Annotated in this window: 50 protein-coding genes and 2 tRNA genes (1 of these 52 only partly in view); 29 read left to right on the forward strand and 23 right to left on the reverse strand. The window is 70.4% G+C overall.

The features are described 5' to 3' along the window. Window positions 1-312: 312 nt before the first annotated feature. Window positions 313-882 carry a hypoxanthine/guanine phosphoribosyltransferase gene (gene hpt / locus EXE52_RS09060; protein WP_008446308.1) on the forward strand — a complete coding sequence of 190 codons (570 nt, stop codon included), beginning with the start codon at window positions 313-315 and terminating at the stop codon, window positions 880-882. Between the two features lie 341 nt (window positions 883-1,223). Beyond that, window positions 1,224-1,901 carry a type 1 glutamine amidotransferase domain-containing protein gene (locus EXE52_RS09065; protein WP_089307708.1) on the forward strand — a complete coding sequence of 226 codons (678 nt, stop codon included), beginning with the start codon at window positions 1,224-1,226 and terminating at the stop codon, window positions 1,899-1,901. A 15-nt stretch (window positions 1,902-1,916) separates the two neighbouring features. Here the strand turns inward: EXE52_RS09065 and EXE52_RS09070 are convergent, their stop codons facing one another. Next, on the reverse strand, window positions 1,917-3,323 hold the full coding sequence (locus EXE52_RS09070; protein WP_089307707.1) for a sodium:solute symporter: 1,407 nt from the start codon (window positions 3,321-3,323) through the stop codon (window positions 1,917-1,919). Window positions 3,324-3,431: 108 nt separating this feature from the next. On the opposite strand from EXE52_RS09070, the gene EXE52_RS09075 reads away from it, so the two are divergent. Then, the gene (locus EXE52_RS09075; protein ID WP_089307706.1) at window positions 3,432-4,742 is read left to right on the forward strand and encodes a response regulator; all 1,311 of its coding nucleotides are present in this window, start codon (window positions 3,432-3,434) and stop codon (window positions 4,740-4,742) included. 16 nt (window positions 4,743-4,758) lie between these two features. Here the strand turns inward: EXE52_RS09075 and EXE52_RS09080 are convergent, their stop codons facing one another. Further along, a complete protein-coding gene (locus EXE52_RS09080) occupies window positions 4,759-5,067 on the reverse strand; it encodes a transcriptional regulator (protein ID WP_049929682.1) in 309 nt (102 codons plus the stop codon). A gap of 96 nt (window positions 5,068-5,163) precedes the next feature. Here EXE52_RS09080 and EXE52_RS09085 point away from each other — a divergent pair, with 96 nt between their 5' ends. Then, window positions 5,164-6,138 carry a sugar phosphate nucleotidyltransferase gene (locus EXE52_RS09085; RefSeq protein WP_089307705.1) on the forward strand — a complete coding sequence of 325 codons (975 nt, stop codon included), beginning with the start codon at window positions 5,164-5,166 and terminating at the stop codon, window positions 6,136-6,138. Between the two features lie 22 nt (window positions 6,139-6,160). Here the strand turns inward: EXE52_RS09085 and EXE52_RS09090 are convergent, their stop codons facing one another. Together EXE52_RS09090 and EXE52_RS09095 are read right to left on the reverse strand one after the other, a co-directional pair. After that, window positions 6,161-6,367: a hypothetical protein gene (locus tag EXE52_RS09090; RefSeq protein ID WP_049929680.1), complete on the reverse strand. Its 207-nt coding sequence runs from the start codon at window positions 6,365-6,367 to the stop codon at window positions 6,161-6,163. A 71-nt stretch (window positions 6,368-6,438) separates the two neighbouring features. Further along, a complete protein-coding gene (locus EXE52_RS09095) occupies window positions 6,439-7,905 on the reverse strand; it encodes a DHH family phosphoesterase (protein WP_086220460.1) in 1,467 nt (488 codons plus the stop codon). Between the two features lie 213 nt (window positions 7,906-8,118). Between EXE52_RS09095 and EXE52_RS09100 the strand changes: the two genes are divergently transcribed. Beyond that, window positions 8,119-8,192: transfer RNA gene (locus EXE52_RS09100), tRNA-Lys, on the forward strand. Window positions 8,193-8,623: 431 nt separating this feature from the next. Here the strand turns inward: EXE52_RS09100 and EXE52_RS09105 are convergent. Continuing rightward, window positions 8,624-9,679 (reverse strand): sensor histidine kinase KdpD, encoded by a 1,056-nt coding sequence (locus tag EXE52_RS09105; protein ID WP_241988236.1) that lies wholly within the window; start codon window positions 9,677-9,679, stop codon window positions 8,624-8,626. 580 nt (window positions 9,680-10,259) lie between these two features. On the opposite strand from EXE52_RS09105, the gene EXE52_RS18735 reads away from it, so the two are divergent. The 4 genes from EXE52_RS18735 (at window position 10,260) to EXE52_RS09120 (ending at window position 13,085) form a co-directional block, all read left to right on the forward strand. Further along, window positions 10,260-10,595, forward strand: a complete 336-nt coding sequence (locus EXE52_RS18735; protein ID WP_241988237.1) for a hypothetical protein — start codon at window positions 10,260-10,262, stop codon at window positions 10,593-10,595. Window positions 10,596-10,616: 21 nt separating this feature from the next. Continuing rightward, window positions 10,617-10,874: a hypothetical protein gene (locus tag EXE52_RS18740; RefSeq protein WP_241988238.1), complete on the forward strand. Its 258-nt coding sequence runs from the start codon at window positions 10,617-10,619 to the stop codon at window positions 10,872-10,874. Between the two features lie 91 nt (window positions 10,875-10,965). Beyond that, complete coding sequence (locus tag EXE52_RS09115; RefSeq protein WP_089307704.1) at window positions 10,966-11,703, forward strand: SDR family oxidoreductase; 738 nt, start codon at window positions 10,966-10,968, stop codon at window positions 11,701-11,703. 89 nt (window positions 11,704-11,792) lie between these two features. Beyond that, on the forward strand, window positions 11,793-13,085 hold the full coding sequence (locus EXE52_RS09120; protein ID WP_086216275.1) for an MFS transporter: 1,293 nt from the start codon (window positions 11,793-11,795) through the stop codon (window positions 13,083-13,085). A 38-nt stretch (window positions 13,086-13,123) separates the two neighbouring features. On the opposite strand, the gene EXE52_RS09125 is transcribed toward EXE52_RS09120, so the two are convergent. The 3 genes from EXE52_RS09125 to EXE52_RS09135 form a co-directional block, all read right to left on the reverse strand. After that, entirely contained in the window at window positions 13,124-13,843 is a 720-nt protein-coding gene (locus EXE52_RS09125; protein WP_089307703.1) for a class I SAM-dependent methyltransferase, read from the reverse strand. Between the two features lie 110 nt (window positions 13,844-13,953). Beyond that, window positions 13,954-15,063: a guanosine monophosphate reductase gene (locus EXE52_RS09130; RefSeq protein ID WP_049929675.1), complete on the reverse strand. Its 1,110-nt coding sequence runs from the start codon at window positions 15,061-15,063 to the stop codon at window positions 13,954-13,956. Window positions 15,064-15,141: 78 nt separating this feature from the next. Further along, entirely contained in the window at window positions 15,142-16,308 is a 1,167-nt protein-coding gene (locus EXE52_RS09135; RefSeq protein ID WP_089307702.1) for an alanine--glyoxylate aminotransferase family protein, read from the reverse strand. A gap of 242 nt (window positions 16,309-16,550) precedes the next feature. Here EXE52_RS09135 and EXE52_RS09140 point away from each other — a divergent pair, with 242 nt between their 5' ends. Further along, window positions 16,551-18,071, forward strand: coding sequence for an ATP-binding protein (locus tag EXE52_RS09140; RefSeq protein ID WP_049929673.1), 1,521 nt, complete (start codon window positions 16,551-16,553; stop codon window positions 18,069-18,071). A gap of 9 nt (window positions 18,072-18,080) precedes the next feature. Here EXE52_RS09140 and thrS read toward each other — a convergent pair whose 3' ends face one another. Next, window positions 18,081-20,057, reverse strand: coding sequence for a threonine--tRNA ligase (gene thrS / locus EXE52_RS09145; protein WP_176454974.1), 1,977 nt, complete (start codon window positions 20,055-20,057; stop codon window positions 18,081-18,083). A 155-nt stretch (window positions 20,058-20,212) separates the two neighbouring features. On the opposite strand from thrS, the gene EXE52_RS09150 reads away from it, so the two are divergent. Continuing rightward, window positions 20,213-21,193, forward strand: coding sequence for a PLP-dependent cysteine synthase family protein (locus EXE52_RS09150; RefSeq protein WP_086219756.1), 981 nt, complete (start codon window positions 20,213-20,215; stop codon window positions 21,191-21,193). A 61-nt stretch (window positions 21,194-21,254) separates the two neighbouring features. On the opposite strand, the gene EXE52_RS09155 is transcribed toward EXE52_RS09150, so the two are convergent. After that, the gene (locus EXE52_RS09155; protein WP_049930089.1) at window positions 21,255-21,677 is read right to left on the reverse strand and encodes a CoA-binding protein; all 423 of its coding nucleotides are present in this window, start codon (window positions 21,675-21,677) and stop codon (window positions 21,255-21,257) included. A gap of 76 nt (window positions 21,678-21,753) precedes the next feature. Further along, window positions 21,754-22,353, reverse strand: a complete 600-nt coding sequence (locus EXE52_RS09160) for a recombinase RecA (RefSeq protein WP_086219755.1) — start codon at window positions 22,351-22,353, stop codon at window positions 21,754-21,756. A gap of 331 nt (window positions 22,354-22,684) precedes the next feature. Between EXE52_RS09160 and EXE52_RS09165 the strand changes: the two genes are divergently transcribed. The 5 genes from EXE52_RS09165 (at window position 22,685) to EXE52_RS09190 (ending at window position 32,527) form a co-directional block, all read left to right on the forward strand. Continuing rightward, window positions 22,685-22,759: transfer RNA gene (locus tag EXE52_RS09165), tRNA-Arg, on the forward strand. A 505-nt stretch (window positions 22,760-23,264) separates the two neighbouring features. Next, window positions 23,265-25,847 carry a PD-(D/E)XK nuclease family protein gene (locus EXE52_RS09175; RefSeq protein WP_089307701.1) on the forward strand — a complete coding sequence of 861 codons (2,583 nt, stop codon included), beginning with the start codon at window positions 23,265-23,267 and terminating at the stop codon, window positions 25,845-25,847. Then, entirely contained in the window at window positions 25,844-28,729 is a 2,886-nt protein-coding gene (locus EXE52_RS09180; RefSeq protein WP_089307700.1) for an exodeoxyribonuclease V subunit beta, read from the forward strand. Before EXE52_RS09175 ends, EXE52_RS09180 begins: the two co-directional genes overlap by 4 nt. 203 nt (window positions 28,730-28,932) lie before the next feature. Beyond that, window positions 28,933-30,300, forward strand: a complete 1,368-nt coding sequence (locus EXE52_RS09185; protein ID WP_089307699.1) for an MFS transporter — start codon at window positions 28,933-28,935, stop codon at window positions 30,298-30,300. Window positions 30,301-30,445: 145 nt separating this feature from the next. Further along, window positions 30,446-32,527 (forward strand): prolyl oligopeptidase family serine peptidase, encoded by a 2,082-nt coding sequence (locus tag EXE52_RS09190; protein WP_089307698.1) that lies wholly within the window; start codon window positions 30,446-30,448, stop codon window positions 32,525-32,527. Between the two features lie 19 nt (window positions 32,528-32,546). Here EXE52_RS09190 and EXE52_RS09195 read toward each other — a convergent pair whose 3' ends face one another. Next, complete coding sequence (locus EXE52_RS09195) at window positions 32,547-33,650, reverse strand: TIGR04053 family radical SAM/SPASM domain-containing protein (protein ID WP_089307697.1); 1,104 nt, start codon at window positions 33,648-33,650, stop codon at window positions 32,547-32,549. 606 nt (window positions 33,651-34,256) lie between these two features. Continuing rightward, entirely contained in the window at window positions 34,257-34,517 is a 261-nt protein-coding gene (locus EXE52_RS09200; RefSeq protein ID WP_241988239.1) for a hypothetical protein, read from the reverse strand. A gap of 173 nt (window positions 34,518-34,690) precedes the next feature. On the opposite strand from EXE52_RS09200, the gene EXE52_RS09205 reads away from it, so the two are divergent. After that, entirely contained in the window at window positions 34,691-35,374 is a 684-nt protein-coding gene (locus tag EXE52_RS09205) for a helix-turn-helix domain-containing protein (RefSeq protein WP_394338093.1), read from the forward strand. A 198-nt stretch (window positions 35,375-35,572) separates the two neighbouring features. Here the strand turns inward: EXE52_RS09205 and EXE52_RS19025 are convergent, their stop codons facing one another. Together EXE52_RS19025 and EXE52_RS09215 are read right to left on the reverse strand one after the other, a co-directional pair. Beyond that, window positions 35,573-35,704 (reverse strand): hypothetical protein, encoded by a 132-nt coding sequence (locus EXE52_RS19025; protein ID WP_255510317.1) that lies wholly within the window; start codon window positions 35,702-35,704, stop codon window positions 35,573-35,575. A gap of 54 nt (window positions 35,705-35,758) precedes the next feature. Beyond that, entirely contained in the window at window positions 35,759-36,124 is a 366-nt protein-coding gene (locus EXE52_RS09215; protein WP_049929663.1) for a hypothetical protein, read from the reverse strand. A 121-nt stretch (window positions 36,125-36,245) separates the two neighbouring features. Between EXE52_RS09215 and EXE52_RS09220 the strand changes: the two genes are divergently transcribed. Beyond that, window positions 36,246-36,644, forward strand: coding sequence for a DUF5830 family protein (locus EXE52_RS09220; RefSeq protein ID WP_049929662.1), 399 nt, complete (start codon window positions 36,246-36,248; stop codon window positions 36,642-36,644). A 112-nt stretch (window positions 36,645-36,756) separates the two neighbouring features. After that, window positions 36,757-38,685 carry a 2-succinyl-5-enolpyruvyl-6-hydroxy-3-cyclohexene-1-carboxylic-acid synthase gene (gene menD / locus EXE52_RS09225; RefSeq protein ID WP_089307695.1) on the forward strand — a complete coding sequence of 643 codons (1,929 nt, stop codon included), beginning with the start codon at window positions 36,757-36,759 and terminating at the stop codon, window positions 38,683-38,685. A gap of 2 nt (window positions 38,686-38,687) precedes the next feature. Here menD and EXE52_RS09230 read toward each other — a convergent pair whose 3' ends face one another. Continuing rightward, window positions 38,688-39,137 (reverse strand): hypothetical protein, encoded by a 450-nt coding sequence (locus EXE52_RS09230; protein WP_049929660.1) that lies wholly within the window; start codon window positions 39,135-39,137, stop codon window positions 38,688-38,690. Between the two features lie 97 nt (window positions 39,138-39,234). Between EXE52_RS09230 and EXE52_RS09235 the strand changes: the two genes are divergently transcribed. Next, window positions 39,235-40,056, forward strand: a complete 822-nt coding sequence (locus EXE52_RS09235) for a DUF2797 domain-containing protein (protein WP_199237866.1) — start codon at window positions 39,235-39,237, stop codon at window positions 40,054-40,056. Then, window positions 40,053-40,712 carry a trimeric intracellular cation channel family protein gene (locus tag EXE52_RS09240; protein WP_049929659.1) on the forward strand — a complete coding sequence of 220 codons (660 nt, stop codon included), beginning with the start codon at window positions 40,053-40,055 and terminating at the stop codon, window positions 40,710-40,712. The genes EXE52_RS09235 and EXE52_RS09240 overlap by 4 nt, the downstream gene beginning before the upstream one ends. 53 nt (window positions 40,713-40,765) lie before the next feature. Here EXE52_RS09240 and EXE52_RS09245 read toward each other — a convergent pair whose 3' ends face one another. The 3 genes from EXE52_RS09245 to EXE52_RS09255 are packed head-to-tail and all read right to left on the reverse strand — an operon-like array spanning window position 40,766 to window position 44,965. After that, the gene (locus EXE52_RS09245; protein WP_089307694.1) at window positions 40,766-41,809 is read right to left on the reverse strand and encodes an ABC transporter permease; all 1,044 of its coding nucleotides are present in this window, start codon (window positions 41,807-41,809) and stop codon (window positions 40,766-40,768) included. Then, complete coding sequence (locus tag EXE52_RS09250) at window positions 41,802-43,937, reverse strand: PrsW family intramembrane metalloprotease (RefSeq protein WP_089307693.1); 2,136 nt, start codon at window positions 43,935-43,937, stop codon at window positions 41,802-41,804. The genes EXE52_RS09245 and EXE52_RS09250 overlap by 8 nt, the downstream gene beginning before the upstream one ends. Beyond that, a complete protein-coding gene (locus EXE52_RS09255) occupies window positions 43,934-44,965 on the reverse strand; it encodes an ABC transporter ATP-binding protein (RefSeq protein ID WP_089307692.1) in 1,032 nt (343 codons plus the stop codon). The genes EXE52_RS09250 and EXE52_RS09255 overlap by 4 nt, the downstream gene beginning before the upstream one ends. Window positions 44,966-45,604: 639 nt before the next feature. Here EXE52_RS09255 and EXE52_RS09260 point away from each other — a divergent pair. Continuing rightward, on the forward strand, window positions 45,605-46,063 hold the full coding sequence (locus tag EXE52_RS09260) for an SRPBCC family protein (protein WP_049929655.1): 459 nt from the start codon (window positions 45,605-45,607) through the stop codon (window positions 46,061-46,063). Window positions 46,064-46,082: 19 nt separating this feature from the next. Here EXE52_RS09260 and EXE52_RS09265 read toward each other — a convergent pair whose 3' ends face one another. Next, window positions 46,083-46,565 carry a VOC family protein gene (locus EXE52_RS09265; protein ID WP_086216626.1) on the reverse strand — a complete coding sequence of 161 codons (483 nt, stop codon included), beginning with the start codon at window positions 46,563-46,565 and terminating at the stop codon, window positions 46,083-46,085. 119 nt (window positions 46,566-46,684) lie between these two features. Beyond that, entirely contained in the window at window positions 46,685-47,134 is a 450-nt protein-coding gene (locus tag EXE52_RS09270) for a DoxX family protein (RefSeq protein WP_086220006.1), read from the reverse strand. 69 nt (window positions 47,135-47,203) lie between these two features. Between EXE52_RS09270 and EXE52_RS09275 the strand changes: the two genes are divergently transcribed. Continuing rightward, complete coding sequence (locus EXE52_RS09275) at window positions 47,204-47,596, forward strand: helix-turn-helix domain-containing protein (protein ID WP_089307691.1); 393 nt, start codon at window positions 47,204-47,206, stop codon at window positions 47,594-47,596. 424 nt (window positions 47,597-48,020) lie between these two features. On the opposite strand, the gene EXE52_RS09280 is transcribed toward EXE52_RS09275, so the two are convergent. Beyond that, on the reverse strand, window positions 48,021-48,923 hold the full coding sequence (locus tag EXE52_RS09280) for a hypothetical protein (RefSeq protein WP_049929651.1): 903 nt from the start codon (window positions 48,921-48,923) through the stop codon (window positions 48,021-48,023). A gap of 128 nt (window positions 48,924-49,051) precedes the next feature. Between EXE52_RS09280 and EXE52_RS09285 the strand changes: the two genes are divergently transcribed. Next, window positions 49,052-49,525, forward strand: a complete 474-nt coding sequence (locus EXE52_RS09285) for a hypothetical protein (RefSeq protein WP_086215896.1) — start codon at window positions 49,052-49,054, stop codon at window positions 49,523-49,525. Window positions 49,526-49,551: 26 nt separating this feature from the next. Here EXE52_RS09285 and EXE52_RS09290 read toward each other — a convergent pair whose 3' ends face one another. Beyond that, window positions 49,552-49,830, reverse strand: a complete 279-nt coding sequence (locus tag EXE52_RS09290) for an acylphosphatase (RefSeq protein ID WP_086220003.1) — start codon at window positions 49,828-49,830, stop codon at window positions 49,552-49,554. A 115-nt stretch (window positions 49,831-49,945) separates the two neighbouring features. Here EXE52_RS09290 and EXE52_RS09295 point away from each other — a divergent pair, with 115 nt between their 5' ends. The 5 genes from EXE52_RS09295 to EXE52_RS09315 all read left to right on the forward strand — a co-directional run. Next, the gene (locus EXE52_RS09295; protein WP_089307690.1) at window positions 49,946-51,484 is read left to right on the forward strand and encodes a phosphomannomutase; all 1,539 of its coding nucleotides are present in this window, start codon (window positions 49,946-49,948) and stop codon (window positions 51,482-51,484) included. A gap of 258 nt (window positions 51,485-51,742) precedes the next feature. After that, entirely contained in the window at window positions 51,743-52,828 is a 1,086-nt protein-coding gene (locus tag EXE52_RS09300; RefSeq protein ID WP_086215894.1) for a BMP family protein, read from the forward strand. 159 nt (window positions 52,829-52,987) lie between these two features. Further along, the gene (locus EXE52_RS09305; protein WP_086220001.1) at window positions 52,988-54,598 is read left to right on the forward strand and encodes an ABC transporter ATP-binding protein; all 1,611 of its coding nucleotides are present in this window, start codon (window positions 52,988-52,990) and stop codon (window positions 54,596-54,598) included. Then, window positions 54,595-55,911 (forward strand): ABC transporter permease, encoded by a 1,317-nt coding sequence (locus tag EXE52_RS09310; RefSeq protein WP_049929645.1) that lies wholly within the window; start codon window positions 54,595-54,597, stop codon window positions 55,909-55,911. The genes EXE52_RS09305 and EXE52_RS09310 overlap by 4 nt, the downstream gene beginning before the upstream one ends. Next, window positions 55,904-56,907: the 5' portion of an ABC transporter permease gene (locus EXE52_RS09315; RefSeq protein WP_089307689.1), read on the forward strand. It continues 43 nt past the right edge of the window; 1,004 of the gene's 1,047 nt are visible here — the first part of the coding sequence; it begins with the start codon at window positions 55,904-55,906; its stop codon lies off the right edge, out of view. Before EXE52_RS09310 ends, EXE52_RS09315 begins: the two co-directional genes overlap by 8 nt.

Here is a 56,907-nt window from a genome sequence, read left to right on the forward strand (position 1 = left end):
GATCACCACCGAACCCCCGGCCGCGAGGCGGGCGCAGGCGACAGAAGGACCGCAGGGCGGGAGCGAGTGAAACGAGCGACTGACCGAGGACCGCAGCGAGCGTGCGCCCGCCTCGCGGCCGGGGGTTCGGTGGTGATCGTGTCGATCAGCTGCTAATAAATGATGTTGTCGTACGGCCTCGGAGCCGGGGTTTCGAGCCGATCCGGCGTTGGGTCTCGACCGCGTCTCGCTCGCGGAGAGTCGTCGTGCGATCGACTCACACCGCGATCCCGCAACCGCCACGCTTTATTAATCCGGCCGAGTACCCGCGACATGGACCAGTTGCGGCAGTCGCTCCTCGACGCGCCGATCATCGAGAAAGGCGAGTACCAGTACTTCGTCCACCCGATCAGTGACGGCGTCCCCATGCTCGAACCGGAGCTGCTCCGGGAGATCGTCATCCGGATCATCCGGAAGGCGGAGCTGGAGAACGTCGACAAGATCGTCACCCCCGCGGCGATGGGGATCCACATCTCCACCGCGCTCTCGCTGATGACCGACATCCCGCTCGTCGTCATCCGGAAGCGCCAGTACGGCCTCGACGGCGAGGTCCCGCTGTTCCAGGAGACCGGCTACTCCGAGTCGGAGATGTACATCAACGACGTGGAGGAGGGCGACCGCGTCCTCGTCCTCGACGACGTGCTCTCGACCGGCGGCACGATGAAGGCCATCCTCGACGCGCTCACCGACGAGGTCGGCGCGGACGTCGTCGACGTCGTCGCCGTGATCAAGAAGGCGGGCGAGAACGAGCTCGACGAGACCGACTACAACGTGAAGACGCTGATCAACGTCACCGTCGAGGACGGCGAGGTCGTCGTCGTCGACGCGCAGGGCGACGAATAGGTCGGTAACTGTCGACCCGGGGGGACCACCTCGAAGTTTCTACTCGCAGGTTTATTAGTAGTCGACGGCGGACCGGCGGTTAACACCTCCAAAGCCCCGCCCGCCACCGCACCGCGCCTCACGCCTCCCCAGCCCCGTCGGGCGCGTCTGTCGGACTCCCTTCGGTCGTCCTCGTCGCGCCAGCGACTCCCTCGCACGCGCTTCTCGCGGCCGCCGAGGGCGGCCGCTCGACGGCGCGCGCCGGCCGCGACCGTGACGTTTGCTTATAAACCCGACGCCGCCCTTTGGCGCTGCCGGGCGCGGGCGTCTTTTATATCGAGGTCCTCAATGGCGGACTACACATGACTGACGCGTTGTTCGTCGTGAGCGAGGAGGGGTACTGGGCCGAGGAGTGTATCGAGCCGCTGACGACGCTCGAATCGGAGGGCGTCGACGTGACCGTCGCGACGCCGTCGGGGTCGCCCCCGGTCGTCGACGAGCGCTCGCTCGACCCCGAGGCCGCGGGCGGCGAGGAGCGAGTCGCGGAGCTCCGCGAGGTCGACGAGGAGCACCCCGAACTGAACGATCCGGAACCGGTCGCGACCGTCGACGCCGACGGCTACGAGGCGGTCGTCTTCCCCGGCGGCCACGGCACCGTCTGGGACGTGAACCAAGACCGGCACGCCCGGCAGTTGCTGCTCGACGCGGTCGCTGGCGACGACGGCGTCGCCCTCGTCGTCTGTCACGCCGTCGGCATCCTCGCGTTCACGCGCGAGGCCGACGGGACGCCGCTCGTCGAGGGGCGCGCCGTCACTGGCTTCCCGAACGACTGGGAGGACGGGATCGTCGACGACCACGACGTGATGCCGGACGGCCGGAAGCTCCCGTACTGGGTCGAAGACGAGGTCCGGCTGGCGGGCGCGGAGTGGGACGCCGAACTCGACGCCGACACCAGCGTCACCGTCGACGGCGACCTGATCACGGCCCGCGGCCCGGGCTCGTCGGCCGAGGCGGCGGAGACGCTGCTCGGCGAGCTCTGAGCGTGCCCGATGCGATCACGCCGAGCCGAGCCGGTCGGTGTCGGCCAGCGACACCGCGACGAACGCGGCGGCGCTCGCGATGACGCCGGGGACGACCGGGTCGACCGCGGTCAGCGATCCGAGCCTGTCGACCGTCCACACTTCGGTGAGGACCTGCCACGCCGTTGCGGTGACGAACCCGACCACGACGCCGGCGAAGGCCCCGTCGCCCGTGGCCGCGTCCCAGTGAAGCCCGCCGAGGACGGGAACGAACAGGGTCGACCCGAGCACGGACGTGTAGAGCGCGACGATGAGCTGGACCACCCCGCCTAACGGACCGGGGTTGACGGCGAGAGCGGCGGGGACGACCGCCGCGCCGACGGTCGCGATCCGGCTGACTCGCCGCACGCGCGCCGGCGTCGGCTCCGGGACGAGGCCCAGGGCCGGCAGCGTCCGCTCGTAGATGTCGTGGGCCACGGCCGCCGACGTGACCAGCAGCACCGAGTCGACGGTACTGAGCACCGCCGCGACGACCGCACCGAGCAGCAGCAGCCCCACCGCGGGACCGAACAGGTCGAGCGCGAGCCGGACGACGGACGCGTCCGGGTCGGCCAGCCCGGGGAACCGGACGCGCGCGAGCAGCCCCAGCGTCAGGATACACACGGCGATGACGGCCTGGATCGCGATGGAGATCGGGATCGCCCGCTTGACCGTCTCCGGGTCTCGCATGGCGTAGACCCGCGAGAGTTCGTACGGGGCCACCGCGATACCGAACCCGAACGACAGCGCCAGCCCGGTCGTGAGCGCTGGCGCCGAGGTGCCCGACAGCAACGCCGGGTCGATAGCCGCAGCCGCGTCGATGAGCGCCCTCGCGCCCCCAGTCTCGGCGACTCCGACGACGGCCGCCGCCGCGACGCCGAGGAGGAGGGCCGTGACCTGAACCGCGTCCGAATAGATGCTCAGCCGCATCCCACCGACGAGCGTGTACGAGAGCGCGACTGCGGCGAACACCGCGATGCCGAGGACCCGCGGCACTCCGAAGACGGCGTCGAGGATGACCGCCCCGGCGACGTACTGGGCGGTCGTGTACACGAGGTAGATGACGCTGACGAGGGCCGCGGTCGTCCCGCCGACCACCTCGTTGTCGCCGTCGAAGCGCGCCGAGAGGAACTCCGAGACGGTGATCCCGCCGCGGGCGCGCAGGTGCGGCCCCACGAACAGCAGCGACGCGACCCAGCCGGCCCAGATGCCGAGCCACACCAGGCCGAAGCTCACGCCCACGGCGTAGTGGATCCCGATCGTGCCGATGAGCGTCCCCGCGCTGACCTGCGTCGCGGTCAACGACATTGCACCGAACACGCCCCCGATCCGGCGGTCGGCCGCGTAGAACGACTCGGCGTTCGACGCGTCGGCCTCGCTGTGCGCCTCCGAGGAACCGATCACGCTACCAACCTGCCCGAGCGAACGAATAAGCGATGTCCTCAGTTTCGCGGCAAAAGCATCCGATATTATATACAACAGTTATTATGCGATCGCGTCTCGTGTGAACGCATGTCTATGGCCGACCGGCCGCCGATACGCGTCCTCTGCGTGGACGACGAGCCGGGGTTCGCGACGCTCACCGCGGACATCTTGGACCAACAGCACGATGACATTAGGGCCGTCGGCGTCACCTCCGCCGAGGCGGCGCTGGACCGGCTCGACGAGTCGACGTTCGACTGCGTGGTCAGCGACTACGACATGCCCGACGTCGACGGCCTCGAACTGCTCGATGCCGTGCGCGAGCGCTACCCGTCGAAGCCGTTCATCCTGTTCACCGGGCGCGGCAGCGAGGCCATCGCGAGCGAGGCGATCTCGTCCGGCGTCTCCGACTACCTCCAGAAGAGCGGCGGCCAAGAGCAGTACGAGCTCTTGGCGAACCGGATCCGAACGTGCGTCACGCGGCTCAGGGAACGACGGGACCGCGAGCGCGTCGAGGACTGGTACTCGCAGCTGTTCGAACAGCGGCTGATCGGCGCGGGGCTGTCACAGGACCGGAGCTTCGAGCTGGCGAACCGCCGCCTCGCCGAGATGCTCGGGATGCGGCGCGACGAACTCGTGGGCGAGCCGGTGTCGTCGATCGTCGCCCCGCACGATCGGGACCGAGTGGTCCGGGCGATCCGACGGCGAGAGTCCGGCGACGACGACCGCGTCAGATACACGATCGACCTCCTAGCGGCGGACGGCTCCACGTTTCAGGCGACGGTGGTCGGGAGCCGCGTCACCTACCGGGGCGAGCCCGCGATCCTCGGGCTCATCCAACCGACCGGCGCGGACGAGGCGGCGGCCTCGCAGGCGGTCCGCGGCCGCATCGAGGCCGCGAGCCGGATCCTCTCGCGCCCGCCGTCGGAACTGGACGCGCCGCTCCTGTCGACCGCGAACACGCACCTCGCCGAGGTCCTCGGAGCGCTCGACACCGGCGACTCGTCGCCGACTACCCCCGATCCGACCCGCCCCGTACAGCTCTCCGACGCCGTCGGCGAAGCGGTGTCACAGGCCGGCCTCTCGGCGACGGCGACCGTGACGGTGGACCCGGACGGGTCCATCGACCGCGACCGCGGGACCGTCGTCCTCGCCGTCCGGAACATCCTCCAAGCCGCGCTCGACGAGGCGGTCGACGCGGTCGCAGTCGACGCGCGAACGACGGCCGACGGCTTCCGAGTGCTCGTCCGCGACCCGCGGTCCGAGTCCGCCGAGGAGTGCTGCGTCGCCGAACTACCGTTCGACGTCGGCCTCGCCGGCGACGCGATGTACGGGATCGACCTCTTCATGCGGCGGATCCCGGGTGGCGTTCGCTGCGACGCAGTCGTCGCGGAGCGGTGAGTCGTCGGGCGACCGCTCAGCGGATCACGAACGCAGGCTCTTCGATCCGTTCGCTCTTACACTCGGGGCACCGTGACGGCTCGTTGACCGGATCGTCGAAGCCGTCGAACCCGCACTCGCGACAGGTCGGCGGCGCGACGAGAAACTCCTCGTCGGCCCCGCCGTCCCTTTCTTCGGATCCGCTCTCGTCGGTAACGGACCGCGAGACGTGTTCGAGGTGTTCGTATACCGTCGGCGTCGGCAGCGACAGCGTCGCCGCGAGGTCGCTCGCGGTCCGCGGTTCCTCGCGGAGGGCGTCGGCGATCCGCTGGCGAGTCGTCTCCATACCCAACGTTCGACACGGGCGAGTAAAACCGCCCGGTCGGCGTCCGACGCCGACACGGGCACAAGAGGTATGTCACCGGAGTGAGAGCGGGAGAGTATGAAAGCCGTCGTACTCGCGGGTGGCTACGCGACCAGGCTCTGGCCGATCACCGAACACCGGCCGAAAATGTTCCTCCCGGTTGGGGAAAACACCGTCATCGACGAGATATTCGAGGACTTGGAGGCCGACGACCGGGTCGACGAGGTGTTCGTCTCGACGAACGAGCGCTTCGCCGACACCTTCGCGGAGTACCTCGACGACAGCCCCTTCGAGAAGCCGACGCTCTCGGTCGAGGAGACGGTCGAGGAAGACGAGAAGTTCGGCGTCGTGGGAGCGCTCGAACAGCTCGTCGAGCGGGAGTCGGTCGACGACGATCTGATCGTCGTCGCCGGCGACAACATGATCAGCTTCGATCTGGGCGACTTCGCCGACTTCTTCGAGGACAAGGGAACGCCGACGCTGGCGGCCTACGACGTGGGCAACCGCGAGCGCGCGAAGTCGTACGGCCTCGTCCAGCTGGACGGCGACGAGGTGGTCGACTTCCAGGAAAAGCCCGACGACCCGGAGTCGACGCTCGTCTCCATCGCCTGCTACGCATTCCCCGCCGAGACGCTCCCGAAGCTCACCACCTACCTCGAAGACGGCGAGAACCCCGACGAGCCCGGCTGGTTCCTCCAGTGGCTCCAAGAGCGCGGGGCGGTCAACGCGTACACCTTCGACGGCGCATGGTTCGACATCGGTACCGCCGACAGCTACCTCGACGCGGTCGAGTACGCGCTCGACGGCGGGACGCTCGTCGACGACGACGCGACCGTCGAGGGGAGCGACCTGGGCGACGTGGTCCACGTGATGGGCGGCGCGACGGTGACCGACTCGACGCTCGACCGCGCCGTCGTCTTCGGGGACGCGACGATCACCGACTCCGAGGTCCGCAACTCCGTGATCGACACGGGCGCCACCCTGGAGGGAGTCGACCTCTCTGGCGCGCTGATCGGCTCGCACACCTCCATCACCGAGGGCGACGAGTTCTGACCGCCTCGGAGCGACCGCCGTCTCAGTCGTCGACGCCGGCCTGCGCGTGCGTGTGGTGATAGCAGTCGAACGCGGGGTCGCTGCCGTCGGTCGCGGGGTAGAAACAGACCCGTTGGTAGCGCTCGTTGTCGAGCAGGTTCGCCACGAACCCGCCGGTGTGTCGGGAGACCGAGTCGTACGGGTCGCCGCAGGCGGGACAGTTCGCCGGCGGATCCTCGGGAACGTACATGCGGCGCGGTGGTCGGAAGTACGTCCCCGAGCCGGAAAACGACCGCGCCGAGCGGCGGCGGTCGGAGCGGCTCAGGACCCGTTCGAGGAGTCGCCGCTCCCGCCCTCGACGCCGAGCGCGTCGAACAGCTTCCGCCGGACCGCCTCCTCGGTGAGGTGGAGGAGCGTGTCGCGCTTGTCGCCGCTCGCCTCGATGCCGGTGAAGATCCCGAGCGGGATCTCGAGCGACCCCTGCGTGGAGTGGCCGGCGGCGTCGCCCATCTCCGAGAACGCCTCGTCGAGCACGTTGCCGATGTTCAGCCGGATGTCCTTCGAACGCGCCGCGAGGTAGATCTTCTCGTCCGCGATGCCCAACACGGCCGTCGTCGTGATCCCTTCTAGGTTGAGGAGGTGTTGCGCGGCCTGCGCGAGCGCCTCGCGGTCACGGATGAACCCGGCCGTCGAGAAGAGGTGGCTCCCCTGGACCTCGCGGTTCTGGATCGCCTCCGCGAGCACGTCCAGCGTCTCCGGACTCATCGACGGCGACTCCACCTGTTCGAGCGTGTCGTGGTTCGCGAACGGGTGGAGGTACGCCGCCGCGGTCAGGTCGGCGGGCGTCGTGTCCCGCTTGAAATCCAGCGTCTCGGCGCGGATCCCGTAGAGGAGCGCGGTCGCGACCGCCTCCGAGGGCGACTGGTCGAACTCTTGGAGGTACTTCGTGAGGATCGTCGACGTTGAAGAGACGTTGGTCCGCACGTCGACGAAACGGGCGTCGAACGGCACCTCGGCCTCCAAGTGGTCGAGGTAGATGTCGACCGACACGTCGAGATCGAGGTCCTCGGCGGCGGCCTTCGCGAGGTCGACGGCCGCGATCGTCTCGTACTCGGAGAGCGGCGAGGCCTCGCCGCGGGCGAGCAGGTCGATCCCGAGGAGGTTGACGAACGCCCGGTTCTCTTGGTGGCCCACGTCGCCGGAGTAGATGATGTCGGCGTCGACGCCGAACGCCTCCGCGATCGCCTGGAGCGCGGTCGCGGACGCGATCGAGTCCGGCTCGGGGTTGTCGTGCGTGAGGATGGCCATCCGGTCGCCGCCGTCTTCGATGATCTCCGCCAGCTGGCGGGCCATGTACTCCAGCTCGCCGGTCTCCAGCGACTGGAGGGCACTGTCGGCGATCACCGTCGAGGGGTTAATCACCACGTCCGCGCCGCGCTCGCGCAGCTCGTCCTCGCTGACGGGGTCGGAGGCCCGGGCCACGAGGTAGTGGTCGCCGCCGGTCTCTCTGACCGCCGAGACGGCGGCCTTGTTCGCTTCCACGTCGCTGGCGAGGATCAACACGATGTCGCGGTCGGCGAGCTCGTCGACGACGTCCGGCTCGGCGATGTCTTGGACGCGCGCGTTGAGGTCCTGGTCGCGGAGCGCCTCGACGCGGCTCTCGTCGCGGTCGAGGATGAGGACGTCCTTCCCGCGCTCGGTCAGTTCCTCCGCGACGGCGTGACCGACGCTTCCACAGCCGAGGATGGCGTACCGGGTCCGCGCGGATCCGGATGCCCCACTACTCATTGGAGGGATTTCCGCGGCACGACACTTAACGAGTGCGCTCTCGGCGTCGTCCCCCGGCCACGAGGTCGCCGAGTCCGGCGGCTTCGCTCCCGAGAGACGCGTTCGGGTCCGAACGCGATACCGTCGCTTTCGTGCGATTGTACCGGCGTCCGCCGAGCGCCGACGGGGTCGAATGAAAAGGCCTTTTACCGTGACCCGGGTACGAACTTGTGAGGGCCGGTAGCTCAGTTAGGGAGAGCGACGGACTCTTAATCCGTCGGTCGCGTGTTCAAATCGCGCCCGGCCCGTACACTGAACCGCAGAGCGACAGCGATGCGGTGAGGGAACCGGACGGAAGCGATTTGAAGTAGAGAAGTCGCAGCGCGAGCGAAGCGAGCGACCGTCTTCTCGTGGTTCACAATCGCGCCCGGCCCGCTTCTCATAACGGTTCACCGTCTACTGACGAGTTCCCGCGTTGTGCCGCCGTCTCGAAAGGCGGAATCACGAACGGGGTAGAACGCCAGATCGGCGCCATCGAGGTGGCCGACGGCTCGGAGAACTAGCCGAGGGGGAAGAGTCGTGCCGAGACGGTTGATACGAACGTTGAACGGACGGCTCTGCCCGTCGACGGGACTCCTGGCGGACCGCACGGACAAACGGACGAGGGATCGAGCGCCACAGGACCGACACTCGATTCCGGCCCGCGGGGTGGCCGGAGTCAGACTGCGTGTGACACTCCTCACCCGTCTGGGAACTCAACGCCCGTGAACGCGAAGCGAGCGCCGCCCTCGGCGCTCTGCTCGACGCCTATCTCCCACCCGTGAGCGGTGGCGATCTGCTTGACGATGGTCAGTCCGAGGCCCGCGCCCCCTTCGCCCGTGGTGACTCCGTCTTCGAACAGTCGGTCGCGAAGGTCGTCTCGAATCCCCGCGCCGGTGTCTTCGACGTAGAACCCGTTCGGAATGGCTCCGACCCGCACGGTCACGTCCTCGCCGCCGTGTTCGACCGAGTTGCGGAACAGGTTTTCCAAGATCTGTCGCAATCGGCTCTCGTCGGCGGAAATGGCTATCTCTGTCTCGACGCGCAGCGACGCGTCGCCCGTGTCGACGCTCCCCCACGCCGACCGGCTGACCGCTTCGAGATTCGCGGGGGCGACTTCGTCGATCCGGTCGCCCGCCTTCGTCAACGAAACGAGGTCGGTGATCAGGGCCTCCATGCGAGTGAGGGCGGCGTCCGCCGTTTCGAGGTGTTCGCTGTCGGACTCCCTGCGGGCGAGTTCGATCCGCCCTTTCGCGACGTTCACCGGGTTTCGGAGGTCGTGACTGGCGACGTCGACGAACTGATCCAGCTGCTCGTTCCGCATCGTCAGGCGCTCGTTCGCCCGTTCGAGTTCGGAGACCGTCTCCGCGAGCTCCTCGTTCGTACGACGAAGCCGCGCCGCGTACACGCCGATGACCGTGCCGAGCGCCGCGCCGACGCTCAGCGATCCGGTCATCGAGAGCAGGATCGACGAGTCCGCTCGGGAGGCCATCTCCCCGAACCAGGCTCCGAGAATCACGAACGCGAGAAATCCGGTGACAGTCCATTTCAACACCGTCCGCTGGCTCGTCGCGGCGACCCCGTCCGATCGGAGCCGCCCGTACGACACCAATCCGACTCCGATGAGCATCGGAACCGCGGCCTGGAGTGCGAGTATCCCAAAGTCGACGTCCACGAGCACACTCATCACCCCTGTTACGACGATGATCGCCGCCCCCACGATAACGACGGGATTCATCTGAGTGTCGGGAGCCATTTTCGGATGTATTCCAGTATCCGATATTTAAATAATTTCGATATGTACGAGAGCCCTCGGCGCTCCGAGCGCCGGTCGAGGCCGTGATCGAGGGTCGAAACGAGCCCATGTGGCGCACTTATCCGGGCATTCAGCACGGCAGCGACCGAACAGATTATCCCGGCTACCCGCGCTGTGTTCGACGAAACACCCAGAAATAATCAATATAACGTCATTTCATCGAGGCTGACCTCCGGCGCGCGGAGCGATCGGTCGAGACGGCCGTCTCGCTCGTCGAGGACCTCATGACCGTCCACCCGTTCTCCGTCGAGCCGAGGCGGCTCTCCGAGTCGATGCGCGAGTCGAGCGCCGCGCCGACGGAGCGCGATGAGTGACGCCACGCCGCGGCCGGTCGGGCGGTCGCGCCGAGCGGCCCGCGGTGGGTGATTCCCGTGGCGCTTCTCGCCTCGTCGGTCGTCGTCTGCGAGGCGAACAAGACCCGGGCCGACCTCTCCGGGCTCTGGCTCGACGAGTACGCCCCCGCCGAGGGCTGACGACCGCCCAGTTCGCCGAGGCGTTCGACGGCGGGGTCGCGGTCCTCGTGCCGGACGAGTCGCTCGGCGACGGGGCGGCCGAGGAGATACTGGAACGGTCGCGGTCGGAGGCGTCGCTCTGTCGCGTGCTCTGCGTCAGGGAGCGGTCGGCCCCGGACGCGGAGGCGCCGTACGGCCGCGACATCGAACGCCCGGTGTTCGAGGCGGACCTCGTCGACACCGTCGAGACGCTGTTCCACCGGGCCGACTACCACCTGCTCTTGGACCAGCACTACCGGACCACCGTGCTTATCTCGGCGTACGAGTGGCGGGACGGCGGCGATCCGACGGACGACGGCCGGTACGACCGACTCGTCGGCCGGACCGAGCGCTTCCGGAAGTAGCTGACTCGGCTGCGACGACGGATGAGCGGCGAGGACGTTCGCGCCGTCGCCGAGGGGATCGCGGTCGGCGACGGCGACGGCGTCGCCGAGCAGGAGTCCGTCGAGAGCAAGTACCGCCCCGACGAGTGCGCCCGGCGCGGGAGCGACCGGACCGAACGGGTCGACGGCGAACGGGCGGCGGTGAAGATCGACGCGTACGTGTGGCGGTGCGAGCGCTGCGGCCACGTGGACATGCGGGCGGGCGCGAACCACCGACGCGTCACCTCCTCCAACCGCTGAGGCGGTCGGCGAGCAGTTCGCTCAACCGCCCCTGCGCCGCTCGCCGCGGCGTGGGTGATTTATGTGCTTCGCCGACGACGACGCTGCGTACATGTCGAGTCTCGACGACGCGGCGGCGGTGATAACGGGAGCGAGTTCGGGAATCGGTGAGGCGACGGCGCACGCGCTCGCCGAGCGCGGGGCGAACGTCGTCCTCGTGGCGCGGCGGCGCGAGGCGCTCGAATCGGTCGCGGACGACGTGCGGTCCGAGCACGGCGTCGAGGCCGTGGTCGCGGACGGCGACGTGCGCGACCCGGCGACCTCGCAAGCGGCGGTCGAGGCCGCGGTCGACGAGTTCGGCGACCTCGACGTGGCCGTCGTCAACGCGGGCGTCGCCCGCGGGAGCGACGTGGCGACGATGACCGACGAGGAGTACTCGGTGATGCAGGAGACGAACGTCGACGGCGCGTTCTTCCTCACGCGCGCGGCGCTCCCGCACCTCACGGAGAGCGAGGGGAGCCTGATCGCGGTCGGCAGCTTCGCCGGGGAGTACCCGCGGTCGTTCAACCCCGTGTACGCCGCGACGAAGTGGTGGGTCCGCGGGTTCGCGCACAGCGTCGCGGCGCAGGTCGGCGACGAGGGCGTGGCCGTCTCCGTGGTCAACCCCTCGGAGGTCCGGACGGAGTTCGGGAGCGAGGACGGCGAACCGTTCGAGGAGCGGTTCGAGCCCGGGAGCGTCACCGAGCCCGAGGAGGTGGCTGAGGCGATCGCCTTCGCCGCGTCGCGGCCCGGCTCGACGGCCCAGGAGATCGACCTCTTCCGGCGCGACAAGTTCGCCGACACGCTGTAGCCGCCCCGGTCCGGGCGGACGAGCCGTCGAGCGTCGGGCCCCGGCCTTCGAACCGTAACCCCTTTTGAATCACCGGACGGCGGACGCGTGTGAGCAACGCGACGGACGGACCGAAGCGATCGCAGTTCTGGGCGCTGTACCTCACTCGGTTCGCGGAGGGGTTCGGCTTCATCACGTTGCTGACGCTTCTGCCGACGTACATCAACGCCTTGGACCCGCAGGCGGTCACCGTGCTGGGCGTCACGGTCTCGGCCGGCTTCGTCATCGGGATGTACACCACCGGGTTCACGCTCGCGCAGACGGCCGCGGTAGTCCCGCTCGCGTGGGCCGGCGACCGGTTCGACAAGCGGCGCGTCCTCCTTGCCGTTCTCGTGGCCGGTGCGGGCGTGTACGCGCTGTTCCCGCTGGTCGACTCCTCGGCCACGTTCGTCGCCGTGCGCGCGCTTCAGGGGTTCGTCGTCACCGGCGCGGGGCTGATGACGCTCTCGCTCGTCGGCCAGATCGCCGAAGCGGGCACCCGGGCAGACAAGATCGGGAAGGCGAACGCCGCCTCGTTCGCCGCCTCGATACTCGGCTCGCTCGGCGCGGGCGCCATCTACGACGCCGTCGGCTTCGGGCCCGTCTTCGGGGTCATCACGGCGCTGATGGTGGCCGCGTGGCTCGTCACGTGGGGCGTGCTCGACGACGACCCGACGCGGATCGAGGGGTTCCCCTTCACCGACCTCGCGGTCAACCGCAAGCTCCTGACGATATCGACGTTCCGGGCGCAGTACGCCTTCGCGGTGACGATGGTCCGGACGTGGGTTCCCATCTACGCGGGGACGGCGGTCGGCGGCGGGGGGCTCGCGGTCGGGGCGACCGCGGTGGCGGTGACGGTCACCGCCGAGAAGGCGACCAACATGGTCGGGCAACTGTTCACGGGTCGGCTCTCAGACGCCTACGGGCGGTCGCTGTTCGTGTTCGGCGGCGGCGGAGCCTACGGGGTGATCGCGATGGCGATCCCGTTCTCGGCGCCGATCGGTGCCGCCCTCGGTAGCGGCGTCACGGTCCCCGTACTGGGCGCGCTCCCGCCGGCGTACCTTCCGCTCGTCTGCCTCTCGGGACTCCTCGGCGTCGCCGACTCGTTCCGGGAGCCGGCCAGCATGGCGCTGTTCGCCGACGAGGGGACCGACGACGGCGGCGTCGCCTCCAGTTTCGGCATCCGAGAGCTGGTGTGGCGGCCGGGGTCGGTGGCCGGCCCTCTCATCGCCGGCTGGCTCATGGTCGAGGTGAGCATGGCGTCCGTCTTCTACGTCGGCGGCGCGTTCGCGGTCACCGGCGTCCTCGCGTTCCTCGCGATCCTCGCGCGGGACCACGGTCGCGCGGCGCTGACGACGTGGTAGGACCGCGTGCGGCCCGCACACCGAGCGGCCACGTCCGCTTACCGCTTCCGCAGCGCGGCGCGGTAGTGCGGGCCGTCGCCGGAGCCCTCGCGGTCGACCGCGTCCACGACCCAGTCGGTCCCAACGGCGGCCTCGCGGAGTCGGTCCGGCGAGAACAGCCGGAAGTGGAGCGTCGGGTCCGTCTCCCCGTCGTACCGGAACCACATGAGGCGGTGCGCGAGCCCCGGCGTCGGGTCCGCGCGGTAGCCGAACAGGTCTGCCGCCTCGGAGTGCTCGGGATCGTAGCAGTCGACCACCGCGGTCGCGTCGGGCGTCGTCACGAACGCGAGGTCGCTGAGGAACGCCGAGAGCCCGCGCATCGACCCCGCCAGCCCGATCTGCGTCCCGATCGCGAGCGCCGACGCGAATCGGTCGCGCTCGAACGACTCGCGGAGAGCGAACATGTCGCCCTCCCTCGCGTCGGCGACGCCGCGGTCCCGCATTGTCTCGACGAGCGCCGGGCTGGCTTCGACGGCCACCGTCTCGAACCGCTCCTGAAACCGCAGCGCGTGGCGGCCAGCGCCGGCGCCGAGGTCGACCAGCGGGCACTCCAGCCGGGACGCTAGCCACGACCCCGCCTCGTCGTCGGGGTCGAACTCGGTGAAATAGAACGCCACGATCGGATGTTCGCGGACCGCCTCGCCGTCTCCCTGGTAGAGCGGCTCCGTCCGGTCGCCACGGTTGTGGTCGCGGAGCGCGCGTCCGAAGGCGTCGGCCATACGCCGGACTGTCCGCTCACGGTGAAAAGCGGTCCGTGATATCGTCACGCAGTGACGCATCGGGTCGCACCTCGTGTCCGCCGGCGACGGGACCGGACGCAGTTGACCGTTCAGTCGTCGCCCTCGGCGGCCGACCCGCCGGTCGAGTCGGCGACCCGCTTCGTCTCGCTGTCCACGCTGATCCCCTCCCAGTCGTCGTCGGTGTGGAACCCCTCGCGCTCCTTCGCGCCGGGGGCGACGCGCATGAACTCGGCGCGCTCCCGGGCGCCTTCGAGCGTGTGCCCGCCGCAGTACGAGAGGCCCGAACGAATCCCCTGGCAGAACTCCTCGGCGACCGTCCCCACCGGGCCCTTGAAGGGCGTCAGCGCCTCGACGCCCTCGTCGGCGCCCACGTTCGCGCCTTTGTCGTCCCGGTCCTCGGCGGCGGCGGTCGTCGCCATCCCGCGCGACCGCTTGTACCGTGTCCCGTCGACCTCGACGACCGCCCCCGGGGCCTCCGCCGTCCCGGCGAAGAGGCTCCCGAGCATCACCGTGTCGGCCCCCGCCATCAGCGCCTTCGCCGCGTCGCCGGAGGTCCGAATGCCGCCGTCGGCGCAGATCGTCACGTCGAGGTCCGCGGCCGCGGTCGCGCAGTCGTCGACCGCGGTGAGCTGTGGGACGCCGGCCCCGGCGACCTTCCGCGTCGTACAGTGCGAACCCGGCCCGATGCCGACCTTCACGCAGTCGGCCCCGGCCGCCGCGAGGTCCTCGACGCCCGCCGGCGTGGCGACGTTGCCGGCGACGAGGTCCGTCTCCGGGAACTCCGCCGCGATCTCCTCGACGGCCGCGATCGTCCGGTCGAGGTGGCCGTGCGCGACGTCGACGACGATCGCGTCCACGCCGGCGTCGACCAGCGCGGCGCTGCGAGCGAGGTGGTCCTCGTTGATGCCGACCGCGGCCGCGACCCGCTCGCCGGCCGCGGCCACCCGCTCGACCTGCGCCGACTGCTCGTCGACGGTGAGGAAGCGGTGGAGGACGCCGAGCCCGCCGGCCCGCGAGAGCTCGATCGCCAGTTCGGCCTCCGTGACGGTGTCCATCGCCGCCGAGACCAGCGGGGTCTCCAGTTCGACGTTCGGCGTGAACCGCGTCGACAGGTCCACGTCGCTCCGGCTGTCGACGGGCGACCGCTGCGGGACGAGCAGCACGTCCCCGTAGCTCAGCCCGGTTCGTAGATCGTTCATACCCTTAGCGGGACGGGAGACGGACGGTGAAAAACCTCTCGATAGCCGGAGCGGGCGCGGTCGCGCTGCCGCGACGCGTCAGTACCCCTGCTCGGCCAGGGCGCCCTCGAGCGCCGCGAGGACGTACTCGACGTTCTTCGGGCGGGCAGAGTGCCCCATACAGCCGATGCGCCAGATGTCGCCCTCCAGGTCCCCGAGCCCGGAGGCGATCTCCAGGTCGTACTCGTCGAGCAGGCGGTCGATGACGGCGGCGTCGTCGACCCCGTCGGGCACCCGGACCGCGTTCAGACTTGGGAGCCAGTACTCGTCGGGAGCGTTCATTTCGAGGCCCAGATCGCGGAGCCCTACCTTCAGGTCGCCGGCGACCTCGCGGTGACGCGTCCACCGCTCTTCGATCCCCTCCTCGGCGACGAGGCGGAGCGCCTCGCGGAGCGCGTACACGTTCGTGATCGGCGCGGTGTGGTGGTACGCGCGCTCGTCGCCCCAGTACCCCTCCAACAGCGAGAGGTCGAGGTACCACGAGCGGGCCGGCTCCTCGCGGTCGAGCACCTTGTTCATCGCGCGGTCGTTGAGCGTGAGTGGGCTCGCCCCCGGCGGACACGAGAGGCACTTCTGCGGGCCGGAGTAGGCGGCGTCGACGCCCCACTCGTCGACGCGCATCTCGACGCCGCCGAGCGAGGTGACGCAGTCCGCGATCACGAACGCGTCGTGAGCGTGCGCGATGTCGGTCAATTCGGAGACGTTCGGCTGGCGGACGCCCGTCGACGTCTCCGCGTGGACGAACCCGAACACGTCCGGCTGGTGTTCGTTGAAGGCGCGCTCGACGTCGACGGGGTCGAGGGGCTCGCCCCACGGAGCGTCCACCTCGACGACCTCGCCGCCCGCGCGCTCGGCCATCGACTTCATCCGGCCGCCGAAGTAGCCGTTCGTCGGTACCAGCATCGTGTCGCCCGGCTCGACGAGGTTGCCGATGGCGGCCTCCATCGACGCCGACCCGGTCCCGGAGACCGGGATCGTCCACTGGTTGTCGGTCCGGAACGTGTAGCGCAACAGCTCCTGGACCTCGTCCATGATCTCGACGAACGACGGGTCGAGATGGCCGACGAGCGGCGTGCTCATCGCCTTGAGGACGTGCGGGTGGACGTCGCTCGGACCGGGGCCCATCAGCGTGCGGTCCGGCGGCGTCAGCTCCCCCACGTCGGGCGCTTTCTCGTCGACGCCGCGTTCGGCGTATCGCTCTGACATGCGCTTGAGTCCAGCCAGCGGTGACAAAAACCCGACGGAACGCGCGGGCTCGCCGACGCAGTGACGGCCGACGACGACGGCCGGCCGCTATCGCTGCGCCGCGAGCGGGTGCCCGGCCGATCGAAGTCGCCGCACCGCGAGCGGGCGCCCGGCCGATCGAACTCCGTCGACCCGCGCAGACGCTCGGTGGTCCGGGGCGGTGACCACCGGTACCTAAATCCCCGTGACGCGTATGACGCGACATGAGCGACCGCGCGGGCGAATCGAGCGCAGACCAGGACCTCCAGACCGTCATCGACCGGATGGCCGACGGGTTCTTCGCCCTCGACGCGGACTGGAGGGTCACGTACGCCAACGAGGAGGGACGGCGGATCCTGCGGGCCGCGATGCGCGACGACGCGGTCGATCCGAGCGAGACGGTTGTGGGGTGTCACCTGTGGGACTCGATCCCGAATTCGACCGGGACGGAGTTCTACGAGCGGTACCACCACGCCATGGACGTCCAAGAGTCCGTCTCGTTCGACTCGTACTACGAACCGCTGGGCGTCTGGTTCGACGTGCGCGTGTTCCCCTCCGACGAGGGGCTCTCGGTGTACCTCCGGGACATCACCGAGCGACGCGACCTAGAGCGGCGCCAGCGGGAGAGCCTCCGGGCCATCCAGCGCCTCTACGCGGTCTCCTCGGACCAGGACCGCACCTTCGAGGAGAAGGTCGAGGCGATACTGACGCTCGGCTGCGAGTACCTCGACGTGCCGAACGGCTTCCTCACCCGGATCGAGGACGGCACCCAGCACGTCGAGATATCGCACGCGGAACACCCGCTGCTACAGGCCGGCGAGACCTGCCCCCTCGACGAGGCGTACTGTAAGCGGACCATCGAGCGCGACCGGCTGTTGACAGTCGTCGACGCCTCCGAGAACGGGTGGAACGACGACTCGGCCTACGAGACGTTCGGCCTCGAGACGTACATCGGCGGACAGGTCGAGATCGACGGCGAGCAGTACGGGACGCTCTGCTTCGCCGCGACCACGCCGCGCGGCGAGCCGTTCACGGACACGCAGCGGACGTTCGTCGAACTGCTGACGCGGTGGGTGAGCTACGAGCTGGAGCGACAGCACGCGGCGGAGCAGCTCGAACGCGAACGCGACCGGCTCGACGAGTTCGCCAGCGTCGTGAGCCACGACCTCCGGAACCCGCTCACGGCCGCCCGGGGTCGGCTGGACCTCCTCGCGGAGGAGTCCGACAGCGACCACATCGCCCCGATCGAGCGGTCGCTCTCACGGATGGAGACGCTCATCGACGACCTGCTGGCGCTCGCGCGCGAGGGGAGCGACGTCGAGGACCCGGACCCGGTCGACCTCGCGGCGCTCGCGACCGACGCGTGGAAGACGAGCGACAGTCGGGGCGGGACGCTTCGCGTCGCGCTCGACGACTCTGAAGTCCTCGCCGACGAGGCGCGGCTGCGACAGCTGTTCGAGAACCTGTTCCGGAACGCCGTGGAACACGGCGGCGAGGACGTGACGGTCACCGTCGGACCGCTCGCGGACGGCGCCGGGTTCTACGTGGCCGACGACGGAGAAGGGATCCCCGAAGCGGAGCGGGACCAGGTGTTCGAGACCGGCTACACGACGACGACGGACGGGACGGGGTTCGGGCTGAACATCGTCGCCGAGATCGCCGACGCGCACGGCTGGGCGGTGCGAGTGACGGCGTCCGAGGCGGACGGCGCCCGGTTCGAGATCACCGGCGTCGAGGCCGCCTGAGCCGTTTGGTCACTCGGCGTCGACGAAGTCCGGCTCCGTCCGCTTCTCCGCGCGCTCGTCGACGAGGTGGTCGACGAACGTGTCGAGGTCGACGTCGCCGCGCTGGTTCTCGAAGCGGTCGCGCACCGAGACCGTGCCCGCCTCCTGCTCGTCGTCGCCGACGATGACCATGTACGGGAGGCGGTCGTCGTGGCCCGCGCGGATCTTGCGGCCGACGGTCCAGTCGCGGTCCTCGACCTCGACGCGGAAGCCCGCGTCTTCCAGCTCGTTCTTCACGCGGTGGGCGTAGCCCAGCGTCTCGTCGGAGACGGGGAGGATCCGAACCTGCTCCGGCGCGAGCCACAGCGGGAAGTTCCCGTCGAAGTGCTCGATCAGCACCATGAAGAACCGCTCGTAGCTCCCGTACAGCGCCCGGTGGATCATCACCGGCTGGTGCTCCTCGTTGTCCTCGCCCGTGTAGGTCAGGTCGAACCGGTCGGGCATGTTGAAGTCGAGCTGGACGGTCGGACCGTCCCAGACGCGGCCGAGGGCGTCCTCGAAGCCGAAGTCGATCTTCGGGCCGTAGAACGCGCCGTCGCCGGGCTCGATGTCGTAGTCGTAGCCGCCCGATTCGAGCACGTCGCGGAGCTGCTCCTCGGCGGACTCCCAGATCTCGTCGCCGCCGACGGACTTGTCGGGGCGGGTCGCTAAGGCGACCTCGACCTCCAGATCGAGCGTCTCCACGACCTCGAAGATCATCTCGATCACCGACTCGATCTCCTGCCGGATCTGGTCGGGGCGGACGAACAGGTGGCCGTCGTCGATGGTGAACGACCAGACGCGCGAGAGGCCCGACAGCTCGCCGCGCTGCTCTTTCCGGTACACCTTCCCGTTCTCGAAGTAGCGCTGGGGGAGGTCGCGGTACGACCAGTTCTGCTGGTCGAAGATCGTCGCGTGGCCCGGGCAGTTCATCGGCTTCAGGCCGTACTCCTCGTCGTTCACGTCGAGGAGGAACATGTCGTCCTTGTAGTTCTCGTAGTGGCCGGACTGCTTCCACAGCTCCGTCCGGAACACGTGCGGCGTCTCGACCTCCTCGTACCCCTTCTCGCGGTTGAGCTCGTTCGCGAAGTCGGACAGCTCGCGCAGCACCGTCTTCCCCGGCGGGTGGTACAGCGGCAGGCCGGGGCCGGTCACCGTCGGGATCGAGAAGAGGTTCATCTCCTGCCCGATCTTTCGGTGGTCGCGCTCTTGGGCCTCCTCGCGGAGTTCGAGGTACTCTTCGAGGTCGGACTCGCTCGCGAACGCGGTGCCGTACACGCGCGTCAGCGTGTCGTTCTCCTCGTCGCCGCGCCAGTAGGCGGCCGACACCTCGAGCAGCGTCGCCGCGCCGATCTCGCCGGTCGACTCGACGTGGGGGCCCTGACAGAGGTCCTGCCAGTCGTCCTGGACGTAGAAGGTGACCTCCTCGCCGTCGGCCTCCTCGTCGAGTATCTGGCGTTTGTACTCGTTGTCGGCGTAGATCTCTTTCGCCTCCTCGCGCGAGCGGACCTCGCGCTCGATGTCGTAGTCGGCGGCGATTATCTCGTCCATCTCCGCCTCGACGGCGGCCAGGTCGTCCTCGTCGACGTCCACGTCGGTCACGTCGTAGTAGAAGCCGTCGTCGGTCGGCGGGCCGATCGTCAGCGTCGCCTCCGGGTGGAGCCGCTGGAGCGCCTGCGCGAACACGTGGGCCGCGGAATGGCGCAACACCGTGAGGTACTCGTCGGACTGGTCGGTGACGATCTCGATCCGCGCGCCGTCGTGGACCGCCGCGTGCTTCTCGACGAGTTCGCCGTCGATCTTCCCCGCGACGGTGTCGCGACCGAGCCCGGGGCCGATCTCGAAGGCGACGTCCTCGACTGTCGAGCCCGCCGGAACGGTGAGTTCTGATCCGTCCGGCAGGACGACCGTCACCTCGGCCTCCGCATCGGTCTCGCTCATACAGTGTCGGAACCGGACGACCGGCATAAGTGTGTTCGATCCGCGGCGCCGAGCGTCACGGTCGACCGGACATCGTTCGCCGCTCGCCGCCAGATCCCGGCAAGTCACGCCGCCGCTCTGGAGCCCCGGATCGGGAGCGAGCGATGGCAACACACAAATCACCCGGCAACGTTTGCCGCCCTATGACCAGTCATCGGGAGCCCCTGTCGTCGGTGTTGGAGGCGATCGGGGAGACGCCGCTCGTCGAGGTCCACGACGCGCCGACCGCGGTGCCGGTGTACGCCAAGCTGGAGTCGTTCAACCCGGGAGCGAGCATCAAGGACCGCATCGGGAGGTACATGCTCGAACGCATGCTGGAGCGGGGCGACCTCGGCGAGGGCGGCACCGTGGTCGAGCCGACCGCCGGCAACACCGGGATCGGGCTCGCGGTCGCCGCCAAGCAGCTGGGGTTAAACGCCGTCTTCGTCGTTCCCGAGCGCTTCTCGGTGGAGAAACAGCAGCTCATGCGCGCGCTCGGCGCCGAGGTGGTGAACACGCCGAGCGAGGACGGGATGGGGCTCGCGATCGACCGCGCCCACGAGATCGCGGCGGAGCTCGACGACGCGGTCGTCCCCCAACAGTTCTCGAACCCGCTCAACGCCGAGGCACACTACGAGACGACCGCCCCCGAGATCGACGAGGCCCTCGACGGCGAGGTCGGCGCGGTCGTCGCCGGCTGCGGCACGGGCGGGACGCTGATGGGGATCGCCCGCTACTTCCGCGAGGCCGACCCGGACACCCACGTCGTCGCGGTCGAGCCGGCCGGCTCCGCGTACCGCGAGTTCCTCGGCGAAGACGTCGACCACGAGGCGTACAAGACCGAGGGGATCGGCACCCACGACACCGGACGCAACGAGCTGTTCGACCCGGACCTCGTCGACGAGATCCAAGCGATCGACGACCGCGACGTCCACGAGGAGATGGGCCGGCTCGCGAGCGAGGAGGGCCACCTCGTCGCCTCCTCGTCGGCCGCGAACGCGATCGCGGCGAAGCGGGTCGCGCGGGAGATCCGCGACGGCAAGATAGACGCCCCGCACGACGCGGTCGTCACCGTCTTCCCCGACTCCTCCGAGCGCTACCTCTCGAAGGGCGTCTACCGGTCCTTCGAGGAGTGGGAGGGGTAGGTGGCGGAGCGGCGCGACGCCGCCCAGACACCGGCCGGTACCGCGGCCGCCGCCCGGTCCGTTATCCGCGCAATCGACCGTGTTCGACCTTGAGACAGCGGTCCTGAACGACGTCGATCCCGTCCTCCTCCGCGGCCGCGGCCGCCTCGTCGTGGCTGATCCCGAGTTGGAGCCACAGCGTCCCGGCGTCGCCGCGCGACGCGTGTCGCTCGCGGACGGCCTCGGCGATCTCCGGGACCTCCTCGCTCGGCCGGAACACGTCAACGATGTCGATCTCTTCTTCCACGTCGCCGACCGCGTCGTACGCCGGTTCGCCGAGCACCTCGTCCGCGAACGGATTCACCGGGATCACGCGGTACCCCCGGTCCTGAAGATACGCGGGCACGTCGTGCGCGGCCTTCCCGGGCGTCGTCGAACAGCCGACGACGGCGATCGTCTCTGCGTCGAGCAGGCGGTCGAGTCCGGCGTCGTCCGTGACGGGCATGGTCGACGATTCGATCGCCATGCGATTAAACGGATCCCTAGCCGCTGTGAAGAGAAGCGTGGTCGTCGGCTCCCGGTCAGGGGAGTCGGATCTCGGGGTCGCCGTCCTCGGGGACGGTGACGATGCCGTCGAACAGCTGTTTGAGCGTGTTCATCGCCTGGTCGTCGTGGGCGGTCGAGTCGATGCTGTACAGTCCCAGTCCGTCGACGCTCTGGACGCGGCCCGTGAACACGTGGAGGAACCGGAACACCGTCTGGAGGTCCGAGTACATCAGCAGCGTCGACAGCGAGTGGACCATCACGCGGTTCTGATCGATACCGCGGTCGCCGAACGCCTGGAGGAACTCGGAGAGCTTGATCCCGATCCCGGTCATGTCTACCGGCGAGGAGGCGTACTTGATACGGTCGGACTCGCGGGTCTCGCCCCCCTGCTGGCGGGTGACGCAGTCGACGACCGCGACGGGCTTCCCCTCGTAGGGCGTCCGCTCCTCGTAGTCGCGGAGCACCCGATCGGCGCCGTCCTTGGTGGTGACGACGATGGCGCCCTCGTCGCGATCGGTCCCAGCGGCGAGGACGTCCATCATGATCGACCGCTTCCCGCTGAGCGGCGGGCCGGTCAACAGAATGTTGGTCCCGGGATCGACCTCGGCGTCGAAATGCGGCGTCAGCTCATACATGGACGCACCTCGGGGGCGGCGACGTCGGCGCGATCCACTCGTTCGGCCGCGAGGCCGTGCGACCAAGACACATCTACTACCTGAACATGCCCGCTCCGAATAATATTCTTTTTGATCGGCCCCTGCGACGCGACGGCGCGTCTCGATCGGGCCGTGGACCCGATCGGACGGCGAATTCGGCCGCCAGTGGGGGCCGAACGCCGCCGGACCGTGGAAATCTATCACGCAGGCGAATCGACCGATCGGCGACGCCGGGCCGGAACCGACGGACTGCGCGGCGCCGGTTTCGAATCGCGGGACTTAACACGCTCTCGGAAGTAAGCCGACGTGAGGGCGCTTAGCTCAGTTTGGACAGAGTGCTTGGCTTCGGACCAAGTTGCCACGGGTTCAAATCCTGTAGCGCCCACTCACTCGCGGTCCGTTGCCGAACTAGTCCTAATTCTACTGTAGAGTCTCGGATCGAATGGTGGGTGTAGAGAGCTTGCCGGATTCATCCCGCGCCTAAAGGCGCGGGTATTCTCCTTGCGTCTTATAACACTGGCGTCACTCGCTTACCGTTCCGATCGGTTGCCGGTTACTAGAGACGGTGCGGAGCGCACACGAGACTCACAATTTCGGCCGCCGCTCGCGAGCTCGGTGTCGAGTAGCGACGGGAACCGGACTCAGTCGGCTTCGAGGTGCTCTCGTCGCGTTCGCCAATGAGGGAGACTCGACCGCGATCGTGATACGACTGTCCCCCTGCGGGTCGTAGCGGTCCACGAGCCCCGCGTCCTCAAGCTTCGGAAGCCGTCGATCGATCGTCTGATCGGAGTCGAATACGTCGCACAACGGCGCCTCCGGATGCTTCCGGACTCGGCGAACCGATCGGCGCCCCCGCTATCTTTTTGTGACTCGTCCGGCTCCCGATAGTCGTGCCTATTCGGAGCGCGAAAGACGCGGCGTCGCTCTACGCGGAGGTCCGGGACTACGACCTCGTCGTGACGCCCGACGCCCCGCTCGCGAGCGCGATCAACCGCCGCCTCGACCGCCCGCACTTCGGAACGTTCGCGACCACGCCGCGCCGCCTCGCGGCCGGTCGCCGCGAGCAGGCGGAGGACCGCCGGGCGTTCCTCGAGATCGTCCGACAGACCGACCACGACTGGAAGGCGGTCGCGTACGCCGTCGGGAACGTCCTCCAGTGTTGGGAACACACCGGCCGGCTCGGCGCGGTCTTAGAGTACGACGCCTACGTCGACGACGCGACCCGCGAGGTCGTCGAAGTCATGCGGACGCTGCGGACGACCTCGAAGCGGCTCACGGAGTACGCGATCGACGACGGTGGGTCCGTCGCCGTCGTCGGGTACGACCAGCTGACCGAACTGGAGCGCGGCGTCCTCCCGGAGGCGTTCGATCGCGTCGACCTCTTCAGCGGGGAGGCGTTCGACCCCCCGCCCTTCCACGTCTTCGAGTCGGCGACCGACATCGTCGCCGCGCTCCGCGATACGATCACGGCGCACAATGCGGACCGCGTCGCCGTCGTCCTCGACGGCGGCGGGAAGTACTCCTCGCTCGTCGAGTCCGCGTTCGAGGCCGCGGGCATCCCCTTCTACGGCGGGCCGGGGTTCGCGGACGACCCGCACCACCGGACGTTCGTCCGGCTCCTCCGGCTCTGTTTCCGGGGGAGCGACGCGACCGTCGGCGACGCCGCCCCGATCCTCGCGCAACTGGGGATGGACGTCCCGACCGCGGACCGGGAGCGGCGGTTGGCGGCCGTCGACCACCCCGCCACGGAGTGGCTGCGGACGTTCCGCGACGGCGTCGGCGACCGGACGTTCGCGGCGGCGCTCGACGCCTACGCGACCGAGGCCGGCGTCGAACTGGACCGGCTCGACGAGGAGCTGCGGAGCCTGGGGCTCGCCGACGCGCAAGTGACCGCCGGCGCGGTCGACCGGCTCGCCTACTACCTCCAGACCTACGAGGTCCCTGTCGACAGGGAGAACGAGGGCGTCCTCCTCGCCGACGCGAAGTCCTCCGCGTACGTCGACCGCCCGGTCGTCTTCCACCTCGGAATGGGAGAGGAGTGGACGCACTCGGCGCCCCAGCGGCCGTGGGTGGACACCGAGACCCAGTTCGCGCGCTACGTTGGCGACTTCCAGCGCCTGCTCCAGAGCGGCGACCGACGGTACTACCTCGTTCAGGACGTGGCCGGCGGGGAGCCGGTCACTCCGTGCCTGTACCTCGGCGACCTCCTCGACGAGGAGTTCGAGCGGTTCAGCGACCTCGACTCGGTCGAACACCGGCCGCGACCGCGGTCGACGGGCGCGGGCTTCGACCGTGAACCGACCGGAGTGGACCCCGAGACGGTCGGGACGGTCAGCCAGTCGACCCTGAATAGCTACGTCAACAGCCCCCGGGACTACCTCTTCGGGCGGCTCCTCGACACTCCGGATCGGGAACGGTTCGTCGAGGGGACCCTCTTCCACGACTTCGCGGAGTTCTACGTGAACCACCCCGAGGCGGTCGCCGCGGCCGACACCGACGCCCTCGTCGACGCCATGCTCGCGGAGACCGAGGCGTTCTCCTCGGCCGCCGACGAGCCCCTCCGCCGCCGGAAGTACCGCATCGGACTGGAGCTGATCGCGGAGTATCTCGACGAGGAGGGGCCGGAGTCGGACGACTTCCTCACGGCGGCGTCGGGGTGGGGAACCAATTTCTTCGCGGAACACTTCGACGAGCCGGTCGACTCGCCGCTCACCGAGCGCTGGTTCGAGGACGATGCCCTCGGCGTGAAGGGGAAGATCGACCTCGTGCGGGCGCCGACCGCGCTGCTCGATTACAAGAGCGGACGCAAGAAGCGCACCGCACAGGTCGTCGGCGGCGCGGCGGTCGACCCGCCGGCGGACGCGCCGAACTTTCAGGCGGCGCTGTACCTGACGTACTACCGGTCGGTCCGTCCGAATGAGCGGCTGGAGTTCACGTTCTTCCACTTCCTCGAGCCGATGGCCGACGTGATCGCGGGCGACGCCGACCTCGGCGACGCGCTCACGACGGTCACCTACCACCCGGTCGCCTTCGACGAGTACGTCGGCTCCCGGGATGCGTACGAGCGGCTCCTCGACGGCTACACCGACTGTCGGGAGACGTTCGAGGACCTCGGCTACTCGGCCTACGAGCAGGTTGTGGCCCCGCTGACGTTCCCCGAGACGACCGACAAGGGCGAACTCCGCGACTCCGAGTTCGCCGAGCGGTTCACCGCCGCGGTCGACGCGGAAACGTCCGCGGCCGTCGACGCCGAGAAGGGCGCGGACCAGGCGATCCGAGAGCTCAACGGCGCCCGCAGGCGGGCCTTCTTCCGCGAGGACCTCGACGCCTTCGAGGCGTTCGTCGACGAGCGCCTCGACGAACTCAACGCCCGGCGCGCCGGCGAGGAGCGGTTCCCGGTCGACGGGCTCGCCGGCGAGCCGAACTACCGGCGCGTGGACAACCGCGACCTGCTGTTGGAGGGGGACCGATGAGCGAGCCGACGCCGAACGAGGCCCAGCGGGAGCTCATCGAGAGCACGGCGGGGACGCACCTGGTCGACGCCGGTCCCGGGACGGGGAAGACGTTCGCCGTCACCCGGCGCTACGGACGGATCGTCGACCGGCCGGACGTGGAACCGGACGACGTGCTGCTGGCGACGTTCACGCGGAGCGCCGCGACCGAGATGCGAGAGCGGATCGTCGACCACAGCGCGTACGGCCTGCGGGAGCTGGCCGACGCCCCGATCCGGACGTTCCACTCGCACTGCCACGAACTGCTTCAGGAGCACGGGTACGCCGCGCCGACACACCTCGGCCTCGACGAGCGGATCACGGGGTCGACGCGGATCCTCGAAGACGAGCTGATCGAGGCCGAGCGGTTCCGCGAGTTCTTCGGCGGCTTCCGCGACGACCACCCGGAACACGCGGCGTTTTACCGCGCGCTCGCCGAACCGGGCGAGCTGCTCGACCTGATCGGAGAGCTCGCGTCGAAGGGGATCTTCCCCACTGCCGACGGGTGGTATCGGGGCGGCGAATCATACCTCGACGGCGACTTCGAGGCGTTCAGAGCGCGGTTCGACGCGGCGAACCGACCCCGGAACGACGGCCGGAAACAGTCGGCGCTGCGCGAGGACCTGAGCGACTTCGGCCGCCACAAGACGTACCGCTCGGACGCCCCGTCGAAGTCGGAGCTGCGCGGCGGCCGCGGGACGAAGCGCCTCGACGACGACGTGGCGCGCGCGGTCTTCGACGAGGACCGCGACGGGCTCAAGACGTTCGTCCGCGACGTGTACTTCGAGTACCTGCGATTTGCGCTGCGCCGCAACTACCTATCCTTCAGCTTCCTCCAGCTGTTCGCGTTCGTCCTCCTCTGCGAGGACGAGCGCGCCCGCGAGGCGGCGCAGTTCGAGTACGTCATGGTCGACGAGTTTCAGGACACGAGTGAGCTCCAGTTCAAGCTCGCGCTGCTTCTGTCCGGGACCGAGAACTTCTGCGCCGTCGGCGACTGGAAGCAGAGCATCTACTCGTTCCAGTACGCGGACGTGCGCAACGTCACCGAGTTCGAAGCGCGGCTGGAGCGGTTCGCCGCCGAACTCAACGACGACGCCGACCGGGTCCCGTTCGACGCGACCGACCCGACCCGGATCGAACTGCGGGAGAACTACCGGTCGACGGCGTCGGTCATCGACCTCTCGGAGCGGGCGATCGCGGCGCCGGCTGCGAGCGGAGATACCGTCGCGGTCGACCCCGACGACGTCGTCGGGCTCTCCTCGAATACTCCCTTCGACAACACGGTCGTCGAGGGAATCCGCCACGAGGACGAACACGAGGCGGTCCTCTCGAAGGTTCAGGCGATCGTCGGCAACGACGACTACGCCGTCGAGGGGGCGGACGGCGAACCGCGACCGCCGGAGTACGGGGATATCGCGGTGTTCACCCGGACCCGAGACTACGGGCGGGAACTCCTCGCCGCCGCCGACGAGTACGACTTCCCGATGGCCTACGACGGCGGGATCGAACTGTTCCGGACGGATCCGGCGAAACTGCTGCTCGCGTGGCTTCGGATCCTCGAAACCGACGCCGACCGCGGCTGGGCGGTGGTCCTCGAACGGGCCGGGTACGCGTTCGACGAGATCGGTCGCTTCCTGGAGACGGGGTCGTACCCTGACGACCCGGCGGCGTTCCGCGACGGGCTCCACGATCTGGAGTCGGTCGGCGCGGTCGCCCGCCGCGTCCTCGACCGCTACGGCTTCGCGGGCGACGCGGCGGACGTGCTCCTCCACACGGTCCAGTCGGTCCACGACGCGACGACGGCGACTCGCGGCGAGCTGATCCGGTTCATGGAGCGCGGCGTCGAGACCGGCAGCACGGTCGACGTCGCCGCGTCCGCGGGCGACGACGCGGTGACCGTCCAGACGATTCACGCCGCGAAGGGGTTGGAGTATCCGATCGTCGTCATGGCGAACATGAACGCGGGGCGCTTCCCACCTCGAGCCGGCGGATCGAGCGTCATCGAGTACCGGGACCCGGTGGGGCTCCGACAGCAGAAGGTGTACTCGGCGGAGCGGGCCCACCCGCACGTGTACGACAACTGGCGGCACGACGTGATCCGGCGCTGCCTACCGCGGGCGTACGACGAGGAACGCCGGCTGCTCTACGTCGCGGTCACGCGCGCGGAGAGCCACGTCGTGTTCGCGGCCGGCGAGGACCCGAACACGTTCCTTGAGGAGCTTCCCGTCGCCGTCGAAGAGATCGAACCAGCGGTCGAGTCGCTCGACCGCGAGGAGCCCGCCGACGCGGAACTGCCGTTCTCGGTGACGGCGCCTGACGGCCCGATCGGTCACAGCCCGCACTCGCTGATGGACGAGACCGTGTTCGAGGCGGCGGACGAGCGGTCGGAGGCGGGCGCCGAGGCGGCGCCCGAGACTCGCGGCATGGACTTCGGCTCTCGGGTCCACGACTTTGCGGAGGCGTACGCGCTCGGCGACGACGTGACGCCGTCGAACGACCACGAGCGGCGAGTCGTCGACCTACTCGACGGGCTGTCGGGCGAGCGGTACGTCGAGGAGCCGGTGACGCTCCCGCTCGAGGTCGACGGCCGCCGCGTCACGGTCTCGGGGATCGCGGACCTCGTTCACGTGACCGACGACCGGGTCGCGGTCGTCGATTACAAGACGGACTCGACGCGGCGCGCGCGGGCGGAGTACCGGAAGCAGCTCAGCGTCTACTACCACGTCCTCGACGAGTGGTTCGCCGAGAAAGCGGTCGAAACGAGCCTGTTCTACACGAGCGATGGGACGCGCGAGCGGGTCGAGCCACTCGCCGTCGAGGAGCTGCGCGCGCTCGTTCGAGCGACCGAGTCGCCGTCCGGGTGAGGCCCCGACCGGTCCGATTGGCGCCCCCGACTTGCTCCCTCGCCGGCGCCACCCGAGGTGAGTGACCGTCTCGCGCCGGCTCCGTGACGGGGTGGAATTTTTGTCGACGCGAACCGGACGACGCGTATGGCGCTCCCCGAGGCAGGACCGACCCGCGCCGGCGTCGACGACCGTGACCGCTCCGGAACACCGGGGGCGCCCCCGTGAGCGCCGGCGGCGACGACGCGGACGCAGAGGCGGATTCCGGGGCGCTGGACGGGTTTCGGCGACTCTTCGCGCTGGAGCGCGACGTGTTCGTGCTGTCGATCGCGATGTTCGCGTTCAGCTTGGGGTTCCAGATGACGAACCGGTACCTCCCGGAGTACATGGTCGCGCTCGGGGCGTCCGGGTTCGTCGTCGGGCTCTTCGGCACGTTCGGCAACGTTATCTCGGCGATCTACCCGTACCCGGGCGGCGCCGTCTCGGACCGTATCGGCTCGCGGTACGCGCTCACCCTCTTCGGGCTGCTGTCGACGCTCGGCTTCCTCGTCTGGCTGGTCGCGCCCGGGGTCGGCCCGATCGCGGTGGGCGGACTCATCGTGGAGCCGTGGGTCTGGATCTTCGTCGGACTGGTCCTCGCGCAGGCGTGGAAGTCGTTCGGGCTCGGCGCGACGTTCGCCGTCGTGAAGCAGGCGACCGTCCCCTCGCGACTGGCCGCCGGGTTCGCCAGCACGGAGACGTTCCGGCGGACGGCGTTCCTCGTCGGACCCGTGCTGGCCGCCGTCCTCATCGGACTCCGCGCGGAGTTCACCGTCAGCTTCCAGTTCGTCCTCGCGGTCGCGGTCGCCTTCGGCGTCCTCGGCACGCTCGTCCAGCACGTCCTCTACGACGCGAGCGGCGACTCCTTCGGCGACTCGTTCGCGGGGCTCGACCGGGTCCGGCGCGACCTGCGGGAGATGCCGGCGCCGCTCCGGCCGCTGCTCGTCGGCGACACGCTCGTCCGGTTCGCGAACGGGATGGTGTACGTGTTCTTCGTCCTCGTCGTCACGCAGTTCTTCCAAGTCGGCCTCGACGCGACCGTCGCGCTGGGCGGGTTCGCGTACGACGTGGACCTCTCGCCGCAGGCGTTCTTCGGCTACCTCCTCGGCGTCGAGATGCTCGTCGCGCTGTTGATCATGGTCCCCGCTTCGCGGCTCGCGGAGCGCATCGGCCTCAAGCCGGTCGTCGCGGTCGGGTTCGCGGTGTACGCCCTCTTCCCGGTCGTACTGATCTACGCGCCGGCCCTCGCGGGGTCGGCGCTGCCACTGTCGGCCGTGATGATCGCCGTCTTCGCGTTCTCGGGGCTGCGGTTCGCGGGCCTGCCGTCGCACAAGGCGCTCATCGTCGGCCCGGCGGAGCAGGGGGCCGGCGGCCGCGTCACCGGGACGTACTACCTCCTCCGGAACACGGTCGTGATCCCGAGCGCGGCGGTCGGGGGGTACCTGTGGGACTTCGTCAGCCCCCAGGTCGCGTTCACCGTCGCGGCCGTCGTCGGGCTCGTTGGCACCGGCTACTTCCTCGCGTTCGGCAAGGAGTTCGAGGCGTACGCGTGAAGCGAGACGCCCCGGATCGGGAACCGGGCGCGGGCGGCCATCGACCCCGGTGCGGGCGACCACAGACCCCGGCGCCGGACCCCGCCCGGTGGCTCGGGTGGCCGGCTCGCGTAGGTTTATTGGAGCGGCGACGCTCGTCGATCCCATGCCGACACCGTACGGCGAGTGGCCGTCGCCGGTCGCCCCGGAGGACGTCGCCGCCGACGTCAGGTCGTTCGCGTCCGTCGAGACCGACGGAGACCACGTCTACTGGATCGAACGCCGCCCGTCCGAGGGCGGTCGCGGCGTCGTCTGTCGCGCCCCGGTCGACGACCGCGGCGCCGATCCGACAGAAGTGACGTCGGAGGAACTCGACGTGCGCACGCTCGTCCACCAGTACGGGGGCGGCGACGTGCTCGTCGCGGACGGGACGGTGCTCGCGGCGAGCATGGACGACCAGCGGCTCTACCGACTGCCCGCGGACGGGAGCGCTGCCGGGGGCGACGCGGAACCGACCCCGGTCACGCCGGAGCCGCCGGAGCCGATGGCCCACCGTTACGCCGACATGCGGCTCGCTCCGGACGGGGAGACGGTCTATGCCGTCCGCGAGCGTCACGTCGGACCGGGCACCGACGAGGAGCCCCGGAACGAGCTGGTCCGCTTCCCGCTGTCACCCGACCCGGCTCCGGAGACCGGCATCTCGGACCCGGTCGTCGTCGCGGACGGGCACGACTTCTACGCGGCGCCGCGGCCGGCCCCGGGCGGGGACCGGATCGCGTACCTGCGGTGGGATCACCCGAACATGCCGTGGGATGGGACCGAACTCGTCGTCGGCGCGGTCAACGAGACGGGCGACATCCGCGACGAGCGCGTCGTCGCGGGCGGCGCCGACGAGTCGGTCGTCTCGCCGAAGTGGTCGCCCGACGGCGTCCTCCACGCGGCGGCCGACCCCACCGGCTGGTGGAACCTCTATCGGTTCCCGGTCGCGTCCGGGACCGAGGAGGGGGAGCGCGGAGCCGGCGTCGCGCTCCCGACGACATCGGACGCGGAGGTCCTCCGCGAGATGCCGGCGGCGTTCGGCGTGCCGATGTGGACCCTCGGCGTGTCGACGTTCGCGTTCCTCGGTGACGGGCGGATCGCCACGCTGGTCACCGAGGGAGGCGACCCGAGCCTGCGCCTGCTCGATCCGGAGACGGGCGACCTCGTCGACCCGGGCCTCCCGTACAGCTCCTTCCGTCCGGCCTCGGTCCGGTCCGACGGCGACCGTGTCGTCTTCGCCGGTCACCGGACGGACGCGCCGAGCGCGGTCGTCGCGTGGCGACCGGGGTCGGCGGGGACCGGAGCAACTCGGCTCCGCGAGTCGACGGAGGACGCGCTCGACGCCGCGTACGTCTCGGAGCCGGAGTCGATCGCCTTCCCGACCGGCGACGCGGTCGGCGCCGACGACGCGACCGCGTACGGCCACTACTACCCGCCCCACAACCCCGACGTCGAAGCGCCGGCCGACGCGGCGCCGCCGCTCCTCGTCAGGGTCCACGGCGGGCCGACGAGTCGGTCCGAGGCGTCGCTGTCGTCGACGGTCCAGTTCTGGACGACCCGCGGCGTCGGGGTGCTCACAGTGAACTACCGGGGGTCGACGGGGTACGGCCGCGCCTTCCGCGAGTCGCTGAAGGGGGAGTGGGGCGTCCGCGACGTCCTCGACTGCGTCAACGCCGCCCGGTACGCCGCCGACGAGGGGTTCGCCGACCCGGACCGGCTGGCGATCTCGGGCGGGAGCGCGGGCGGGTTCGCGGTACTCGCCGCGCTCGCGTTCCACGACACGTTCGACGCGGGCGCGAGCTACTACGGCGTCGCCGACCTCCGCGCGCTGGCGGCGGAGACCCACAAGTTCGAGTCGCGCTACCTCGACGGGCTCGTCGGCCCGCTCCCCGAGGCCGACGACGTCTACGAGGCGCGGTCGCCGGTCGCGCACGCCGAGGGGATCACCGCGCCGCTGCTGCTGTTACAGGGCGGCGAGGACGAGGTGGTCCCGCCCGCGCAGGCCGAGGCGATGATCGACGCCCTCGTCGCGAACGAGACGCCGTACGCGTACGTGGAGTTCCCGGAGGAGCGCCACGGGTTCCGCGACGCCGACAACGTCGCCCGGGCGCACGCCGCCGAACTCGCGTTCTACGGCGCGGCGTTCGACTTCGACCCGGCCGGCAGCGTCGCCGACCTCGACCTCCTCGTCGGCGAACGGCCGGAGTGAGTCGCCGGCGACGCCGGGATCAGTCGGCGGATTCGGACCGCTCCCCGTCGGCCCCTCGCTGGCGCTCGGGCAGCGGTCCGTCGTAGCCGTCCGGGACGTACGGGCAGAGCGGGTCGCTGTCGGTCGGATCGCCCGTGACGGCGTAGGCTCGCGACCGACTCCCGCCGCAGACGTGGCGGAACTCGCAGGCGCCGCACTTCCCCGAGAAGCCGTCCGGGTCGCGGAGCGACTCGAAGAGGTCGGCGTTCCGGTAGACGTCGACGGCCGACCGCTCGCGGACGTTCCCCGCCGACTCGGGCAGGAACCCGGACGGGTACACCTCACCGGTGTGGCCGACGAACGCGAAGCCGCGCCCGGCCGTGATCCCGCCCCGTCGGTCGGCCCCCGCGTCGGCGCTGCCGGCCTCGGCGCGCTGGATCCCGACACGTCGGTAGAACGGGGCCTCAGTGGTCTTGACGCCGAACCGCTCCTCCTCCGACACCTCGTGGAGCCACGCCATCGCCGCCTCGGCGCGCTCGGGGGAGACCGGGTCGAGGACGCGGCCGCGACCCACCGGAACGAGGAAGAAGACGCTCCAGAGGACGGCGCCGAGGTCGCGGACGCGGTCGCGGATCGCGGGGAGGTCCTCGACCGTGTCCGCGCAGACGGTAGTGTTGATTTGGAGCGGGATCCCGGCGTCGCGGGCGGCGCGCGCGGCCGCGACGGTGTCCGCGAAGCTCTCCTCGCCGCGGAACGCGTCGTGGCGCTCGCGGGTCGACCCGTCGAGGCTGAGCGCCATGCGGGCGATCCCCCCGTCGCCGAGGTCGCTGACGCGCTCGGGCGTGAGCGACCGGGTTCCGCTCGGCGTGATCGTCATCCGGAGGCCGAGGTCGTCGCCGTGCGCGACCAGCTCCGTGAGGTCGTCGCGCGCGATCGGGTCGCCCCCGGAGAGGACGACCAGCTGTCCGTCGCCGAACGCGGCGGCGTCCGCCAGCAGTCGCTTCCCCTCAGCGGTCGTCAGCTCGTCGGGGTGTCGCTGCGGCCGCGCGTTAGCCCGGCAGTGGCGGCACGCGAGCCCGCAGGCCTGCGTGACCTCCCAAACGAGGACCAGCGGCCGCCGGTCCGTGTCGAGGTCGTCGAACATCGCTCACGTCCGGCTACGACCCGGACCCGTTTGGGGTCGTTCCCGAACGTGTTCACCGGACGTAACGGCGAGCGACGGCGGGAGGGACGCGTCGGATCGACAACTGCGATGCGGGATTTAAATACACGTGAGCGACCCCGACAATCGATTATAGATGACAGAGTGGTCGGCGCGTGCCTGCGCGCGGCCGCCGCAGGCGGCCGCGAGGAGCACGCGCGAGGGAGTCGGCCGACCGAAGGGAGGGCGACGAGGCTGGGGAGGCGTGAGGCTGCGGCGCTGTGCGGTCGGGTGGGACTCAAAGGGGCAGTCGCCGGCGGCTTCGCCGCCTGCTGCCAGTGGCGCGTCGCGCCACGCTGCCGCGAGGGCGAAGCCTGACGACGCACGCACCGCAGTGAGTGGAGCGAACGAGCGAAGAGCGCAGCGAGCCATGCGAGCCGTCGCGGTCGGGATTTGTGTCATTCGTCGTTGGAATACCGCCATGGTTGTTCGTACTGTACTCGACTGAGCGAGCGATAACCCTGCTCACGAGCCCCGGGGTCTGGATCGCCTGTGCCGCGATTTGGACGGTTATGTCACTCTCACGCGTACTGGCGGATTCGAAGTAACTCAGGTCGCGTCGCCTTCGCCGGACCGCTCCCTCGCGTCGGTCTGATCGCCCTCCCCCGCTCGCTCGTCCGAAACGGTCCACTCGCCCTCGCCCGACCAGATCGCCGTGACGACCGCGGTGGGCGCGTCGGTCCCGACCGCGGCGTAGGGGTACCCGCGGTCGTCGAGCCGCGGGAAGAGGGACTGCGGCGTTCGGTCGTTGTACTGGACCAACACGTCATGACCGCCGAGCGGCTCGGCGCGTTCGAGCGTCTCGCGCAAGGTTGCGGCGGCGCGAGGTCCCGCGCGTCGAGCCCTCCACCGCCGCCGATTCGTCGGGCCTGGAACTCATATCCGGTGGAACGGACCCGATCTCTGGGTCCGTTCCGCCGAACATGTTCCGACGCCGACCGCGGAGCCGAAGCTACTTCCACGCCGGCGTCGAAGCCTCCGGCATGGCACAGGCACGTCTCCGCGTGACGATCCCGGACGGTCCGTGGGTCGGCGACGTCTCGCGTGAGTTCCCCGAGGCGCGGTTCCAGGTGTTGACCGCGACGCCGGACGACGGCGCGGGGTTCGCGCTGGTCCGGATCACCGCGGACGAAACGGACCCGATCCTCGACGCGATCGACGACCACGAGACGATCACCCACTCGTCGGTGATGGCCGCGGACGACGGGATGGTCACCGTTCAGGTCGAGGCGCTCGTCCCCCTGCTACAGACGGTCGCCCGCCGGGCGGGCGTCCCCATCGAGATGCCGGTCGAGATCCGCGACGGCGTCGCGCGCGTCGACGTGACGGGTAATCACGAGCGCGTCGCGGAGTTCGGCGACGCCCTCCGCGACATGGGCGCGGCGTTCGAGGTCGAGTACGTCCAACAGCGGATCAACCCCGGCGGGTCGCTCACGGAGCGCCAGCGCGAGGTCCTCTTCGAGGCGGTCGACCGCGGCTACTACGACGTGCCCCGAGAGACGACGCTCACCGAGGTGGCTGACCATGTCGGCATCGCGAAGTCCACGTGTAGCGAGGTGCTCCAGCGCGTCGAGCGCACGATCGTCCGGGAGTTCGTCGACGACCTCCCGCGCCGCCCCCTCGACTTCGAATCGCCGGAGGAGGACGGTATCGAGCGGATCCAGTAGCGGCGATCGAAAAAGTCCGACCGGTCGCCGTGCCCGGTCTCGCCTCGCGCCAGAGCCGACGGCGACGGACCAACTGCGCCGCGACGGCGGCTTGGACCACGCACCACGCGACGAGCGACGCCGCCAGTGTGACCGTCGAGAGCCCGCTCCCGGCGAGGGCGGCGGTGAACCCGCCGCCGTCGGTCGCCCCGAGCCCGCTCAACACGAACACCCGGAAGGACTCACCGGATTCGACAGCACCAGCGCCGACAGCGCTGCGCCCGGCGGCTCGGTCGCTGCGACGGTTCCGAGCGCGAGCAGGTCGTGGACCAGCACGAACCAGACCCGCACCAGCAGCGCCGCGCCGAGACCGGATTCGGCCTCCGGACGCGAGCGGTCAGCCCCTCAGGCGAGCCACAGCAGGCGCACGTTGCTCGCGGTGAGGTACGTCCCCGTGAGCGTGAGCAGCACCGGCGGGAAGTAGTAGAGGAGCCCGTCGCCCTCGCGCGCGCCCTCGACGCTGATCCAGAGCATCACGAGGTAGACGGCGATCTTCAGGGCGACGAGCCCGGAGAGCCCGAACGACTCCAGGGCGAACCGCACGACCGGGTTCGCCTCCTCGATCGTCGGGACGTACCGGAGGAAGGCGACGGTCGACACGATGTCGCCGACGCCGTACGTCGCCGTCGCCGCGATCCACAGCCAGTAGAACTCGTTGGGGCGCCGGCGGTAGGCGAGGCGACGCCGAGACCGATCGCGGGATCGAACCACGGGCGAAACTGTCGGGCGGCGAACGTGAATGTGCCGATCCGCTGGGGCCGGCGCGCGCTTTGCGGACGGAGACCGACCGGCGTCCGGCCGACTTAATAGGGATCGCGCCGTCTCGGCGGCCGTGACGGGGCCGTCGACCCGCGACGAGAAGCTGGAGCTCGGCGTCGAGCTGCTGGCGCACCTCGAACGCGAGGAGCTCGACCTCGCCGCGGCGGTCGACCGGATCGAGACGATCACGACGAGCCCGGCGCTCACCCGCGACATCCTCGACGCCGCGGAGAAGCGCGGCGTCATCGACCGCGAGGGCGCTCGGCTCCGGGTCAACACCGGCGGCGCCTACGTCGAGTACGAGCGCCAGGTCGTCGCGCGCGAGGGCGACTTCGAGTGTCGGCGCTGCGGCGCCTCGGTCTCGACGGGCCACTTCGTCGAACTTGACGCGGGCGAACTCGGCCCGTTCGGCTCCTCGTGCGTCCGCAAGGTTACGGGCCGAGAGTCGGAGTCGGCGTCGGACGCGGCGTGAGGGCGGCGCCGAGAGCGGCCTCCGGCCGGTCGAGCGTCCACCGCGCTCTCCCGCCGCCCGAGCGTCGACCGAACTCGCCGGAGTATTTACGTCCGCGCCCGAAGCGACGGTAATGACCGCGCCGAACCGGAACGCCCTGTGGGCGAACGCGCTCGTCGACGAGCTCGTCGCCGCGGGCGTCGACGCCGTCGTCGCCTCGCCGGGCAGCCGCTCGACGCCGCTGACCGTCGCCGCCGCGGGCCACGAGGATCTCCGCGTGTTCTCGCAGCTCGACGAGCGCTCCGCCGCGTACTTCGCGCTCGGGCGCGCCCGTCGGACCGGCCGCGTGACGCCGCTGATCTGTACCTCCGGCACCGCCGCCGCCAACTACCACCCGGCTGTGATGGAGGCGAGCGAGGCCCGCGTCCCGCTGCTCGCGCTCACCGCCGACCGGCCGCCCGAACTGCGCGACTCCGGCGCGAACCAGACCGCAGATCAAGAGAAGCTGTACGGCGACGCGGTTCGATTTTATAAAGACCTCCCGGAGCCGGCCGCAAACGACCGGGCCCTCCGGTCGCTGCGCACGACGGTCGCCCGCGCCGTCGCGACGGCCGAAAGGGCCGACCCGGGCCCGGTCCACCTCAACGTCCCGTTTAAGAAGCCGCTGGAGCCGACGCCGGTCCCGGGCGACGTGCCCGACGACCTGCCGGAGGCGGCCGAGCGCGGGCGCGACGGCCCCTACGTCGACGTGACTCACGGGGCCCCCGAACCGGGCGACGACAAACTCCGGGCGCTCGCGACCGCGCTCGGGGAGGCGGACCGCGGCCTGATCGTCGCCGGCCCCGCCGACCCGCCGGGGATCGACCCGGAGTCGGTCACGGCGCTCGCGCACGCCACCGGGTTCCCCGTGCTGGCCGACCCACTTTCCGGACTCCGGTACGGCGGTCACACGCGCGTCGCGCCCGTGATCGGCGCCTACGACGCGTACCTCTCGGCCGACCTCGCGGACGGCGGAAGCGACGCGGGCGACGCCGCCGCGGCGGGCGACGCGTGGGCCGACCCCGACCTCGTCCTTCGGTTGGGTGCCTCGCCGACCTCCAAGCGGCTCCGGAAGTACCTCGCCGCGACCGGCGCCGACCAGTACCAGGTCGACCCCGCCGGCCGCTGGCGCGAGGCCGAGTTCGCCGCGACCGACCTCGTCGTCGCCGAGCCGAGCCGGCTCTGCGCCCGACTCTCGCGGCTCGTCGGCGGCGGGAGCGGAGACCAAGGCTGGCGCGCGCAGTGGGAGGAGGCCGACCGGGTCGCGGAAGCGGTTCACGCCCGCGAGGCCGACGCGCTTGACGGCGAGGGGGGCGGCGAGGAAGACGCGGAGCCCGCTGCCGACGAGGGTGACGCCGGGTTCCACGAAGGGGACGCGCTCCGCGCGGTCGCCGGGGCGCTCCCCGATCCGGCGACGCTGTTCGTCTCCAACTCGATGCCCGTCCGCGACCTTGACCGGTTCGTCGGGCCGACGACCGCGAACGTCACCGCGCTCGGTAACCGCGGCGTCTCCGGCATCGACGGGATCGTCTCCAGCGCGCTCGGCGCGGGGAGCGGGACGACCGACGACCTCACGCTCGTCGTCGGCGACCTCGCCCTCTACCACGACTCGAACGGGCTGCTCGCGGTCGACCGGTGCGACGTCGACGTCACGGTCGTCGCGGTCAACAACGACGGCGGCGGCATCTTCCACAAGCTCCCGATCGAGGAGTTCGAGCCGCCGTTCACCGAGTCGTTCAAGACGCCGCACGGGCTCGACTTCGGGTCGCTTGCGGAGCTCCACGGCCTCGAACACGTCCGGATCGATGCCCGGCCCGACGCGCACGCCGACCGCGGCGACACCCCTGCGGAGCGCGCGGATGTCGTCGGTGAGGACCTCGCCGCCGCCGTCAGCCGGGCCCACGAGGCGACGGGCTCGCACCTGATCGAGGTCGACACGGACGCGGAGGCCAGCCACCGGACGCGCGAGCGCTTGGCGGCCGCGGTCGACGCCGCGGTCCACGGCGGCGAGGCGGACGAGTAGGGTCAGGGGCGCGTCGAGATCGGCCCGTCGCCGCGGCTCTCGCCGAGCGCGACCCCGGCGTACGCGACGACCGCGAACTGGATCCCGACGCCGAGGCTCGCGCCGAGGGCGAAGACGGCGGTGGCGACCGGGCCGCGCTCCGGACCGAGGTACCAGAGGACGGCGGCCGAGCCGAGCAGGAACGCGGCGGTCGCGCTCGCGCCCGTCGCCAGCGCGGTCGACGCCGCGGAGGCGTCCGCGTCGCGCAGTCCCGCGAGGAAAGCGACGCCGAACAGGAGCCCGTACACCAGCAAAAACGCCGTGAACCGGGCGCTCAGGAGGTACGTCGAGAGCGCCTCGGTCGACGGCAGCGAGACCGACGACTCGAGCAGTATCGGCGCGAGGCGCCTGATGCCGCTGACCGCGAGCGCGACGACCGCGGCGACGACGGGGGGGAGGGCTGCCGTGCGCATGCCCGAGAGGCGACGCCGAGTTCACTTATAAAATCCGATTCGAGGGGGTATCGGGCCCGACGAAGCTCATAAGCCTCGGCTTCGCGTACCGCTCGGCGTGCAGGTCGTCGGCTACGAGACGGACGTCGCGCGCGACTCGGCCGAGTCGGGGGCGGACGGCGCTCAGACGGTCGAGACGAGCGGCCCGATCGGCGGCGGACTCTACGTCGCGAGCGGCGGGAGCGTCGAGTACGTGGACGCGAGCCCGGGCACCGAACTCGCGTTCGGGCTCGGCGAGCGCCGCTGCGCGGGAACGGTCCACGATGGCGACCACGTCGCCTGCGACGCCGCGGACGTGCCGTACTGCGACGACCACTCGGGGGTCTGGGTGTGTGCCCGGTGTACCGGGACGTGTCTGAAAGACGAGATGGACTGCCACGAGACGCACGCGATGTACCTCGCGGCGTTCGCGCCGGACGTACTGAAGGTCGGCGTCACCCGCGAGTGGCGGCTCGGGACCCGCCTCCGGGAGCAGGGCGCGGACCGCGCGGCCCACATCCGGACGTTCCCGAACGGCCGGATCGCGCGCGAGGTCGAGGCGGAACTGGCCGCCGGGGACAACCTCGTCGACCGCGTCCGCGTCCCGACGAAGCTCGACGGGTTCGGGCGCGCGGTCGACGAGGCGGCGTGGGAGGCGCTCCTCGACCGGTTCGATCCGATCGCGCGGTTCGACTTCGACTACGGGCTCGGCCTCGACGACCGGCCCGTCGCCGAGACGATGGCGGCGGGGACCGTCCGCGGCTGGAAGGGGCGGGTGATCGTACTCGACCGCGGCGGCTCCACGTACGCCGTCGACGCGCGCGACCTCGTCGGCTACGAGCTGACCGACGCCGTCCCGGAGCGCGAACTCCAGTCCAGCCTCGGGGCGTTCGGCGGATGACGGGCGGCGCTCTCGCGGTCCTCTTCGGCGACCCGTTCGCGGTGATGAACACGGTCGGGCTCGTCGCGTTCGCGCTGGTCGGCGCGAGCAAGGCGGTCCGCGAGGAGTTCGACCTCTTCGGCGTCGCCGTCGTCGGGCTGGCGATGGCGTTCGCCGGCGGCGTCACCCGCGACCTCCTCGTCGCGCGCGTCCCCCTCGCGCTGCGCTCGCCGACGGAGATACTCCTAGGGCTGATCGGCGTCGCCCTCGCCGTCGGGCTGAGCGCGTGGCTCGCCTCGCCCGACGAGCACCCGGTGACGGTCGTCGCGGACGCGGTCGGGCTCGCCGCGTTCGCCACCGCCGGCGCCATCGTCGCGACGGACGCCGGGGTGTCCGCGTTCGGCGTCGTCGCCGTCGCGACGATAAACGCCGTCGGCGGCGGCGCGCTCGCCGACATCCTCCTCGACCGCTCGCCGTTCATCCTCTTCGAAGACTTCTACGCGAGCTGCGCCGTGTTGGGCGGCGCGACGTACTGGGCCGTCGGCACGCTCGGCGGGCCCGCGGGACTGGCCGCTGCGGCGTGCGCGGCGGTGACGGTCGGCCTCCGACTCGTCGCCGTCGCCCGCGGCTGGCGGCTCCCGACAGCGAAGCGGTTCGGCGATCGCTTCGCCGACTGATCGATTCGGGGGGCGGGCCGCACAACGGGCCGAGCCCGAAGCGATCCGCCCCCTCAGCGTCCGAGCCCGTCGACCGAGACGACGCGGCGGACGCCGAGGTACGCCGCCGCGGCGATGGCGGCGTACGCAACCACGAGGACGCCCGTCGTCGCGCCCGCGCTGTCGATCGCCAATCTGGCGACCGCGTTCGCGGGGCCGCCCGCCATCGCCGTCGCGCCGCCGAACAGCACGAGGACCGCGACCGAGTAGAGCAGCTGCGCCGCCCGCCGGTCGGGCGCGACCGCCGCGATGCCCACCGCGACGGCGACGACCAGCGTCGTCAGCGCGGTCATCAGCGCCAAGATCGGGCCGACGTTCGCGACCGCGGTGCCGTTCGCCTCCAACAGCAGGAGCCACAGCAGCGCCTGCGCGGGGGCGATCCCGATCGCCGCGGCCGCCTTCCCGTCGACGATCTCGGCGAGCGTCACGGGCGCGACCCGGAGCAGCTCCATGGTCCCTTGATCCAACTCCTCGGTGATCGAGTCGACGACGAGCGAGCCCGAGATGAACACCGGGAGGAAGACTAAGAGCGGGATCAACACGGTGTAAGTGAATGTGAAGTACGGGCTAGTGTCGCTCCGGTCGGGCAGGGGCAGCGGCGACTCCTCTAGGTACGAGGCGCGGCGCTCACGCTCGTTCAGCTCGTAGGTTCGCAGCAGCTCGCGCAGCTGTACCACGATCACGGTCGTCTCAACGGTGGCGTCCGGGGCGGTGACGGCGGCGGACACCCGTCCCGACTCCGTGCGAGTCGCGACCACCGCGTCGGCCGCGTTCCGCTCGAAGGCGCTTCGCGCGGCGTCAGCGTCGTCGTAGGGCGTGACCGAGGCGCCGGGGACCTCGCTCGCGGCGCGCTCTAGGTCGTCGACCGCGTCGCCCGCGGCCGCGACTTCGATCTGCGCGCCGTCGAGCGCGCCCGGGTCGTACATCGAGACGAGCCCGACGACGAGGAACGACGAGAACGCGGCGATGAACAGCTGGATCCCGATCGCCAACAGGATCGTCTTCTCGGCGCGGAGCCCCGCGAGCTCCTGGCCGGCGATCGTCAGGCGGCTATCCAAGGCTCACCACCCCGACGTTGTACGCGGCGTGCCCCAGCGTGGCCAGCGTCAGCGCCAGGGCGTAGGCGGTCCGGCCCCTCCTCGCGCCGAGGCTGGCCGCACTCGTCGCGGTCACGTGGAGGACGAGCGGGGCGAAGAACAGCGCCACGAGCGCGAGCGGCGGCAGCCCGGAGAGCCCGGCCACGTCGGCGAACGCGGCGCGGCCGAGGAAGAGCTCGGTGAGCCCGACCGCTTGGACGACCGCCGTGGCCTTCTCCGCGAGGAAGAAGCCGGTCCCGGACGCGACGCCGACCGCGAGCGCGACGCGGTCGCTCCGCTCGAAGACGCCGCGCTCGAACCCGGCGTACAGGGCGACGCTCTTCGCGACCTCCTCGATGAACGCGATCGTCACGAGCAACACCGGGATCGACACGGTGACCGGCAGCGCGAACAGCACCGCGACGGCCAGAAGCTCCGCGACGAACACGAAGGGAATCGTACAGGCGGTGAGGAACGCGACCGAACCGAGCGCGCGGAGCCGCTCGCGGTCGAAGAGCGCGCCCCCGACGCCGCCGGGTCCGCCGCCGGTCCGCACCGCCGAGAGCCGGACCGCGAGCGCGTCGAGGAACTTCCGCGTCACGGGCTTCTGGGAGAACATGTCCTCCTCGCGGTAGACGCCGAGCCCGAGGCCGAAAAGCAGAGTCGCCCCGACCGCCATCGGCGCGGTCGAAAAGAGAACTTGGCCCGCCGACACCGCCTCGCCCTGAAGGTCGAAGACAACGAGGGTCAGTGGCGAGACGAGCGCGACGGGCGTCACGTTCGTGAAGATGGCCGGGACGAACGCGTAGGTCGTCAGGAGGACGCTCACGCCAACCGTGACGAAGGTGAGTTCCTTGAACGACCGCGCGAACATCGCGCCGACGAAGGTGGCCCCGAGGAACGTCGCCGCGACGGGCGCCACCGCCACCACGGAGAGCGGTCCGCCGCCGATCACGAGCGCGATGAGGGTCGTGACGACCGCGGCGGCCGCCGCGTACGGAAGCGTCTTGCCCGCGACGATCTCCGCCGGCGCGAGCGGCGTGACGAGCAGTGGTTCTCCGCGACGGTTCGTCCGCTCGTCGAGGATAGAGGAGCCGTACGCCTGTATCAGGAAGTTCATCGGTACGAGGAAGGCGAACGCCAAGAGCAGCGAGGTGAACGGGAACGGCGGCGTGATCGAGGCGGGCGAACCGGTCGTGTCCGCGCCGAACGCCCCGCCGCCGATCGACGGGATCGCGAAGCCGCCCTCCCCGTCCGATCCCGTCTCGCCGCCATCAGAGCCCGGGTCGGCGGTTCCGCCCGCTCCCGAGTCGGGAGCGGACCCGCCGCCGGACTCCCCGTCGGTCGACGCGTCTCCGGAGGAACCGTCGCCCGAGTCGGCCCCACCGGAGTCGCCGGCGGAGTCCGCGTCCGACCCGGAACCGCTCGTCTCCGTGCCGTCGCCCTCCGTTCCGCCGTCGGCCGCGGTGCCGCCGTCGTCCCCGTCGCTCGCGCTGCCGCCGCCCGGATCGCCCGTCCGACTGCCGTCGCTCCCGCCGAGCGTCGCGCCGTCGTCGAACCCGGTCGTCCTGCCGACGTACCGGAGCGTAACGGTGACCGGGAACGCCGCGGTCCGGTTCGGCTCGGCGCGCAGCAGCCGCTCGTTGTGCGCCTCGACCGCCTCGCGAACCGACGCGGCGGCCGCCTCGCCCTTCCGCGTGTCGGTCGCGCGGACGACGACCGAGTCGACGTCCGCCGGATCGATCGCCCCGTCGTCGACGGAACCGGGCCGCACCACGGTCACCACCACCGCGTCGGCGGAGTCGCCGAGCGACGCGGTCTCGGCCGGGACCGGTCGCAGCGACGCTTCCTCCTCGATCGCCTCCGCGTACGGCGAGCCGGCGTCGACGCCGACCCGGTACACGTCTTGGTCGACGTCGAGGCCGGCGACGCCGGTGGCCACGCCGACCCCGACGACGCCGCCGGCGACGAGAAGCAGGGCGACGCCCGCGGCGAGCGTCCGGCGGTCGACGCCGCCGGACGCCCGCGCCGACTCCCACTTGGCGACGCGAAGCACTCGGCGGCCGGCGACGGCGAGCCGTCGACCGAGGCGACGCAGCCGGTCGGTCACTCGGTGGCCTCCGTCGCGGTCGCCGCCGTCTCCCGCTCTGTTCCGTCGGTCGATCGGTCGTTTTCCGGCCCGTCAGGCTCTTGCCCGTCGACCTCGCCGTCGTCGAGCCCGTCGCCGGTGTAGCGGCCGGGCATCGGCCGGCCGACGATGTCGAGGAACACGTCCTCCAAGCTCGGCTCGCGGCTCCGGATGTCGACGACCTCGCCGCCGGCGTCGGCGGCGGCCTCGCGGACGGCCGCGACCGCGTCCATGCTCGGGACCGCCGTGCGGTACCGGTCGCCGACCTCCTCGGGCGTCGCGTCGAGGTCGTCGAGGGGCGGCGTCGCGGTCGGCTCGACGTCAGTGAACACGCGGTAGGTCGTCTCGCCGTGTCGCTCGCGGATCCCGTCGACGCTCCCGCGGGCGACGATCCGCCCCTCGTTCATCACCACGACGCGGTCGCAGACCGACTCGACGTGGTAGAGGTTGTGCGCGGAGAAGACGACGGTCTTCCCCGTCTCGCGGAGTTCGCGGGTGAACGCCAGCACGGAGTTGGTCGTCACCGGGTCGAGCCCGGACGCGGGCTCGTCGTACACCAGCACGTCCGGGTCGTTGACCAGCGAGCGCGCGATTGCGACCTTGCGTTTCATTCCCTTCGAGACGTCGCCGAGGCGACGCTCCCGGTGGTCGAGTTCCAGCCGGTCGAGCGCGGCCTCGATCCGCTCGTCGGCGACCTCTCGGGGCACGTCGTAGAGGTCGGCGAAGAAGCGGAGGTACGACCGCGCGGTCATCTCCTCGTACAGCGGCGAATCCTCGGGCAGGAACCCGAGGTGGCGACGCATCTCGGGGTCCGAGGCGTCGAACCCGGCGACGGTCACCTCGCCGTCGGTCGGTTCGACGAGACCGGCGATCACCTTCAGCGTCGTCGTCTTGCCGGCCCCGTTCGGGCCGACGATCCCGAACACCTCGCCGTCGTCGACGGAGAAGTCGCTGTCGACGACGGCCGCGAAGTCACCGTAGGTCTTCCGCAGCCCCGACACCTCGATCATGCCTGCGCCTCCGCCGGCGCGTGGGTTAAAGCCACGCCCGCGGTTATCGGCCCCGAGAACGCGGCGACGGCGAGGACACCGGAGGGCGAGCGAGCGCGACGAACGACGGTCGGCCGAGCCCCCGACTCCGTTCGGTAGCCGATCGCTCCGTCCGGTAGTCCGTCACTCCGTGTAAGGTTTCTCGACGTTCCCGTCGCCGCTGATGTACGCGTTCATCCGACGGGTGATCCCGTCGAACAGCGTACTGAGCGGCGAGAGGACGCGCTCGACGAGTCGGATCGGCGACGAAGGCCGGGGCGGGCCGGCCCGACGAGAGAAAACGGTCGACTCGCGCTACTCTTCTTCCTCTTCCTCGACCGGTCCTCGCCCTCGTTCCCAGACCGCGTCCGCGGAGGTGTCGTTCGGTGCTGTGTGCGAGACGTCTTTCATGGTGTCGCGATCGCTTGCCATATTGACTCCCAATACCCCGGACCTCTGTATTAACCCTTCGTGGAAAGAGATAATGAGTCCTCATACCATATAAGGTATTAATATGGCTCTGTGCCACGATAGCGCAAAAAGTGGACGAATTGCGTATTGCCTCTGTTTTATGCCCCAGGTATCGGATGTGCGTTCGGATCTGAGCGGAGGATCACAGCGATGAGGGACGCCGCCGCCGGAGGACGCGACGTGTTGGGAGATTCCGATCGCGACAGCGAAACCGCGGTGGTCCGAGAGGGGACGACGCTCGCGGTCGGCCGCGACATCGACGCCCCGCCTGAGCGGACCGCGACGGCGCTCCGCGACACGCGACGGTGGCCCGACTGGAGCCCGTCCGTGGGGGGCGTGGAGAGCACCGATCGGTACGTCGAGAGCGGGACGACCGGACGGGTCCGGGTCGCGGACGCTTGGGTTCCGTTCCGGGTGACGGCCGCGACGCGCCTCCGCTGGGACTGGCGGGTCGCCGGGGTTCCGGCCACGGGCCACCGGGTCGACCGCTATCCGGAGGATCCGGGTCGGTGTCGAGCGGTGATCGAAGTCCCGCTCGTCGCGGCCCCGTACGTCCCCGTCTGCCGACGCGCGCTCGACAAGTTCGCGGCGCTCGTCGAGGGAGGGTGATCCGGGCGGCGCCCGTGCCTCAGTTCTCGTAACCCGCTTCGAAGGGGTCGATGACCTCGCCGCCGGGCTCGTCCTCGTCGCGGGTGACTCCCGGCCCTCGCGTCGCGAGTTCGAAGACGAGCCCGTCGGGGTCGGTGAAGTAGACGCTCTTGAAGTAGGTCCGGTCTTTCACCTCGGAGACGCGGACATCGTGGGCCTCGAGGTGTTCCCTCCACTCGCGGAGCGTCGCCTCGTCCTCGACGCCGAACGCGAAGTGGTGGCTTGCGCCCGGGCCGGGCGTCCCCTGCGAGTTCGGGTACTCGAAGTAGGTGACGTTGGTGCCCGGCTCGCCCTCCGGAGTCGACGAGAAGTAGTAGTGCGGCGTCCCGGGGTCGTCGTAGTTCTGCGTCCGCTTGACCGTGTGCCAGCCGAGCACGTCCTCGTAGAACGCCGCGGTCTCCTCGATGTCGGTACAGATGTTCGTGACGTGGTGGAGTCCCGTCGTCGGCGGCGCGTCGGTCATGGTCCGCGTGATCGGTCGTCGGGAGAGTAGTTAGTCGTACTGGGGGTTCGAAACGCGGATACGCCAGTCGCCGGACGATTCGGTTGGGGGTCGGCTCGGTCAGTCGGTTCGAACGGCGCTCAGAACAGCCCGACGCCGACCGCGTACGGCCACGCGGCCCCGCCGACGGCGAGCAACGCCAGCGCGGCGCCGGCGCCGTAGACGTTCTTCAGGAAGCTCGTCATCTCGTTCTGCCGCTCTTCGGGGTCGTCCACCGACCAGAAGTCGTGCATCGTCACGGCGGAGACGAGGAGGAAGAACGCGAGCGAGCCCCCGGCGAGGACCGGGAACGCGCCCGCGGCGACGGCGAGTCCGCCGAGGACGAGGACGGCGCCCGAGGCGATCACCGAGAACTGCGGCGCGGGGAGGCCCTTGAACTCGGCGTAGCCGGCCATCGTCTCGAGGTCCATGAAGTGGTTGAGCCCCATGAACGCGAGCGTCGCGCCGAACAGGATCCGGCCGAGCAGGAAGAGTTCGCCCGCGAGGGGTGTGTCGAACTGGAGCGGTAACGTCGCGGTTTCAGCTAACATCGTGTAACCTGCTATACGGACGTAACCTATTTATCGCTTCCCGGACAATAGAGTTAGTAGGTAACACCGATGTCATCACAGGACCTTTCCGCGGCGGAGTCGGCGGAGACGGCGGATTCGGGGGCTGAAGCGGCTGGCGAGGCGACGGCGCCCGAGACCCCATGCCCCGTCATCGACTCCATCGAACAGATCGGCTCGCAGTGGCGGCTCGTCGTCCTCCACGAGCTGTTGAACGGCGAGGCGCGGTTCAACGAGCTCAAGCGCGAGACCGACGCGAACGCCCGGACGCTCTCGCGCGTGCTCGACGACCTCCAAGAGACGGGCTTCGTCGACCGCCGGTTAGAGGAGGACGCGCCGGTGGCGACGTACTACAGCCTGACCGCGAAAGGCGAGTCGCTCGCCCCCGTCTTCGAGGAGATCGACGAGTGGGCCCAGGAGTGGCTCGCCGAGTGCGACGCGTAAGCGTGCGTTAGCAGGAGTGGATTTCGTTTATAAACAGACATCCGTTCCCAGGCTGTTTGTTTATAAACTACCAACAGCGAATCGTCGATGAAGGCCTCCAAAGCCCCAGCCGCGAGGGCGGCGCAGGCGACGCAAGCACCGCAGGGAGCGAGCAGCGCGAGCGACCGAGGAGCGCAGCGAGCGTGCGCCGCCCTCGCGACTGCCCCTTTGAGTCCCGCCCCGTACAGCACCGCAGCCTCACACCTCCCCAGCCTCGTCGGCCGGCCTCCGCTTCGCTCCGGCCCGCCGACTCCCTCGCGCGTGCTCCTCGCGTCCGTTGGACGCTCGGAGGCACGCGCCACCGCCTCACAAATCGATGAGCGGCGCTGGCAGGCACATCGGTCTGTAAATCGTGCCGCCGCGTCGCGCAGCCGCTGCGTCGCTCTCACACGTACTTTCGCGCGAACGCGTACAGGTCCGGGATGATGTACGCTACCCCGCCCACCGCGAGAGCGATCACGAGCGGGACCCCCCATGGGGTGTACCCGTCGAGTCGTATCGACCACCTGAGCAGCCCGGCGGCCTCCACGAGCGGCGGCACGAGGTACACGCTCGCACCGACCGCCGCGGCCGCCGGCGCGTGGACCGCCGAGACCCGGTAGCCGTAGGCGCTGCCGGCGATGAGGGCGAGGCCGAGAGCGATCACGAAGGCGGCGTAGATGAGCGCGCCGAACCCGCCGAGCGGACCCGGTCCGTAGAGCGTGAACTCGTAGACGCGCTCGTCCGCGAACACGTAGTACAGGCCTCCCTCCTCGGGAGCCTCCTCGATGTCGATCCCGGTGTCTCCCGGAGCGACGTCCAATCCCGAGGGAACCGGTTTCGAGATCGAGACGCTGCCGTCGTCGGAGTCCGCCGCCACCGTGAAGAAGCGCTGTCCCCGTTCGGAGAGGTCCTCGTATTCGAAGGCGAACCCCTCGCAGTCGGCGAACGCGACGCTGACGTCTCCGGAGTCGGCGTCGTCCGTCGGGAAGAAACACGCCAGTTCGCCGCCGTCCCTGACGAAGTTCCAAGCCCCCGACCGGAACTCGGACGGGAGGTCGTCGACAGCGACCTCGTCGCGATCGCCGGCAGCCTTGACGGAGGCTTCACCGCGATCAGAGCCGGCGTCGACGACGTCCCGCGCCGCCCCGGAGAGGTCCGCGTAGCGGTGGACTTCGCTGTCCGTTCGATCCACCGAGTACGTAACCGGGGCCGGGTCCGTCGCGCCCGCGACAGCGCCGGTGACGACCCCGACTCCGACGACGAACAGGCAGAGGGCCGCGAGGAGTTCGGGTGACGGGCGATTCATCACCTGTTCCGATCCTCCGACGGCGTATGTGTTTTGTGTGACCTCGATTCGGCGACGGCGCTCCCGGCGCGGGCGAAAGGTGCTTGCCCGCCGAAACGCACACCATACTCCGGCGCGTACGTGACGCCGTGTACGCCGGACTGAAGAACACTCCCTGTTGCCTGTGCGGCCGGGACGACACCCACACCCGGATCGCCGTGCCGCCGCGGGCGCTCCGGCTCATGGAGAACGGCGAGCCGATCGCGTGGCGCGACGTGGTCGGGACCGTGACGCTCCGCTTCTGCGCCGACGACTGGGACCTCGTGAGCGACCTCGCCGTCGAGATGGACGCGCACCCGCTCTCGCGGTGTAACGCGGCGCACGTCTCCCTCGACCTCCGCGAGGACCACGAGGCGCTGCTGTCGGCGACGAAGGCCGAGACGGACCAGACGGAACTGGAGACGCGACTGGCATCCGAGGCCGAGGCGACGCTCGACGCGGTCGACGATCCCTACACAGAGGAGCGCGACGTGGTCGAGGCGATCGTGGTGTTGCGCGCGTTAGAGGAGCTCGGCGTCCGGGAGCCCCCCGGCGACGCCGCCGCGCTGGCGCGCGACGACTGAGACGGTCGGGCGGCGCCGACGCCCGCTCACCGCCTGACCTCGAACCCGTCTTCCCCCTCCGGCGCGCCGTACTCGGCGTCCACGTCGTCGACCTCGGCGGCCCGGCTCCCGGTCTCACACCACGCCACCATGTCGCGAACGGCTCCCTCCGGACCCTCGAAGACGGCCTCGACCCGGCCGTCGTCGAGGTTCCGCACCCAGCCGTCGACGCCCTTCTCGCGGGCGGCGTCGCGGGTGCTCGCCCGGTAGTAGACGCCTTGGACGCGGCCCGAGACGAACACGTGCGCTCGAACGCGGTCGGTCATCGGTCGGTGGTGCGGCGCGCTGCCTGTTAAACGACCCGCCCGCGACCGACCGGCCGCCGACCGACCCGCGCCCGCAACCGACGCCTACTAACTCCCGCGCGCCGACGTGGGCGACATGGACCTGTTCGGAACCGCCGGGATCCGCGGCGGCGTCGAGGACCGCGTCACCCCGTCGCTCGCGCTCGCCGTCGGGCGGGCCGTGGGCGCCGAGATCCGATCGCGTACCGACGATTCGACCGCCGCGTCGACGCCCGAGCCGACGGTCGTCCTCGCCCGCGACGGGCGGGTGACCGGCCCGGCGCTCGCGGCCGCGATGGAGGCCGGTCTCTCCGCCGGCGGCGTCGCCGTCCGCCGCGCCGGGCAGCTCCCGACCCCGGCGCTCGCGTACGCCTCGCGGGGGCGCTACGGCGTGATGCTCACCGCGTCCCACAATCCGCCGACGGACAACGGGATCAAGCTGTTCCGCGACGGGACGGAGTTCGACCGCGACGCTGAGCGCGCCGTCGAGTCGCGGGTCGCCGACGAGGAGCCGGTCGCTCCGTGGGACGAGTGGACCGAGCCGACTCGAACCGACCCGCTCGGCGACTACCTCGCCGCCGTCCGCGAGTACGCTGCGGGGTTCGGCGCGCCCCTCGACGGGCTCCGGGTCGCGGTCGACTGCGGAAACGGGATGAGCGCGCCCGCGACGCCGACCGTCCTCCGCGAACTCGGCGCCGACGTGGTCACGCTCAACGGGAACGTCGACGGGCACTTCCCCGGCCGCGGGAGCAAGCCGACCCCGGAGACGCTCGCCGACCTGCGCGCGTTCGTCGCCGACGCCAACGAGGGCGTCGAGGACCCCGGACGGCCGGCCGACGACGGGAGGGGAGCGGGAGGCGACGGCGACGCGGACGAGACCGAGGGGTTCGCCTTCGGTATCGGTCACGACGGCGACGCCGACCGGATCGTGATCGTCGACGCGGACGGCGAGGTCGTCCACGAGGACACGGTGCTCGCGGTGCTCGCGGAGCGGTACACCCGCGCGAGCGACGCCGCTGACCCCGTCGTCGTGACGACGCCGAACGCCTCCGGTCGGATCGACGAACGCGTCCGCGACGCCGGCGGGCGCGTCGAGCGCGTCCGGCTCGGCGCGCTCCACGAGGGGATCGCCGCGGTCCGGGAGGACGCCAGCGCGGCCGGCGCCCTCGGCGAGGCCGGCACGGTCGGCGAGGCGGGCGCCGCGGGAGAGGTGGGCGCTGACACGCGCGTCGTCTTCGCGGCCGAACCGTGGAAGCACATCCACGTCGCGTTCGGCGGCTGGATCGACGGCGTGACCTCCGCGGCGGTGCTCGCGCGCCTCGTCGCCGACGAGGGGCTCGACGCGCTCCGCGGCCCGGTGACCGAGCGCCCGTACCGAAAGGTGAGCGTGGCCTGTCCCGACGACGCGAAGGAGCCGGCGATGGACCGGTTGGCGACGGCGTTGCCGGACGCATTCCCCGACGCCGCGGTGGACACCGACCACGGCGTCCGCCTGGAGTTCGACGACGCCTCGTGGACGCTGGTTCGGCCCTCCGGCACCGAGCCGTACGTCCGCGTGTACGCCGAGAGCGACGATGTCGACGCCCTCGTCGCCGAGGTCGAAGCCGTGGTCGAGGACGCGGTCGCGGACGCGTAGGGCCGGCCGGTCCGACCGCCGACGCCCCGTCGCGGACGCGTAGGGCCGGCCGGTCCGACCGCCGACGCCCCGTCGCGGACGCGTCGGCGACCCCGCGTCACCCCGTTCGGAACCGTGAGAGATTCGGGTTCGTGGATCAGACGGCGGCGATCGGGCGACTGATACCCCGGAATCGGGCCGCTTCTCTCCACGAACGTGCCACCTCGACACCGCGAGAACGACGAATTTATGCCGCGTTCCGACGGGGGTACGAGTGAGATGGCATCCGACTTCGATCGGCGGCGGTTCATCAAGGCGGCAAGCGCAGCGGGCCTCGTCGGCCTCGCCGGGTGTAGCGGCGGCCCGAGCGGTGACGGGGGCGACGGGGGCGACGGCGACGTGCCGGCGCGGATCGGCATCGTCTATTCCGACGGCGGACTGGGGGACAACTCGTTCAACGACGCGGCCCAGCAGGGGATCTTCCAGGCGGAAGAGGAGTTCGGCATCGCGTACGACGAGTCGGAGCCCGACGGCGCCGGCGAGTTCGAGCAGTTCCAGCAGCAGTACGCCGGCTCGACCGACCCGGCCTACGACCTGGTCTGTACGATCGGGTTCAATCAGGGCGACTCGCTCTCGCAGACCGCGCCCGAGTACCCCGACCAGGACTTCATGATCGTCGACACCGTCGTCGACGAACCGAACGTCGCGAACTACCTGTTCCGCGAGCACGAGGGCTCGTTCCTGATGGGCGTGCTCGCCGGCCGCCTGACCGAGACCGAGTTCTCGGCCGGCGCCGGCGAGACGGACCCGGACTCGACGACCGTCGGGTTCGTCGGCGGCGTCGACAGCCCCGTCATCCGCCGGTTCCAGGCCGGGTTCGAGGCCGGCGTCGACTACGCGACCGACGACGTCGACGTCACCACGAGCTACGTCGGCAGCTACGCCGACCCCACCGGCGGGCAGGAGGCGGCGCTGTCGATGTACCAGAGCGGCGCGGACGTCGTCTACCACGCCTCGGGCGCGACGGGCGTCGGCGTGTTCCAAGCCGCACAGGAGGAGGGGCGGTTCGCCTTCGGCGTCGACCAGGACCAGTCGGTCTCCAACGAGTCGTTCTCGGACGTCATCCTGGCGTCGATGGTGAAACGCGTCGACACCGCGGTGTACGAGTCGATCTCGAACGTCATCGACGACAATCACCAGGGCGGGTCGACCACCGCGCTCGGCTTGGAGTCCAACGGCGTCGAGTGCGTCTACGGGCAGGAGATCGGCGACCAGGTCCCAGACGAGATCGCGACCGCCGTGGCCGACGCGCGCGACGAGATCATCGCCGGGAACATCGAGGTCCCGGAGACGACGAGCAACTGAACGCGGCGCCGCCGACTCGAAGCCGAACCCCGCTGGCGGAATTTTTTTGCTCCGGTCGGGCGACGGAGTGTCCCTCGTTCCGGTCGGACGACGAACAGGACCGGGCGCAGTAGCTCGGAATCCGGGCGCTTTTAGGCTCCGGCGCGGAGTTACGGGTGAATGAACCCGGCGGTCCACTTGGACGGTATCACGAAGCGATTCCCCGGGGTCGTCGCGAACGACGACGTCGATCTCGCGGTGGAGCGCGGGAGCGTCCACGCCCTCCTCGGCGAGAACGGGGCCGGCAAGACCACGCTGATGAACGTCCTGTACGGTCTCTACCGGCCGACCGAGGGGACCGTCCGGCTCGACGGCGAGCCGCGGTCGTTCGACTCGCCGCGGGACGCGATCGACGCGGGCGTCGGCATGATCCACCAACACTTCATGCTCGTCGACCCGATGACGGTGTGGGAGAACGTCGTCTTAGGCAACGAGCCGACGACTTGGGGCGGACTCCGCGTCGACAGGGAGGCGGCGCGGGAGGCCGTCGTCGAACTGAGCGAGCGGTACGGCTTCGACGTGGACCCGGACGCGACGATCGCGGACATCTCGGTCGGAGAGCAGCAGCGCGTCGAGATCCTGAAGGCGCTGTACCGCGGCGCCGAGGTGCTCATCATGGACGAGCCGACCGCGGTGCTGACGCCGCAGGAGGTCGAGGAGCTGTACGGCGTCTTCGAAGAGCTCACCGAACAGGGGAAGACGATCATCTTCATCTCGCACAAGCTCGGCGAGGCGCTGTCGGCGGCCGACGACATCACCGTCCTCCGCGACGGGGTCAACGTGGGCACCGTCGCCGCGGCCGACGTGACGCGCGAGGAGCTCGCGGAGATGATGGTCGGCCGGGAGGTGCTGATGGACCCCGCCACGTCGCCCCGAGAGACGGGCGAGCGCGTGCTGGAGGTGACCGACCTGTGCGTCGAGGACGATCGGGGCGTCGAGGCGGTCTCGGACCTGTCCTTCGAGCTCCGGGGCGGGGAGATCCTGGGGATCGCGGGCGTCGACGGCAACGGACAGTCACAGCTCGCCGAGGCGATCACGGGTCTGCGCGAGACGGCGTCCGGGGAGATCCGCTACCGCGGCGAGTCGATGGTCGGGCAGACCCGCCGCGACCGGATCGACCGCGGGATGGCGTTCATCCCCGAAGACCGACAGGAGCGCGGCCTGGTGATGTCATACGACCTCACCGAAAACGGGGTCCTGGGGAGCCAACACGACCCGCCGTTCGCGCGCGGCGGACGGCTCGACTGGGGCGCGGCGCAGGACCACGCCGAGTCCGTCATCGAGCAGTACGACGTCCGGCCGCCGGACGCCGACGCGGAGGCCGAGTCGCTGTCGGGAGGGAACCAGCAGAAGTTCATCGTCGGGCGGGAGTTCGAGCGCGACCCTGAGCTGGTCGTCGCCGCCCACCCCACCCGCGGCGTCGACATCGGCTCCACGGAGTTCCTCCACGACCGGCTGCTCGAACTGCGCGCCGAGGGGAAGGCGGTCCTGCTCGTCTCCTCGAAGCTCGACGAGGTACAGGGGCTCTCCGACCGGCTCGCGGTGATTCACGAAGGAGAGTTCACCGGAGTCGTCGACCCCGCGAGCGTGACCGAAGAGGAGATCGGGCTGCTGATGGCGGGCGAGTCGCTCGACGACGACTCGGTCGAACGGGCGGCGATCCACGACGCCGGCGGCGCGCCGGACGAGGTCGACGGCGGGGCGGCCGACGACGAGGGGGTGGACGCGTGAGCGATTCGGCGCCCGACGGGGACCGTACGGAGTCCCTCCTCGCCCGCGTGGTCGCCCCGTTCGTCGACCGGAGCGTCGCCGAGCGGCTCGTCATCAGCGTCGCCGCGATCCTCCTCTCGATCGTCGTCGGCTTCGCGCTCGTGCTCGTCTCCGGCCGGATCGCGCAGTGTTCGACCGCGGCGTGGACGATGCCGCTCACCGGGATCGGCTTCTGTTACGACCCGATCGAGGTGTACGTCGTGCTGTTCAACGGCGCGCTCGGGTACCCGTTCGCCGTCGGCGACCCCGGGCTGTTCAACCCCGCGTGGACGCCGTTCAACCTCTCGTTCGGTCTGACGCTCTCGGAGACGACGCTCCTGATCTTCACCGGGCTCTCCGTCGCCGTCGCCTTCCGCGCCGGCCTGTTCAACATCGGCACGCAGGGGCAGCTCGTCGTCGGGGCGCTCTCGACCGCCCTCTCGGTCCTCGCGCTCGCGCCCCTGCTCCCGGCCGGCCCGGTCGCCGGTGCCGTGCTGATCGTCGTCGGGACCGCGGCGGGCGCGGTCGGCGGCGGACTCTGGGGCGCGATACCCGGCGCGCTCAAGGCGTACGCCGACGCCAACGAGGTGATCACGACGATCATGCTCAACTTCGTCGCCGCGAACGTCGCGTACGTGCTCGTGTTGGAGGTGTTCCGCGCCGAGGGCTCCTCGGTGGTCGCCACCCGCTACGTCCCAGAATACGCGCAGTTCCCGTCGGTGCTATTCCCCCCGTCCACCGACTTCGCGCTGCTCGCGCTGGCAGGGGGCATCGCCTTCATCGGCGCGCTCTACTACTTCGTCGAGCACACGTCGCTCGGGTACGACCTCCGGACGAGTGGCGTCCAGGCGGCCGCGGCCGAGTACGGCGGTGTGAACGCGAAGCTCACGACCGTGCGGGCGATGACGTTGTCCGGCGCGCTCGGCGGTATCGGCGGCGCGGTGTGGGTGCTGATGTCCGAGGGGCGGTGGATGGCCTCGATCCCGGACCTCGGCTTCGACGGGATCACCGTCTCGATCCTGGCCGGGAACAACCCGATCGGCGTGCTGCCGGCGGCGTTCCTCTTCGGGGTCCTGAAGGGCGGCGCCTTGGAGATCGGCTTCCGGACCGACGTTCCCACGGAGCTCGTCGCCGTGCTGCGCGGGCTCATCATCCTGTTCGTCGCGATGCCGGAGTTCTTCCGGATGATCGGTCGATACACCGGCGTCGGGGGGACTGCCGGCGGCCCGGGCGGCGCGGCGTCGGCGGAGTCAGATGCCTCCGCCGGCGGCGACGGGGGTGAAGCCGATGCGTAACCCGCTCTCGCCGGCGTCGCTCCTCGAAGGCGCGAGCGAGTCGGGGTACGTCCGTTCGCTTATGGCCGGCACCGTCGGAGTGCTCGCGCTGCTCGGCGTGTCCGGGCTCGCGTTCCCCGACTCCGTGGCGGGCGACCTCGCGGGCATCGTCTTCTCGACGAGTACCGCCACGTCGACGGCGCGGCTCGCGGCGCCCATCGTGCTCGCCGGACTCGGCGGCATCTTCGCCGAGAAGTCCGGCGTCATCAACATTGGCCTAGAGGGGCTCCTCATCATCTCGGCGTTCGTGTCGGTGTACGCCGCGTCGGTCGTCGGCGTGGGCAACGCCGTCCTCGGCGTCCCGGCGCTCGCGATCGCGTTCCTCGCCGGCATCGCGGCGTCGACGTTCCTGTCGGCGGTGTTCGCGGTGGTCTGTATCGAGTTCAAGGCCGACCAGATCATCGCCGGGCTGGCCGTCTGGCTCATCGCGTTGGGGCTCGCGCCGTTCCTGTCGACCGTGTTCTTCGGCGGCGTCAACACGCCGAACCTCGGCGTGAGCGTCGGCTGGCAGTACTCGGCGACGATGGTGGTTTTCGCGACCGCCGGCTCGTGGTGGCTGTTGAACAAGACCGCGTTCGGCAAACACCTCCGCGCGGCGGGCGAGAACCCGAAGGCGCTCGACACGGTCGGCGTCTCCGTCTCGAAGGTGCGCTACGCCGGGGTGCTGCTCTCGGGCGTCCTCTCCGGAGTGGGCGGCTCGGCGCTGGCGCTGTCCATCGGGCAGTTCGTCGGCTCCGGCGAGACGATGGTCCAGGGCAAGGGGTTCATCGCCATCGTCGCGTACCTGTTCGGCAACTACAATCCGCTCGGGACGCTCGGCGCGGGCGCGCTGTTCGCCGGCCTCGACGCGATACAGATCCGGCTCCAGCAGCTCGGGTACGCGATCCCGGACACGCTGGTCCAGACCATCCCGTACGTCGTCGTGATCGTCGTCCTCACGCTGGTCGGCCGGACGCA

Source organism: Halorubrum sp. CGM4_25_10-8A (assembly GCF_005435025.1).
In the GTDB taxonomy this organism is placed as follows: Archaea; Halobacteriota; Halobacteria; order Halobacteriales; family Haloferacaceae; genus Halorubrum; species Halorubrum ezzemoulense.

Coding starts and splice junctions, on each gene's coding strand:
- hpt (WP_008446308.1), top strand. CDS start 313: ATGGACCAGTTGCGGCAGTCGCTCCTCGACGCGCCGATCATCGAGAAA.
- EXE52_RS09190 (WP_089307698.1), top strand. CDS start 30,446: ATGCCGACACCGTACGGCGAGTGGCCGTCGCCGGTCGCCCCGGAGGAC.
- EXE52_RS09255 (WP_089307692.1), bottom strand. CDS start 44,965: ATGATCGAGGTGTCGGGGCTGCGGAAGACCTACGGTGACTTCGCGGCC.
- EXE52_RS09075 (WP_089307706.1), top strand. CDS start 3,432: ATGTCTATGGCCGACCGGCCGCCGATACGCGTCCTCTGCGTGGACGAC.
- menD (WP_089307695.1), top strand. CDS start 36,757: ATGACCGCGCCGAACCGGAACGCCCTGTGGGCGAACGCGCTCGTCGAC.
- EXE52_RS09295 (WP_089307690.1), top strand. CDS start 49,946: ATGGACCTGTTCGGAACCGCCGGGATCCGCGGCGGCGTCGAGGACCGC.
- EXE52_RS09085 (WP_089307705.1), top strand. CDS start 5,164: ATGAAAGCCGTCGTACTCGCGGGTGGCTACGCGACCAGGCTCTGGCCG.
- EXE52_RS09195 (WP_089307697.1), bottom strand. CDS start 33,650: ATGTTCGACGACCTCGACACGGACCGGCGGCCGCTGGTCCTCGTTTGG.
- EXE52_RS09140 (WP_049929673.1), top strand. CDS start 16,551: ATGAGCGACCGCGCGGGCGAATCGAGCGCAGACCAGGACCTCCAGACC.
- thrS (WP_176454974.1), bottom strand. CDS start 20,057: ATGCCGGTCGTCCGGTTCCGACACTGTATGAGCGAGACCGATGCGGAG.
- EXE52_RS09265 (WP_086216626.1), bottom strand. CDS start 46,565: ATGACCGACGCGCCGCCGACGACGGGACTCCACCACGTCACGAACATC.
- EXE52_RS09290 (WP_086220003.1), bottom strand. CDS start 49,830: ATGACCGACCGCGTTCGAGCGCACGTGTTCGTCTCGGGCCGCGTCCAA.
- EXE52_RS09135 (WP_089307702.1), bottom strand. CDS start 16,308: ATGTCAGAGCGATACGCCGAACGCGGCGTCGACGAGAAAGCGCCCGAC.
- EXE52_RS09205 (WP_394338093.1), top strand. CDS start 34,691: ATGGCACAGGCACGTCTCCGCGTGACGATCCCGGACGGTCCGTGGGTC.
- EXE52_RS09300 (WP_086215894.1), top strand. CDS start 51,743: ATGGCATCCGACTTCGATCGGCGGCGGTTCATCAAGGCGGCAAGCGCA.
- EXE52_RS09115 (WP_089307704.1), top strand. CDS start 10,966: ATGTCGAGTCTCGACGACGCGGCGGCGGTGATAACGGGAGCGAGTTCG.
- EXE52_RS18740 (WP_241988238.1), top strand. CDS start 10,617: ATGAGCGGCGAGGACGTTCGCGCCGTCGCCGAGGGGATCGCGGTCGGC.
- EXE52_RS09160 (WP_086219755.1), bottom strand. CDS start 22,353: ATGTATGAGCTGACGCCGCATTTCGACGCCGAGGTCGATCCCGGGACC.
- EXE52_RS09125 (WP_089307703.1), bottom strand. CDS start 13,843: ATGGCCGACGCCTTCGGACGCGCGCTCCGCGACCACAACCGTGGCGAC.
- EXE52_RS09180 (WP_089307700.1), top strand. CDS start 25,844: ATGAGCGAGCCGACGCCGAACGAGGCCCAGCGGGAGCTCATCGAGAGC.
- EXE52_RS09280 (WP_049929651.1), bottom strand. CDS start 48,923: ATGAATCGCCCGTCACCCGAACTCCTCGCGGCCCTCTGCCTGTTCGTC.
- EXE52_RS09305 (WP_086220001.1), top strand. CDS start 52,988: ATGAACCCGGCGGTCCACTTGGACGGTATCACGAAGCGATTCCCCGGG.
- EXE52_RS09230 (WP_049929660.1), bottom strand. CDS start 39,137: ATGCGCACGGCAGCCCTCCCCCCCGTCGTCGCCGCGGTCGTCGCGCTC.
- EXE52_RS09260 (WP_049929655.1), top strand. CDS start 45,605: ATGAGGGACGCCGCCGCCGGAGGACGCGACGTGTTGGGAGATTCCGAT.
- EXE52_RS09080 (WP_049929682.1), bottom strand. CDS start 5,067: ATGGAGACGACTCGCCAGCGGATCGCCGACGCCCTCCGCGAGGAACCG.
- EXE52_RS09150 (WP_086219756.1), top strand. CDS start 20,213: ATGACCAGTCATCGGGAGCCCCTGTCGTCGGTGTTGGAGGCGATCGGG.
- EXE52_RS09240 (WP_049929659.1), top strand. CDS start 40,053: ATGACGGGCGGCGCTCTCGCGGTCCTCTTCGGCGACCCGTTCGCGGTG.
- EXE52_RS09105 (WP_241988236.1), bottom strand. CDS start 9,679: ATGGCTCCCGACACTCAGATGAATCCCGTCGTTATCGTGGGGGCGGCG.
- EXE52_RS09130 (WP_049929675.1), bottom strand. CDS start 15,063: ATGAACGATCTACGAACCGGGCTGAGCTACGGGGACGTGCTGCTCGTC.
- EXE52_RS09095 (WP_086220460.1), bottom strand. CDS start 7,905: ATGAGTAGTGGGGCATCCGGATCCGCGCGGACCCGGTACGCCATCCTC.
- EXE52_RS09155 (WP_049930089.1), bottom strand. CDS start 21,677: ATGCCCGTCACGGACGACGCCGGACTCGACCGCCTGCTCGACGCAGAG.
- EXE52_RS09275 (WP_089307691.1), top strand. CDS start 47,204: ATGTCATCACAGGACCTTTCCGCGGCGGAGTCGGCGGAGACGGCGGAT.
- EXE52_RS09065 (WP_089307708.1), top strand. CDS start 1,224: ATGACTGACGCGTTGTTCGTCGTGAGCGAGGAGGGGTACTGGGCCGAG.
- EXE52_RS09090 (WP_049929680.1), bottom strand. CDS start 6,367: ATGTACGTTCCCGAGGATCCGCCGGCGAACTGTCCCGCCTGCGGCGAC.
- EXE52_RS09270 (WP_086220006.1), bottom strand. CDS start 47,134: ATGTTAGCTGAAACCGCGACGTTACCGCTCCAGTTCGACACACCCCTC.